Here is a 57,671-nt window from a genome sequence, read left to right as displayed (position 1 = left end):
CTCATAGTTTTTATTATTTTATTTGTTGGTTCTATATTTTTCTAATAATTGATTTAGGAAAACTAATTCTTCAGGTTTTAAATTATTTGCAAACATTTGTTCGTGTTCATCAACTTTCGGATCTAACTCTTTTAAAACATCCAATCCTTTTTGTGTAATCGAAACTTCGATTTTTCTTCGATTATCTGGACAGACATTTCGCGTAACAAAATCCTTCAATAATAATTTATCTACCAAACGTGTTGTGTTGCTCGTTTTAGCAAGCATTCGTTCTTGTATCACGCACATATTAGCAGGTTTCCCTTTTTGTCCTCTTAATATACGTAACACATTGTACTGTTCGCCAGATAAATCATACGGTTTCAGCAACTCGTTGAAATGATCCTGAACCACATTCTGCGTGTACATGATATTCAGAATAACTTTTTTCGCATTATCCATCTTAACCGTACTCTTAATAACCTCTTCAATTGTCATAGTCGTAAGTGTATAATTTGTATATACAAATGTATAACTTTTAATAGTTGTATATACAAATGTTGTGTTAATTTTTTGTTAATACGTTTAAAGCAGGTTTTTCAAGGAACTACAGAGAATGTTTTTTAGATGATAAAATTAAAATAATTTTTGTTGTAAAGGCTTGATATGTTGTGAATTAATGGTTTTTTTAATGTCGAATGAAATTTTGCGTATAAAATATTTCTTAACCGATTTTTGTAAGATGCATTTAAGCTGAAAGATTCTCAGAATCAAAGGGATTTAGTGATTTATTGAAATTCAGACAAAAGAAAACCCTTCGCAATTTGTCTAAAATTGGCAATTTCTGTGTTTATCCAACCTTCATCGTGTCCTAATTCTTTGGCAATCGCTCTTGCGGTTTTTTCCGAAACTTCAATAGCAGCTCTCACATCTAAGAATAATAAACGAACTCTTCTTGCTAAAATATCGTCTACAGTTCTTGCCATTTCGTAACGGATTGCCCAAACAACTTCTGCCATTGTAAATTCATGATTGGGATGCAGTTTTTCTTTTAATTCGGGTTCGCTTTCCTGTAATTCAATTATTTTCGAAATATCAGTACCATATATATAAAGGTGATTTTCTCTGTCTGCAGCATTCGTTGGCTGATTTCCATGAATGGAAAGATGTTCTGTACGGCATTCTTTAGGTTGCAATTTGCCAGTCTTAATGGCTTTATCAATAATATCCTCAGCAATTTTTCTGTAAGTTGTCCATTTTCCTCCCGTAATAGTAATAAGACCCGTTTCAGAAACTATAATTTTATGGCTTCTAGAAACTTCTTTGGTACTTTTGCCTTCTTCTTTCGGTGCAGCCAACGGACGCAATCCAGCAAAAACAGATAATACATCTTTTCTTTCTGGCTTTTTTGCCAAGAATCTTTGTGCGGTTTCCAAAACAAATTGGATTTCGCTTTCTAAAGCAATAGGTTCTAAACTTTGTTTCTTTATTAAAGTATCGGTTGTTCCAACTACAATTCGGTTGTGCCACGGAACAGCGAATAAAACTCTTCCGTCTTTTGTTTTTGGAATCATTAAAGCATTTTCGCCTGGAAGAAAAGATTTATCAAGTACCAAATGAATTCCCTGACTTGGAACAATGTACTTTTTATAAACTGTATCATTTAATTTCATGATGGCGTTTGTAAAAACTCCTGTTGCATTTATTACAGCAGAACCTTTTACATCATAACTGATTCCGCTTTCCTGATCTTGAACCGTAACGCCAATAATTTGGTTTTTGTCGTCTTTCAATAAATTTATAACCTTTATATAATTTAAAAGACAAGCTCCATTTTCTACGGCCGTTTGAGCAAGATTTATAGCCAGACGAGAATCATCAAATTGCCCGTCATGATAAATAACGCCATTGACCAAACCTTTTTCCTCAACGTTTGGAAGCATTTCGATAGTTTTCTTTTTTGAAAGATATTTAGAACTTCCTAAACTTAAAAAACCTGATAAAAGATCATAAATTTTTAATCCGATAGTATAAAAATAACCGCTAAGCAAATGATAATTCGGAATTACAAACGATTGGTTTTTGACTAAATGAGCTGCATTTTGTGCTAATAAACCTCGTTCTTTTAATGCTTCTCGAACTAAATGCACATCTCCTTGCGCTAAATAGCGCACTCCGCCATGAACCAATTTGGTGCTTCGGCTAGAAGTTCCTTTTGCAAAATCTACGGCTTCAAATAAAATAGTTTTGTAACCACGGCTTGCTGCATCAACTGCCGTCCCGAGACCGCTTGCGCCTCCGCCAATTATTATTACGTCCCATTTTTCGGTATTCTGTAGTTTGGTTAATTGCTCGGAGCGGTTCATATATATACGGGACTTTTTGTTTAAAGCAAACTTAACGAAATGAAATTAAAAATTGATGAAGAAATATTCCGTATGAATATCTGATTTCTAGAAATAAATAATATCATTTAGCACTGTGTTCTGTAAGGATGTTTGTTTTTTTATGGAAATTATTTATTCTAAGATGAATCAAACGTTCCTACGGAACGTATCAATGGAATTTAAATTTAAATTCTACCAATGAGACATTCCTATGGAATGAATAGGTCATTAAAATACAAAAAACGATAGATTTTAAAACCTATAGGGTTTAACTAACTTAGAAATATTCCGTAGGAATATCTGGTTGGTAGAAAAAAAATATTGTTCAGAATTGTGTCCTGTAGGGACATCTGTTTTTTTTGTAAATGATATATAGGTCTATTAATAAAACGTTCCTACGGAACGTATAAATGGAATTTGATTTAAATTCTACCGATGAGACATTCCTACGGAATGAATTGCTTCTTAAAAAAGCAAAACCCGACAGATTCATAGAACCAGTCGGGTTAACAATTTTACGGATTGTATATTTATATCAATCGTTTTTCAAATGCTTTTCTTGCAGAGCCTCTAAAATAGACTTCACCGCAATATGTATATTTTAATCTGTCTAAAATTTTCAACATCGGAGTATTATCGAAGTTTGTGTCTACTTTTATGCTGTAAATTTTATTTTCAACTGATAAGCCTTCAATATTCTCAAATAGTTTGGTTGCAATCCCTTTTCCCTTTGCCAATTTTGAAACCGCTACTCGATGCACAACAGTATAGTCGCCATCAGTAAGCCATTTGCCTTCTATATTTTCGTAAGCAGGTTCTTTGTCAAAAATAATAGCAGCATAAGCCAGAATCGATTCGTCTTCTGTAAAAACATATCCGTAATCATTTTCGATATCGCTTTTAATAGAAAGTTCATTCGGATATCCATCCTGCCATTGTGTACTTCCATCTAAACGTCTTTGTTCGATAGCATCTTGCAGGATTTCCCAGATTTGAAGTATTTCTGAAAGATTTGCTTTTCTTAGAGATAGCTTTTCTGTTGTATTCATTTTTTAATGAGGCAATTTATCTTTAATCAAACCATAAACCCAAGTTCCGGCAATGGCGCTAACCAAAGTAACTACAATTACAGTTGCTCCTGTGCCAATTTGTGCAAAAAGCGGACCTGGACAAGCTCCTGTAATGGCCCATCCAAAACCAAATAATAATCCGCCATAGATTTGACCTTTATTAAAAGTCTTTGGCTGAATTTCGATTTTTTCTCCATCAAGAGTTTTGATATTGAATTTTTTAATCAACTGAACTGATATTAGCCCAACTGCAACAGCGCATCCAATTACGCCATACATGTGAAAAGATTCCAAATTGAACATTTCCTGAATACGGAACCAGCTGATGATTTCCGCTTTTACGAATACAATTCCGAAAAAGATTCCAACTATTAAGTATTTAAGGTTCGCTAATGCCGTTTCTTTTTTCTGGCTAGCATTAATTCCTTCGCCGTCTATATTTTTATTTTCTAAACTCATTTTTGAAATTTTAAAGTGAAAGAATATAAGGTAAAATCAAAAGTGCCATTACAAAACCGCCAATCATAAAACAGATTGTCGCTACCAATGATGGCCATTGTAAGTTTGATAATCCCATAATCGCATGTCCGCTTGTGCATCCTCCGGCGTAACGAGTTCCGAAACCAACTAGAAATCCGCCAACGACAATCATAATAAATCCGCGAAGCGTCAATAAACTTTCCCAAGAAAATAATTGTGCAGGAACTAAACCGCTATGATCTGTGATTCCGTAAGTGGCTAATTTCTCTGATAATTCAGGAGCAATTTCCACAGGATTTGGATTCGAAAGAAAATGAGCAGCAATAAAACCTCCGAAAAATATTCCAAGAACGAAGAATAAATTCCAGCTTTCTTTTTTCCAGTCGTATTTAAAAAATGAAATATTTGCAGGAACACAGGCCGCACAAATATGACGCAATGAAGAACTAATTCCGAAAGATTTATTTCCGATAATTAATAAAATTGGAACAGTTAATCCAATCAAAGGGCCTGCGATATACCAAGGCCAAGGTTCTCTTATAATTTCAAGTATACTCATAAATAATTTAAAGATTAAGTATTTTTCTACCATATAAGTTATATAAGAAATTATAAGTTGGAGTTCTTATATAACTTAGAAAAGTTAAGAAAATATAAGTAGTGGACTTAAAAACATTCCAACTAAAATGAACTTATATCACTTATATGGTAAAAATTTATGTTCAATGTTTATGCTTTTAAAACCTTACTTTGACAAACAAAATCTGATTTAGGGACATTGGTTTTCGAAATTGCTCCAAAACCTCCTTCAACTTCAGAGAAATTTCTGAAACCTCTTGCTTGAAGGATAGAGGCAGCAATCATACTTCTGTAACCTCCAGCGCAATGCAAATAAAAATGCTCATTTGGATTAATGTCTTTTACCCAATCATTAATATAAGCCAAAGGTTTGCTGTAAGCGTCATCTATATGTTCTGCGGCGTATTCTGTCTCTTTACGGATATCTACAACTTTATCTTCTCCAAATTTAAATTCATTTGCAAACTGTTCTGCAGAGATTCTATTTACAGTGTCAACTTCAAAACCTGCATTTTGCCAAGCTTCAAAACCACCTTCTAGATGTCCAATAATGGTATCAAAACCAACACGGCTCAAACGCGTTACAGTTTCTTCTTCCATACCAGCTGCGGTAACCAATATAATTGGCTGTTTTACGTCAGCAATTAAAGTTCCAACCCATGGAGCAAAATCACCGTTGATTCCAATATTAATAGATTGCGGAATAAATCCTTTGCTGAAATCAGCCGCACTTCTTGTATCTAGAATTAAAGCGCCAGTTTCTTCCGCTACGGCTTCAAATTCTTTTACGTTTATAGCTCTCATTCCGTTGTTTAGAACCGTTTCAAAGCTTTCGTAACCGCCTTTATTCATAGCCACGTTCATACTGAAATAAGCAGGAGGAGGCAATAAGCCATCGGTAACTTCTTTGATGAACTCTTCTTCAGTCATGTTAGCACGCAAAGCATAATTGGTTGCTTTTTGGTTTCCAATAGTCGAAACGGTTTTTTTGCTCATGTTTTTTCCGCAAGCACTTCCAGCACCATGTGCAGGATAAACAATCACGTCATCAGCTAAAGTCATGATTTTATCTCTTAACGAATGAAATAAAATTCCAGCCAATTGATCTTGTGTCATTCCAGCCGCTTTTTGAGCTAAATCTGGACGTCCGACATCACCAATAAATAAAGTGTCGCCAGAGAAAATCGCATGGTCTTTTCCGTTTTCATCAATTAATAAAAAAGTACTGCTTTCCATTGTATGACCTGGAGTGTGCAAAACTTTAATGGTCACTTTTCCGATTTTGAATTCCTGTCCGTCTTTTGCAGAAATGCAGTCAAATTCACAGGCAGCATTTGGTCCGTAAACAATTGGAGCTCCTGTTTCTTTGCTTAAATCAACGTGGCCAGAAACGAAATCGGCGTGGAAATGCGTTTCAAAAATGTATTTCAGTTTCACTCCGTCGCGCTCTAAACGATCCAGATAAGGCTGAATTTCTCTAAGCGGATCAATAATGGCCGCTTCGCCATTTGAAGTAATATAATATGCCCCTTGAGCAAGGCATCCGGTGTAAATTTGTTCTATTTTCATGATTCAGTAATAAAAATAATGGAAGACAAAGGTAGTCTTGTTTTTTAAAAAAATAGGTGACTAATGTTACAGAAATTAGGTTTTTGTGTAAAAAAATGTGGTGTTTGTCATATTCATTTGAGATAAATTAAATTTAAAGTGGAGCAATTACGCTTTAAGCTTTAATTTTGCATATGACGAATGTCATTTCAAAACAAAAAAGAAAATGAAGACACAAGACTTATTGGATCAGATTGCTTTTATAAAAGAAATTGATAAGGTAAAATACATTCAGCGCAAGACAAAATTATTCAACAGCGACAGATGTGAAAATGATGCAGAACACAGCTGGCATCTCGCTTTGATGGCAATTGTTTTGGCAGAACATTCAAATGAACCGATTGATGTTTTGAAAGTGGTAAAAATGGTTTTGATTCACGATATTGTAGAAATTGATGCGGGAGACGTATTTATTTATGATACAGTGAAAAATCATTCGAATACAGATGAAGAACGTTTGGCCGCAAATAGAATCTTTGGTTTATTGCCTAAAAAACAAGCTGAAGAATTAATTGCCATTTGGGAAGAATTTGAAGCTGGAGAAACCAACGAAGCCAAATTTGCAAAATCTATGGACAGACTTGAACCATTATTGCAAAATACATCAAACAATGGCGGAACTTGGAAAGAGTTTGGAGTGAAGTACGATAAAGTTTACGAAAAGAAAAGCGTCATTAAAGAAGGTTCTAAATCGATCTGGAATTATGCCGAAGGTTTGATTAATGAAAGTGTTGAAAAGGGGATTTTAGAAAAATAACCAATAATAACACGCAATCAAAATCAAACATAGCCTGCGGTTTCAACCGCAGGAACACAATGCATATCAGAATACGTCTCCCGTGGTTGAAACCACGGGTTATGTTTTTGATCATGTAAATCTATACGCAATCTTGTCATTTCGACCGAAGGGAGAAATCACGCTAGAAACTCTACATAGAATGTCGCCAATCTTTGTCGAATCCCGCGTGTGATTTCTCCATTCGGTCGAAATGACAAACTGTATGTAAATCAAAAAAAAAAACAAGTGTCATTTCTACCCTTTAAATTGTTGAAAAGTTTAACAAATATCGAGCGATAAACTTTTTTTAAAGGGCGTTAATTCGGGTTCTAATGGTTAAATTTGTGGAACTTCATAAACAAATTACCATTATGGAAGAAATGCTCTTTTATGATCGAATGCAATTTGCCTTCACGATCACTTTTCATTATCTCTTTCCGCAACTTACAATGGGTCTTTCGCTCATCATTGTGTACTTCAAGTGGAAATATCTAAAAACTCAAGACGAACAATACAATCACGCCACCCATTTTTGGATGAAAATCTTCGCCCTCAATTTTGCAATGGGCGTTGTAACAGGAATCCCAATGGAGTTTCAGTTTGGAACCAACTGGGCTAAATTCTCCGAATTAACCGGGGGAATCATCGGTCAGACCTTGGCAATGGAAGGAATGTTTTCTTTCTTTCTCGAATCTTCTTTTCTAGGTTTATTTTTGTTTGGAGAAAAACTTCTGGGACATAAATGGCATTTTGTAACCGGATTATTAATTATGATTGGTTCTTGGGCCAGCGGTTTTTTAATCATTGCCACACATTCATGGATGCAGAATCCTGTGGGTTACGAAATCTTGGAAAACGGAAAATTTGTGTTGAATAACTTTCAAGCACTATTCTTAAATCCTTGGCTTTGGCCTTCTTTTCTGCACAATCAAGCCGCTTCTCTGGTGACAAGTTCTTTTGTTGTGGCTGGAATTGGAGCTTTCTATATTTTAAGCAATAAAAATGTTTCTTTCGGAAAATTGTTCTTGAAAACAGGAGTAATCTTCGGATTGATTTCGAGTATTATCGTAGCTGTTCCCACAGGCGATTTATTGGCTAAAAATGTGGTGAAATATCAGCCTGTGACTTTTGCCGCAATGGAAGGAATTTTTCATACCGAAAAGAAAGGTTCAGAAATTGTCTTAATCGGTCAGCCAGACGTAAAAGATAAAAAACTCGATAATAAAATTGGCGTTCCGAATATTTTAAGTTTCCTGACTTATGGAAATTGGGATCAGGAAATTCAAGGTTTAGATCAATTTGAAGAAGATCTGCATCCAACTAATATTTCGGGATTGTATTATGCCTATCATATTATGGTTGGTCTTGGTACCGTTTTTATCGGATTAATGGTGCTATCTCTTTTTCAATTAATAAGAGGGAAATTATTTGAAACCAAATGGCTTTTATGGTCTTTGATGTTTATGATGCCATTTCCATATATTGCCAATACCACAGGCTGGTACACGGCAGAATTAGGAAGGCAGCCTTGGCTGGTTTATAATTTAATGCGAACAGCATCTGGAGCTTCACCAACAGTTTCGTCAGGAAATACCTTGTTTACATTGCTTGGGTTTATCGGTTTATACCTTTTACTGGGAATGCTGTTTTTGCTTTTGGTTGGAAAAATTATCAATAAAGGGCCGCGTCATGTGGAACTTTCAACAGAAAAAATATAAGTATGGAATTTTTTTGGTACGTAGTTTTAATGGGAATTCTGGCTGTTTATTTGGTTTTAGACGGCTATGATTTTGGTGCAGGAATTATTCATTTATTTTTTGCCGAAACAGAAAGAGATAAAAAAGTAATTGTCAATTCGATTGGTCCATTTTGGGATGCCAATGAAGTTTGGCTGATTGCAGCTGGAGGCGTTCTGTTTTTTGCTTTTCCAACTTTATATGCTTCATCTTTTAGCGGATTTTATTTGCCTTTAATTATGATTTTATGGCTGTTGATTTTTCGCGCCATCGGATTGGAAATGCGTGGTCAAGTACATAATCATATGTGGGAAAGCATTTGGGATAAAGCTTTCGGAATTGCAAGTTTACTTTTGGCTCTTTTCTTCGGAATTGCTTTAGGAAATATCGTTCGAGGTGTTAATTTGGGAATGGTTCAAAATGGCGTTTCTACGCAAGAAGCACATTATTTCTTTTTGCCTTTATGGAATCCGACTTTTAGTCCGCAAGCGAATGAATTGGGAATTATCGATTGGTTTACGCTTTTCTTAGGAATTGTGAGTGTTGTAGCATTAACGATTCATGGCGCAAACTGGATTATTTATAAAACAAATTCGGCGCTGAATCCGAAATTGAAAAAAGTGGTTTTTGCCCTGAATATTGTGCTATTGGTTTTAGTTTGTATTTCGCTTCAAATTTGGCATTTTATCGAGCCGAAACCATTTCATAATTTTGTTGAAAACCCGATTCTCTGGTTTTTTCCTTTAATGACTTTTGTTGGAATTGCTGGATTATTCAAAGTTCGTTCTTTTAAAAAAGACGGTCACGGATTTTTGTTTTCGACTTTATTTTTATTGGGAGGATTTGCTTCTACAGCGGTTTCGATTTTTCCAAATGTTTTGCCTTCAACCAATAAAGTAAATCCGTCATTAACGATTTATAATACTGCTGCTCACGAATACGGATTAAACGCTGGTTTGAGCTGGTTTTTTATCGCTTTGTTTCTGGTGATTGTTTACTTTGTTATTCAATATCGTGTTTTTAGCGGTAAAATGGATGATGTAGGTTATGGGGAGCATTGATTTTTTTATAGCCACTCCCGATAACTATCGGGATCACGAATTTTTATTTTGATTTGAATGGAATTCTGAATTTTGTAACTATGAAATACACGAATTTTAATTCCTTCAATATCAAATCAATTGCCTCCAGTTTTAACTGGAGGTTTTTTGTTGAATTTGAAATTGGGCTTTAGCCAAACTTTGCGGTTTTTGGCTAAAGCCTTTTTTGTATACATTTGTTTACCTCCAGTTAACACTGGAGGCAATTCAGAAAAATATCTATGAAAAAACAAATACTAACGATACTTATTTTATTATTTCTGTCTGTAAAAGCAATTGCTTGCAGTTGTGATACACCTAAACCAGTTTTAGAATTTTATTCTTCAAAATATGTTTTTAAAGGAGTAATTACGAAGAAAACTTTTAGTAAAGATTCGGCAACTTATACTATTAAATTTAATGTGCTTGAAAGTTATAAGAATGGTAAGATTCCAAAAGAAATATCCTTCACATCTTATTATCAAAAAAAAGGTTCGTGGGATTCTTGCTATAGAGAAGCCTATCTAAATCAAGAATGGTTAGTTTTGGTAAAGGAAAAAGGTGGAAAATTATATTTTAGCCAAATTTGTACTAACTCACGGCTTCTTAATAATAAAGGAATTGATGCAAACATGCAAAAATTATTGAACAACGCGAATAATTTTAAATTACAAGATTACATCTATAATGATTATGATGATGAAAGAACTGAATTTAATTATCCAAAACCAATAACAAATTTGGATTCAATTTTTAAAACAGGAAAGATTAAAGATTATGAAAAGACTTATATGGTATTGGCATTGTATATTGATGAAAAAGGAAAATTAATTTCTAGTTTTTCGGGATTAGATATGCACTATTCAGAACCATATTTTGTTTATCACCCTGTTTTTAAATTATTAAAAAAAATAGATGTAAGAAGTAAACGTCCTTTAAACGATTTTGAGATAGAAGCCATGGATTTGTATTCAAAGGTAGATTGGGAGGTAAAGAGGCATAAAGACACTAAAATTCCTGTAAAATATATTCGTTATGTACGTGCAGAATTTGACAAAGAAACTAAAAAATGGAAACATGATATTTAGTTTGTTTTAAATTGGAATTTAAAATAAAAATTTTTAGATAAATTGATTCTTGAAACAGAAATCAATTGCCTCCAGCTTTAGCTGGAGGTTTTTTGTTTGAATTTGAATTGGGCTTTAGCCAAACTTTGCGGTTTTGGCTAAAGCCTTTTTTGTACACATTTGTTTACCTCCACCTAAAGCTGGAGGCAATTTAATTGTGTAGTGAGAAAAATATGTATTTTTACGAATCAAATAATTTCTCAAGAATTTTAAATATCTTTGAATTATGAGTACAACAGCAAAACCAAAACATATAGGAAGAAACATAAGCCGAATTAGAGAGCTTAAAGGAATGAAGCAGGAAGCTTTGGCAATTGCAATTGGTTTAAGCCAGCAAACTGTTTCAAATATCGAATCGAGCGAAACGATCGATAATGAAAAATTGACAGAAATCGCAAAAGCACTTGGTGTTACAATAGAAGCAATTGAAAATTTTTCAGAAGAATCTGTTTTCAATTTCTTTAATAATTTTTATGATAATAGTTCAAGTCAAGGAAATAGTTTTAATCAAGGAATGTATGCGACTTTTAATCCTTTGGATAAAGTGGTAGAACTCTATGAACGATTGGTTCAGGTTGAAAAAGCTTTAGTTCAAGCAGAAAAAGAAAAGGTAGAGTATCTAGAAAAACTGCTGAAAAAGTAAAATTTTAAAAATAAAAACATAAATCCGTTTGTTCTTTTAGAATAAACGGATTTTTTAATTGAATAATATTTTATTAAAAAAAACGTAAGTAAATTTTTGTAAAAGATTTAATTACAACCAACAGTTATATTCTATAAGCTGTATTGCCAAAAAAAAAAGCAGTTAATGCTTAATATTGCGTATCTAAGAATTTTTTCCCCCTAAAAGAATTTTTGGATACGATTTTTACTAAAACTTAAATCTATTTTACCTACTGAATTTATGCCTTTAACAATTTTTTCCGACGAGGTTAGGTTTTGTTATAAATCTAAAAACTGGCAGTATCAATTTGATGAAATCAAAGAGCTCGGACTGCTCAAAAAAAAGAGAAAATATTTTCTAGAAAACGGCGCTTTTATAGCTGTAACAACTGTTGCATATTATTGCATGCTGTTTTCCAATTTAATGGACTTGTATTACATTATTCCTGCGCTTTTGTGTTATGCATTTATCATAGTCGCCAGGTTTGGCAATAAGGCCGAGTTTGTATATTTTGTTTTTGTTAAAGATATTTACCAAAATGAAATAAGAACTAAAATTGCGCCAGAAGACCGTGTGTTGATCGGCAAGCAGATCGATAATTATTTAGATCTTCAATTTGAACGCAGTATACAAAGAACTGCTTAAGAAAAATCAGAGATGTTTGTATTTACTATTTCCCATTATGATGTTTTTTTCATAATGGCAGCATTGATATATGGTTATTTTATCATCAAAAAAAGAAAATTAACAAAACGCTAAGTCATAGTGTTTTCATTATGAAGTAGCTTTATGAATACCCAAAAATAAGTATAGTTATGCCGTTACAATTTAACGGCTGGCTGTTTTAACTATACATGACCCCAAATCAGAAAAAGAAATATGGCCACAACAATTAAAAGCAAGATTAAAAACATTAGAGAGTTAAAAAATTACACTCAGGAATATATGGCGGAAAGATTAGGTGTAACTCAAGCGGGTTACAGTAAAATTGAGAAGGGAAAAACTTCTTTGAGTTATGAAAAACTGGTTGAAATAGGGAAGATTTTAGATGTCAGCGTAGAAGACATAATTAGTTTTGATTACGATAAATATTTTAATAGTTTCAATAAAATAAATGGAAATAATAATGGCAGTATTTTAATTAATGCCGACAATACTTCGATTATAAAAGAACTTTATGAGGATAAAATTCAATTGTTAGAAAAGTTGCTTTCTAGAACCGAAATAGAATTGGAACGTTATAAAGATAAATTCGGAGAACTATAAAAATTTAGTTTCATCTTTGTCAGAGCTTAATGCTTTGACAAAGATTACTCTACAAGTGAAACTAAATAAATTTTTTGAAATTGCTGTTAGAATAGAACTTCTTTAGCTATGATATAAAATCCCATTGCGAGAACAAACCATCCAAAAAGGGGTTTTAATTTTGCGCCGTCTATTTTTTTAGAAAGCTGGCTCCCAATAAACATGCCGATTAATGCCATTGCTGAAACACTCAATAAAAAAGTATAATCTATTGGTGTTCCGATATATAAATCGCCGGCAAAACCTATTGACGAGTTAATGGTAATGATTAATAGTGAAGTTCCAACGGCTTGTTTCATGGGAAGATTAGCGAAAAAAAGAAGTGCAGGAATAATCAGAAATCCGCCGCCAGCGCCTAGAAAACCAGTTACAATTCCGACCAAGAATCCGATTAAGCTTAGCTGCGAATAATTGGTTTCTGCTGATTTTATTTCGGGCTCATTTTTTTTAATCATTGAAATGGCCGCTGTAATCATTAAAATTGAAAAGATAATCATAATCAGAAAATCTTTTGAAACGGTATAGGAAGCAACAGAAAATAAAGTAGCCGCAATTTGCGGAAAGATTACTTCGCGAATTATTAAAATAGAAACAACTGAAGGAACTGCAAAATATAGAGCCGATTTCAGTTTCAGATTTCCCATTTTATAGTGGCTGTAACTTCCAAACAATGCTGTTAATCCGACAATAAATAAGGAATAAGAGGTGGCCTGATCGGGATTGACTTTAAATAAGTAGACCAAAATTGGAATTGTCAGAATAGAACCTCCGCCGCCAATTAAGCCAAGTGTAATTCCGATTATGATTGAGGCGAAAAATCCTAAGTATTCCATTGCATTTGTTTTGATGCAAAGTTGCTTCGGAAATTAGAAACCTACAGTAACATTTATCACAGAAGATTTTTTTTCGCCACGAATTCACGAATTTTCGCGAATTATTTTGTCACATTGAGCGAAGTCGAAATGCTTTGCGGGGCTTCGACTTCGCTCAGCCTGACAGCAGGAAATTTTTTTGCCACAGATTATAAGGATTAGATGGATTTTTCTATTCTTAATAAAAAGAAATCATAATAATCTTTTTAATCTGTGGCAAACAAAAAAAAATACTTTAATAATTCAATCTGGTTTCGGTTGAGTTTAACCAAACCGCGCTGTTCCATTTTTTTGAGTAACATTTATCACAGAAGATTTTTTTTTCGCCACGAATTCACGAATTTTCGCGAATTATTTTGTCACATTGAGTGAAGTCGAAATGCTTTGCGGGGCTTCGACTTCGCTCAGCCTGACAGCAGGAATTTTTTTTGCCACAGATTATAGGATTAGATGGATTTTTCTATTCTTAATAAAAAGAAATCATAATAATCTTTTTAATCTGTGGCAAACAAAAAAATTACTTTAATAATTCAATTTGGTTTCGGTTGAGTTTGACTAGACCACGCTGTTCCATTTTTTTGAGTAATCTGGAAACCACTTCGCGTGACGTATTCAATTCAGTTGCGATTTCCTGATGTGATAAATTCACTTCAGAACAGCCACAGGCATCAGAATGTCTTTTTAAGTAGAATTCTAACCTTTCGTCCATAGAACGGAAAGCGATATTGTCGACAACTTCCAAGACTTCTTCAAAACGGCTTCGGTAAGTTTCAATAACAAATTCGTACCAAGAACGGTGTTCCATCATCCATTTGTCCATCAATTGCAACGGAATCATCATCACGGTAACATCTTCGACTACTTTTGCCATAATCTGGCTCTTTTCGCTTTTTGCGGTACAGATCATCGAGATCGCGCAGGCTTGTCCCGGCTGTAAATAATACATTAAAAACTCTCCGCCATCTTCACCTTCGCGATAGATTTTGATTTTACCTTTAATGATCAAAACTGTATTTTTAATATATTGTCCGGTACGCATTAAAATGGTTCCCGCTTTAAAATCCTGAAGGCTTCCGTTTTCTTCAATTGTAGCGATAAGTTCGTTAGAGAAATTAGGGAATATGGTTTTTAATGATTGCTGCATGTTGTATAATAATTTTGTCACATCGGGCCAAGTCGAATTTCCCATTTTTTGGATTTAGTTTAAACCAAAAAATGTAAACCATTGTGACTAAGTTTTTATCAAAATCGAATTAAAAAATGTATTTGATTACAAAGATAATGGTTTGAAATGGGAATAATTGTCAGAAAACTAGATTTATGAGTAATTCTGTGTAAATGAAGAAATCCCATTTTCTATCGATTTTGTAGGCTGAATTTTTAAAAATAGTAACTAAATTTGTAATTCACTGATTATAATACTTTCTCTAAAACGTTTTCTGAGAATAATAATCGAAATCGCATTTGGTACGTTTTTTATATATAGAAACGTCGTAATTTTACAAAAACACATTTTACTATGAATTTATCACAAGAAGATTGGGTTGCTCAGTTACAGGCTGACGAAAATGCAGTTATACTTGATGTAAGAACTGAAGACGAATTTAATGACGGATACATTGAGAATGCTCTAAACATTGATATCAATAAAGGGCAGGCATTTATCTATGAAATAGAAGAATTAGACAAAAATAAAAATTATTACGTATACTGTCGTTCTGGGGCGAGAAGTGCAAAAGCATGTCAGATAATGAACGAATTAGGTATCGAAAATGCCTACAATCTGCTTGGAGGAATCCTAGATTGGGAAGGTGAAACAGTACAACCATAAAAGAAGAAGAGGCAATAAAAAAGCCTCTTTTTTCTTTTGAAAATAGAATTACCAGACCATTAAACAAACCAAATTATGAGTTTTATACCAGAAGAATATCAGATTAATGCGCTGATAAATCAAGATACTTATCTTGTAAATGGAGAATTGAAACAATGGACAGGGCAAACCACACCTGTGTTTTCTACTATTTCTTCAACAGAAAAATATACGCCGACTTTATTAGGATCTATTCCTTTTATGGGAGAAAAAGAAGCGGCAGAAGTTGTCGAAGCTGCTACCAATGCATACGATATGGGGCAAGGTTTATGGCCGACTATGAAAGTAGTGGATCGTATTAAATGCATGGAAAAATTTGTGAAGCAAATGAAAGAAACCCGCGAAGAAGTGGTAAAATACTTAATGTGGGAAATCGGAAAATCATTGGGAGATTCGCAAAAAGAATTCGACAGAACAGTAGAGTATATTTACGATACTATTGCAAGCTACAAGGAATTAAACGGACGCAGTTCGCACTTTGAAAAGGTTCAGGGAGTAAACGCTATGATTCGCCGTGGACCTCTTGGGGTTGTATTATGTCTTGGGCCTTATAATTATCCTTTAAACGAAACTTTCTCATTGCTGATTCCAGCTTTGATTATGGGAAATACTGTAATCTTCAAACCTGCTAAGCATGGTGTTTTATGTATTTCGCCATTGTTGGAAGCTTTCAGAAGCAGTTTTCCAAAAGGTGTAATCAATATCGTTTACGGAAGAGGACGTGAAGTAGCTTCTCCGATTATGAAATCTGGAAAAATTGATGTTTTGGCATTAATTGGAAACAGTAAATCGGCGATTGCTTTACAAGATCAGCACCCTAACAAAAATAGATTGCGTTTGATTTTAGGTTTAGAAGCAAAAAATCCAGCAATTATTCTTCCAGATGCCGATTTAGATTTGGCTATTCAAGAATGTATTACAGGAAGTTTGTCTTTTAACGGACAGCGTTGTACAGCGTTGAAAGTTTTATATGTTCACGAATCTATTAGAGAAGAATTCAATAAACGTTTTGCTGAGAGAGTAGACAGTTTGGTTTTTGGAAATCCTTGGGAAAAAGGAGTTTCTTTAACACCGCTTCCAGAAACAGAGAAGCCAAAATATATTCAGGGATTAATTGATGATGCTGTTCATAAAGGAGCTAAAGTGATTAATGAAAAAGGAGGAAAACATACCGATAATTATATTTTCCCTGCAGTTCTTTATCCAGTAAACAAAGAAATGCGTGTGTATCATGAAGAGCAGTTTGGCCCAGTTGTACCTGTGCTTTCTTTCAAAGATATTAAAGAACCATTGAAAGATATGGCAGAATCAAATTACGGTCAGCAAGTAAGTTTGTTTGGTAAAGACATAAAAACATTGGCACCGCTTATTGATGCTTTAGTAAACTTAGTTTGCAGAGTAAACCTCAACAGTTCTTGCCAAAGAGGTCCAGACGCTTTCCCTTTTACAGGAAGAAAAGATTCTGCTGTAGGAACTTTGAGTATTCCAGATGCTTTGCGTTCATTCTCAATCCGTACGTTTGTAGCTTCAAAAGATATCGATTATAATAATGAGATTCTGCAGGAATTGCTTAACAGCAAAGAATCGAATTTTATTAATACCGATTATATTTTGTAGTAATCAAGGTTATATATTAATTGTAGATGCCGTCTGTTGCTTTTGGTGACAGACGGTTTTTTCTTTTAAGATGCTAAGGTTTATTAATTAAAAATTAAAAAGCACCATTTAACCAATAGCCATCAACTACAAACCATCTACCATTAACAATTAATAATTAAATTTGTAACATTATTAAAAAAAGCAGTCTTACTATTATACCAAACAATTTAAAGACCTAAGAATCATTTATGAAAAAGAGATTTTTGCAATTTGCATTAATAGCATTTGTTCTTTTTGCCCAAGATACTATTGCTCAAGAGCTTTACATGCCACGAAATATTAAAAAAGCCTACGATAACGGAACACGTTCTAAAGACGGGAAACCGGGCGTAAATTATTGGCAGAACCGCGGAAAATATAATATGGAAATTTCTATTGATCCTAAAACTAGATTGGTTTCAGGCACAGAAACTATTATTTACGAGAACAATAGCAAGGATACGCTAAGAAATTTAGTTATCCGTTTTGTAAATAATCTTCATAAACCCACTTCTTCTCGTGGGAGCGATGTAAGCAATGATTTTTTAAGCGACGGATTGACGATTACTTCGTTAAAAGTTGAAAATGAAGTGTACAAAGAAGACGCTAGAAATTGGGGAACGGTTGGAAATGTAAAACTGCAGAAACCAATTTTACCTCATTCAAAAACAACTATAAATATTGGGTGGAATTATCCTTTGTCTAAAGAGAGCGGAAGAGAAGGACAGATTGACGAAACAACTTTTTTTGTAGCCTATAGTTATCCAAGAGTTTCTGTCTTTGATGATTATAACGGATGGGATAGATTGCCGCATACAGATCGTCAAGAATTTTATAATGATTTTAATGATTATGTTTTTTCTGTAAAAGCACCTAAAAATTATGTGGTTTATGCAACAGGTGATTTGCTAAATCCAGATGAGGTTTTGCAGCCAGAATTTGCATCACGCTTAAAGAAATCTTACACAACAGATGAAATTCTGCATATCGCTAACGCAGAGGAAATGAAAAGCGGAATCGTGACCAAGCAATACGATTGGAACGTTTGGAAATTTGAAGCCAAAAATATCACAGATGTATGTTTCGGATTAAGCGATCATTATTTATGGGATGCTAGTAGTGTGATTGTCGATAAGAAAACAAATCGCCGTGTAAGCGTTCAGGCGGCTTACAATATTACGGGAACAGATTTTGTAAATTCTGTAAAAAACAATCAGTATGCTTTAGATTGGTTTTCTAACAATTGGCCAGGAGTTCCGTATCCGTTTTCTAAAATGACAGCTTTTCAAGGTTTCGCCGATATGGAATACCCTATGATGTGTAACGATTCGCAAGTGGATGATCCTGTTTTTGCGCAATTAGTCCAAGACCACGAAGTAGCACATACTTATTTCCCTTTTTATATGGGAATTAATGAAACGCGTTATGCTTTTATGGACGAAGGATGGGCAACAACTTTCGAATATTTAATCGGAATTGCTGAGCATGGAAAAGAGGCTGCCGATAATTTTTACAAAGAATTCAGAGTAAAACATTATATAAATGACCGTTCAACAGAAGAAGATCAGCCTATTATCACAATGTCTACACAAGTTTCTGGAGCAGGTTACGGAAATAATTCTTATGGTAAAGCGTCTCTTTCTTATTTGGCTTTGAAAGATTTATTGGGTGACGATGTATTTAAAAAAGCGCTGCACGATTATATGGATATTTGGAATGGCAAACATCCAATTCCGTGGGATTATTTTAATTCATTTAATACCTCAACAGGTAAAAATTTAAATTGGTTTTTTAATAATTGGTTCTTTACCAACAATTATTTAGATATTGCAGTAAAAGGTATTTCTGCAGATAAGAAAATCATAACAGTAGAAAACATTGGAGGTTTTGCAATTCCATTTGATGTTGTAATTACTTACGCTGATAAATCGAAAGTAACGATACATCAAACCCCAGCAGTTTGGGAAAAAAATCAAAAAACGGCTAAAATAACCCTGAAAAGTGTAAAAAAAATAGCCCAAATTCAGCTTGATGGAGGGATTTTTATGGATGCAACACCAGAAAACAATATTTTACTTGTTAAATAGATTAAGATGTTTTAAATAAATTAGTTAATAATGCTGTTTTGTTTTTAATAAAATAACGTTATTTTTTTGGAATAATTAACATTAATCAGAAATACGGAAAACCGTAAAGATATTTCTCAAAAAAAAGAGTAGGTTTGTTAAATAATAAAAAACCTACAAATTTTAATGAAAAATACATTTGTACTGATTGTATTGTTTAGTACATTCAAGTTCTTTGGACAAAATGACCAAAAAAAAGCATTTCAAAAAAGCAAATATGAGTTAGCCGTTTCTTATTATAAAAAAGCCGATTTTGAAAAAGCGGTTGATTTATTTTCTTTAGCAGCTAAAATTAAACCCGACAATGAGATTGGAAAAGATGCCCTAAATAAAGTGGATGCTTTACGTAGCCTTTTGAGAAAAGAAATTTTAAGTCAAGCCATTGGAACTTGGAAGCGGACAGGGAATCAGCCAGTCTGGTCTGCAGCTACGGCGGATAATGCCAATCAATCTAGTTTTGACGAATTAATTGAGATCAAAGAAAATGAAATAGCGTTTTATGAAGTAGACAAAAAAACAAAAGTAAAGAAACTTCTAAAAACAGAAAATTTAGTTTATAATGATGCAAACTGCACTGCATCAGTATTCTCAGAAATCATCCTTTCAGACGGGACAATTTGGAACTGCAGTCTTAATGAAAGATCAAACACGTTGCATGTTGTCAATGTAGCTATTAAAACAGAAGAAGGAATACAAAAAATAAACAGTGATAACGAAGAAAGTTATTATGTTAAGATCTAAATAAATAAAAAGGGAATTAATTGATTCCCTTTTTTTATATTTATAGAAATTTAAATCCAAGAGAAAGGCTGGTTATTCCAGTTTTAATTTCACTACTAGATGCATCTATATCGGTTAATCCTGCTAAATATCTTACATCAAAAGTAAGTCTCCAGACATCAACTCCAACACCTCCAAGTATACTGTGGTTGTTTCTTTCAAATGCTATAGAATTTAGATTATTGCTTGGTTTTATGTCCGAATAATTCTTCCAATTGTATCCTGCAAAAACTCTTACATTACCAATTTTTCCAAGCGGAATAATTTTGAAACCGGCGATTAAAGTCGCATCAGTGCCAGACAATTTAAATTCGGTTTCTCCAACGCCATCTTGGAAAACGCTGAAATTAGTTTGAGCGTAGCCAAATTCACCTTGCGCATAAAAAACGGTAAGGTTTACTCGAGCAAAAGCGGCAAAACCAACTCCTGTATTCGTATGGTCAGAGCTAAAGCTTTTTGCATCAACAGAAGTAATATTGGTCGAAAACTGCGGTCCAACTTGTATTAATTGCGCAAATCCATTTACACAAAAACATAAAAATGCTGCTAAAAAGAATTTTTTCATAAGGATCTTATTTGATTTTGGTAGCATAAAAATAAACATAATAGATTAGAATTGAGCGATTTGTCTGATTTATTTTTTTGTAAAGTTTTGATAGTTAGCTCTGTTCATTTTTTGCTCAGCTTTTCTAATCATATTAAAAAGAATTATTTTTGAAAAGATTTAATACATTGTTAATGGAAATTAAAACAATAAAAGCATCCGATACTTGGCAGATCCGTCATGAAGTAATGTGGCCCGACAAGCCTTTTGAGTTTGTACAGCTAGAAGAAGACGACTTAGGATTTCATTTTGGAGTTTTTGAAGGAAATAAATTAGTTTCTATCGTTTCTTGTTTTATTGAAGGGAAAGAAATGCAGTTTAGAAAATTAGCCACTTTAGAAGAGTATCAGGGAAAAGGAATTGCTTCTTATCTTTTAAAACACATTTTGGAATTTGCCAAAAATGAAAAAATGGAAAAAGTTTGGTGTAATGCCAGAAGCAATAAAAAGTCTTTTTATGAAAAAATAGGACTTATAGATACTCATAAAACATTTGTAAAAGCTGGTCAGGAGTTTACGATAATGGAAATTGAAATTTAAAAATAAGAAATTGTTTTTCTGTATAAATGTTTGTTTTGTAGTTGGTTATATTGTGTTTTTTGAATCGAATGATGCTTTTCTTCATCTAATCTTCATATAAAAAGTTACCGAAAACGTTTTCATTTTATGTAACTGTTAAAGCTTGTTAAAAAATCTTTTTTTGTTTTAATTCTTTTATTACTTTCGCACCGAAATGAGAAAGTTAATAGTATTTTTAGTATTCATGAATATGCTTCTGTTTGGCGGAGGCCAATATTTGAATGCAAATACGTTTGGTCCTCATAATCACCATCATCTACAAAAACACCGAGTTAAATTCACTAATCAAGATCGTGGAACTTCAACAATTGAAGAAGCTACGGATATTGATTTAGAAGAAGATTTAGTTGGTGGCGAAGATGTTGATTTACTTGCGAACAAATATTTTACTGCTTCGTACAGTTTGGTAGACGCTTTGTATCTGGCACTTTCAGATCAGTCTGCAGCGAATGATTCTAGTCGTTTAAAATTTTCTACGCCTATATTCGGGCATTCAAATCCTATCTATATTACTCAACGAGTATTAAGAATTTGATTTTATAGTATACATCGGTTACCTGAGTTTTGATCTCTGCGTATCTTGCTGTTGTATATTTTTCTACTCCTGCTTATATGAAGGTTAAAGGTCTGGACTAAGGCTGACTGATGCATTTTAACATCCAAAAGGAATTTTTTATTCCAAAAGCATTCAATCGCTTAATTTCCAAACTAAATCATGAAAAAAATCATTGTGTTCACAGGCTTAATGGCCTTGGTGTGCTTAACGAGCTGTACATCTAAAAAAGAAGAAAAAGAAGAAGTTGAAAAATTTACGGTTACTAGTCCGGTTAGAATCGATACTTCGTTTACCAAAGAATACGTTTCACAAATTAGATCGGTTCGTAATATCGAGCTTCGCGCCCAAGAAAAAGGTTTTTTACAAAATATATATGTTGACGAAGGACAGTTTGTAAAAAAAGGACAGCTGTTATTTAAAATTATGCCAAACATGTACCAGGCAGAATTATTAAAAGCACAGTCAGAACAAAAATCTGCAGAAATCGAATTGCAGAATTCTAAATTATTAGCAGATAAAAATATCGTTTCTAAAAACGAATTGAGTGTTGCTCAAGCAAAACTACAATCAGCAAAAGCTGAAGTATCATTAGCAAAACTTCATTTATCATTCACAGAAATCAGAGCTCCGTTTGACGGAACAATCGACCGTATTCCTTTAAAACTTGGAAGTTTAATTGACGAGGGAGAATTATTGACAAGTCTTTCAGACAACAGTCAGATGTTTGCTTATTTCAATGTTTCGGAGCCAGAATATATTAGTTATGAGACTAATATTAAAGACCGTGCAGATAACAAAGTAAACTTAGTTTTGGCTAACGGAGATATTTTTAAAGAAAAAGGAAATGTTGAGGTAATTGAAAGTGAATTCAACAACGAAACAGGAAATATCGCTTTCAGAGCAAGATTCCCTAATTCTGGAAAATTACTTAGAAATGGTGAAACAGGACAAGTTCAAATGAATGTTCCTCTTAAAAATGCCATTGTAATTCCGCAAAAAGCAACTTACGAAATTCAAGATAAAAAATATGTTTTTGTAGTTGGCAAAGACAACAAAGTAAGTTCTAGAGAGATTACAATCACAGGTGAAATTCCTGATTTATATGTAATCAAAAGCGGTATTACAGAAAACGATAGAATCCTACTTGAAGGAGTTCAGAAAGTAAAAGAAAACGACAAGATTAAATTCGATTACGAATCTCCTAAAGAAGTAATCAATCATTTACGCTTAAAAGCAGAATAGGTTTACTGGGTTTTAATCATTAAAAAATACAAAAATGTTTAATAAATTTATTCAAAGACCTGTTCTTTCGATAGTAATATCGTTGATTATTGTCTTTTTAGGGGTGTTGTCGGTTTTGAATTTACCAATTACACAATTCCCTACAATTTCGCCTCCAATGGTGAACGTTACCGCAGATTATCCTGGATCTAACGGTGAATTGATGGTTAAAGCAGTTGTTATTCCTTTGGAAAGAGCCTTAAACGGTGTTCCTGGAATGAAATATATGGCTTCAGATGCTGGAAACGACGGTGAAGCTACAATTAAAGTAGTTTTTAACTTAGGTACAGATCCTAACCAAGCTGCAATTAACGTGCAGAACCGTGTGGCTTCTGTTACCAATAAACTTCCTCCTTTGGTAATCCGTGAAGGTATTAAGATTACTCGAGAAGTGCCAAGTATGTTGATGTACGTGAACCTTTACAGTACAGACAAAAATACTGACATGAAGTTCTTATACAACTATGCCGATATCAACGTACTTTCTGAATTGAAAAGGGTAAACGGTATTGGTTCTGGAGATATCTTAGGAACACGTGAATATGCAATGCGTATCTGGTTGAAGCCAGACCGTATGTTAGCTTATAAAATTTCTGCTGATGAAGTAATGGAAGCATTATCAAGTCAGAGTTTGGAGGCCTCTCCAGGAAAAACAGGAGAGAGTTCAGGTAAGCGTTCTCAAGCATTTGAATATGTATTGAAATATTCAGGACGTTTTACGACAAAAGAACAATACGAGAATATTGTGGTAAAAGCAAATCCAAATGGAGAACTTTTACGTCTGAAAGATATTGCCAAAGTTGAATTTGGAAGTTCAATGTATGATATCTATTCTAATTTAAATGGAAGACCATCTGCGGCGATTGTATTGAAACAGTCTTTTGGAAGTAACGCGAATCAAGTTATTGAGGAGGTTAAAGCTAAATTGGAAAAAATCAAACAGAGATTTCCAAAAGGAATGGATTATGAAATTTCGTATGACGTTTCTAAATTCCTTGATGCTTCTATAGAGAAAGTAATCCACACGCTTGTTGAGGCCTTTATTCTGGTTGGTTTGGTAGTATTCCTTTTCTTAGGAGACTGGAGATCTACGGTTATTCCAGCAATTGCGGTTCCAGTATCGTTGGTCGGAACTTTCGTGTTCATGACTTTCTTCGATATTTCATTGAACTTAATTACATTATTTGCTTTAGTATTAGCAATTGGAGTCGTCGTCGATGACGCGATTGTGGTTATTGAGGCCGTTCACGCCAAGATGGAAGAAGAACATCTCTCGCCATTTAAAGCAACTAAACAAGCAATGCATGAAATCGCGGGGGCAATTATCGCTATTACATTCTTAATGGCGGCGGTATTTATTCCGGTTGCCTTTATGTCTGGTCCTGTTGGAGTTTTCTACAGACAGTTTTCTGTAACTATGGCAACGGCGATTATCCTTTCTGGTATTGTGGCTTTGACATTGACACCTGCACTTTGTGCGATGATGCTAAAAAACAATCACGGACAGCCTAAAAAGCCAACACCAGCCAATAGATTTATTGATGCTTTCAACGAAAAATTCAATTTAGCACAAGGGAAATACCAAAATTTATTAGGTAAAATCGTTGACAGAAGAGTGGTTACAATTGTGGCACTTATAGGTTTCTGTATCGGAACATTTTTAATAAGCAGTTCAGTTCCTTCAGGATTTATTCCGAATGAGGATCAGGGAATGTTTTATGCCGTAATTCAGACGCCTCCAGGATCATCTTTAGAAAGAACAAACAATATTGCAGAGAGAGTTCAGAAAATTGCTGAGGAGATTGACGGAGTAAAATCGGTTTCTTCATTGGCAGGTTATGAGATTTTGTCTGAAGGTACAGGAGCTAACTCTGGAACGTGTTTGGTTAACCTGAAAGACTGGAGCGAGAGAAAAGAATCTGTTTTGGAGATTATGCACGAAATGGAGGAAAAATGTAAAGATATTGCAGGAGCAAATATCGAATTTTTCCAACCGCCTGCTGTACCTGGATATGGTGCTGCCGGAGGATTTGAGCTTCGTTTGCTAGATAAAACGGGTTCTGTAGATTATAAGAGAATGGAACAGGTAAACAATGATTTTGTTGCCGAATTGAACAGACAGCCAGAATTATCAAACGTATTTAGTTTTTATAGCTCTAGTTTCCCTCAATACATGATGAAAGTCGACAATGACTTAGCACAGCAAAAAGGTGTTTCTATCGAAAATGCTATGAATACGTTGTCAACTCTTGTGGGAAGTAACTACGAAATCAGTTTTATCAAATTCGGTATCAACTATAAAGTAATTGTTCAAGCTTCGCCAGAATATCGTGCACAGCCAGATGATATCTTGAAATTGTATGTGAAAAACGATCGTGATGAAATGGTTCCTTATTCTGCTTTTATGAAATTAGAAAAAGTGTATGGACTTTCAGAGATTACGCGTCACAATATGTATACCTCAACACAAATCAGTGGTTCGCCAGCTGCGGGTTATAGTTCAGGTACTGCAATTAAAGTAATTCAGAGAGTAGCTGCAGAAAAATTGCCAAGAGGATATGACATTGACTGGGCAGGTATTTCTGCCGATGAGGTGGCTCAAGGTAATCAGGCTATTTGGGTATTCTTAATCTGTTTAGGATTCGTTTACTTGGTCTTAGCAGCACAATATGAAAGTTTCATTCTGCCATTGTCAGTAATTCTTTCCTTGCCAGCGGGTATTTTCGGAGCTTTCCTTTTATTAAAATTAACAGGATTAGAAAACAACATTTACGCTCAAGTTGCAATGGTAATGTTGATTGGTTTGTTAGGTAAAAATGCCGTATTGATCGTGGAGTTTGCGATACAGAGACACGCTGCAGGATTATCGGTTTTACAATCAGCAATGGAAGGAGCAAAAGCAAGGTTCCGTCCAATCTTAATGACATCTTTTGCCTTTATTGCAGGTTTATTGCCACTTGCTTTTGCAACTGGTCCCGGTAAAATTGGTAACAGAACAATTGGTACTGCAGCCGCGGGAGGTATGCTTATTGGAACCATTTGTGGTGTATTTGTAATTCCGGGCTTGTATTTCATTTTTGCCAAAATTGCTGAAAAATACAAATTGGTAAAACATGAATTAGAAAATCCATTAACAGAAGAAATTGATAACAATCATGTATAAAGTTAAATCATATCAATATAGTATTGCATTAGCTGTTTGTCTAGCAGTTGCAGGGTGTAAAACTCCTGCACCTGAGGCAGCAGTTACTACAAGTACTCCAGTTCCTGAATCGTTTGGTGCAACTGCTCAAACGCAAGATGCAAACAATAATACAGCAGCATTAAACTGGAAAGATTATTTTAAAGATCAGAATCTAGTAGATTTAATCGATGCTGCATTAAAAAACAATCAGGAATTAAATATCACTTTGCAGGAAATTGAAATTGCAAAGAATGATATTCGTGTAAAAAAAGGACTTTTATTGCCAACAGCAGGTTTGCGTGCGGGAGCGGGAGTAGAAAAAGTGGGTAGATATACCAGCCAAGGTGCGGGTGATGCTACAACAGAAATTAAACCGGGAGTTGAAACACCAGATCCGTTGGGAGATTTTACCATTGCAGCCTATGCAAACTGGGAAGTAGATATCTGGAAAAAACTGCGAAATTCTAAAAAAGCAGCTTTAAACAGATATTTGGCTACAGTAGAAGGTAAAAACTTTGTGATTACAAACCTCATCGCTGAAGTTGCCGATTCTTATTATGAATTGTTGGCATTAGACAATCAATTGGATATTGTTAAGCAGACCATCAAATTGCAGACTAACGCTTTAGAAATTGTAAAAGTTCAAAAACAAGCGGCAAGAGCAACAGAATTGGGAGTTAAGAAATTTGAAGCAGAGGTTTTAACTTCACAAAGTCTGGAGTTTGATATCTTACAGAAGATAAAAGAAAACGAAAACAAAATCAACTTTTTGCTGGGTAGATATCCTCAGGAAATTAAAAGAACTAGCAGCACTAACTTCTTAAGTCTATTGCCAGCAGTTGTAAGTTCTGGAATTCCATCTCAATTGTTACAGAATCGTCCAGATGTTAAACAGGCAGAATTGGAATTGGTTGCGGCAAAATTAGATGTAAAAGTAGCTCGTGCAGAGTTTTATCCTTCTTTGGATATTACGGCTGCAATTGGAGTAAACGCTTTTAAACCTTCTTATTTGTTCACCATGCCAGAATCGCTTTTATATTCATTGGCAGGAGATCTTGTAGCACCATTGATTAACAGAAATGCAATTAAAGCAGAGTTTGCGAGTGCCAATGCAAGACAGATTCAAGCATTATACAATTATGATCGTACGGTTTTAAACGCTTATTTAGAAGTTTCAAACCAAATGTCTAAGATTGAAAATCTTCAAAAAGGTTACGATCTTAAATCGAAACAAGTTGACGCTTTAAATACTTCTATTGATGTTTCTAATGATTTGTTTAAATCAGCTAGAGTAGATTATTTCGAGGTTTTGATGACGCAGAGAGATGCTTTAGAAGCTAAATTGGAATTAATAGACACTAAAAAAGAACAATTAAATGCTGCAGTTCATGTTTACAGAGACTTGGGCGGCGGATGGAAATAATTTTGCCAATTAATTTGTAGTGGAAAAGCCTTTCGGAAGTAAAATTCTGAAAGGCTTTTTCGGTTTTAAATAAGCATTTTTTATTTTGCTTCGCGATTACTGCTAAAAGAATCTCTAAACATTTTCCAGCCTTTAGGTGTTTTTTTCCAAAGAACAAGAAACTTGCCATCATCCATAAGTTCTCCTTTCGAATTTAAAGACTGCCATAAACCTTCTTCGGTAACATATTCTACGCCATCGCCGTAAACTGCTGTCGTAATAAATTTACCGCCTCTTAAGCCGTATTCATCATAGGCTTTTCTGAAGAATTTGGCAGCACCTTCTTTTCCATAAATTTGAGGCGCATTCGGAAGCAAAATTGAAGCGTCATCCGCATAACGATCTATAAAAATCGAAGGATCGTTGTTTTTAAATGAATCAAAATAAATAGCATTACTTGCCTGAATTGCTTTTTTTGCTTCGTCTAAATTGGCTGTTTCTTTTTTTGATGTCGAATTACAGCTGTTTAATACTATGGCAAATAAAATTAGTTTTAAGATTGTACCAAGAACATAATTTTTCATAACGTTTGTTTTTAATTAAAAGAATAAATTGATATTATTTTAATCAAAGGTATTGCGTCTGAAAATTTTAAAATTGTACAAATCGGAACAGTTTTTTTAAGTTACTGAGATTCTGAGTTGCTCAGATTCTGAGAAGTAGTGTTTGTAAATACTATACATTTCCTTAAATAATCAAATTATTTATTGGAGATAGATTTTCTAGGTAAGAAGTAGGCGTGGTTCCTGTAAAAGCTTTAAAATCTCTTATAAAATGCGATTGGTCAAAGTAGCCAGAATCGTAAGCAATTGAAGTTAAGGGAGAATCATTATTGGCAATCAATTTTAAACTGCGCTGAAAACGTACAATCTTATTAAAGGATTTTGGAGCCAGACCCGTATGCTGAAAAACCAGTTTATGAAGATAGCGAGGCGTCATTCCGTATTTGGCTGCAATAGTATTGATGTCGTTACCTGATGGATTTTGTACTAAACTCGAAAGTATATGAGCCACTTTTTGAATTTTTTGCGACTTATTATCGTTCATTATCAATTTCTTGATTAAGAAAGATTCGATAAGTTCAATTCGCTTTTGAATTTCTGGAGTTTCCAAAAGCTGTAAATGAAGTGTTGTTATAGGTTTGCCAATAACATCTTCTAAATCTAAAATCTGATCGTTAAAGATTCCGACTTCATCATTAAAAAAATAAGCTGCAGAGTGTGTATAAAATCGAATGCCCAACATAGTGTGTCTGCCTTTTGATTTTATAGCAAGCGGTTTTGTTATTTGTCCCCACAATTCAATTTTGGGTGTTTTATGAAATTTTTCATCAATCAATGATTCCCAAATACCTTCGGCGAGGTTAAAAATCATTTCCATTTCGCCACTCGGAAAAACAGTATCTTGAAATTCTATATCAGAATCTGATTCAAAAATATAATAATGTTTTATATAAGGTTTCAGAATTTCTGATGGTAGAAAATATTGGAATTCCATTGCGTCAGATTAATGTTAATTCATTGTCTAGACCAAAGTTATGAAATTAAAGAATAGTTAAACCAGTATTTTTATACGGCTTTAAAATTTCATCTTCGGGAGAAACATTGGTCACCAAAACATCAATGTCTTTTATTGGGCAGACAAAGTAAGATTCGGCAGTTTCAACTTTTTCGATAGAACTTAAAGCAATAACAAAGTTGGAGTTTTTAATCATATTTTTTTTCAGCACAGAATCGTCGTATAAAATTCCCGTAATGCCACGTTCGTGATGAATACTGCAAATTCCTAAAATGAAGACGTCTGCTCTGAAATTTCTAAAGAAATCTATTGTTTCAATACTCGAAGTCGCAAAAGAAGTTTTGCACATTTTTCCGCCAGCAAAAATTAAATCAATATTGGGTAAATCTTCAATCAATGAAGCAACGGGAAAACTATTGGTAATAACCGTTAATTTTAAATCGTAAGGAAAACTGGCAACCAAAGCCAAAGATGTAGTTCCTCCATCAATAAAAACAACTTGTCCGTCTTTTAAAAACGAAATAGCTTTTTGAGCAATAATTTTTTTGTTTTCAATATCGTGTTTTTCTCTTTTTCTATAATGAAGCGGAATTGGAGAAGGAGCAACCGCACCACCGCGAACCGCTTTCAAAAGCCCTTGATCTGAAAGTTCTTTTAAATCGCGTCGGATGGTATCTTCTGAAACGCTCAAATATTCACTTAATTCTACAGATGAAACGCGATGTTCTTTAGATAAATATTCTAAAATTGCTTTTTGACGTTCTTCCTTTTTCATTTTGCCTGCGGTTTTATGTTGCAAAAATAAGTTAAAAATTGCAATATTTTGCAATTTTTGCATAATTTTACCGCAAAATAAAATTATCATGAGAAAGAAAACCATTGCAGTTGATATGGATGGGGTGCTAGCCGATATAGAATCCCAATTGATTGAAGAGTACAATAAAGAATACGGAATGAACCTTACGAAAGAGGGAATTCAAGGATTAAGTGAAGAAGAAGCTTTTAAAGAAAGAGCGCTTTTGCACGGAATTTTAAATAAGGGAAACTTTTTTAGAAACCTGCCAGTAATGCCAGATGCAGTCGAAAGTTTGCAAGAACTCCAAAAGAATTTTGAGATTTTTATTGTTTCGGCAGCAACAGAATTTCCAATTTCACTTGCCGAAAAAGTGGCTTGGCTGGGCGAACATTTTCCCTTTATAAAATGGGAAAATATAGTTTTATGCGGCAGTAAAAGAATCATAAATACCGATTACTTGATAGACGACCACTGTAAAAATTTAGATTATTGCATGGGCAAACCAATTATGTTTACGGCCTTTCACAATATAAACAAAACGCACCATTTGCGAGTAAATAACTGGAAAGAAGCTGTGGCTGTTTTGAACGAAACATTATAAGCTGGAAAAGGTTATAATAGTATTGTTTTTGAAGAGAAAAGCTTTTCAGATTAATTCTGAAAGGTTTTTTATTTAATAAGCGAATTTTTCTTTTACCTTAATCTGAGTTTGTTCTGGCATCGATATTTTTACTTTAAATCCTTTGCCAGGCTCTGTGTCAATATCAAATGTTCCGTTAACCGCTACAATGCGATTTGACATGTTTTGAAGGCCATTTTTCACAAGCATAGTTTTTTCGCAGCCTTTACCATTATCCCTATAATTTATTGAAATTGATTTCTGGTCACTTTCAAATCGTATAACCACAATACTTGCTTCGCTGTGCTTTTTCATGTTTACCATTAGTTCCTGTAAAATTCGGCTGATGGTGATTTTTTTTATATCGTCAATGTCTTCCCAATTTATGTCTTCTAAATTGGTAATCATGATATTTCTTTCTCGCGTATTATAGGCAGAGAGCATTTCTTTTATGCTGTGGGTAAAGTTTACTCCAGTATCGATACTATTGTTTTCTCTTGAAATTCCCCTTACGCGACTATAAATGTCATCCAGTTTTTGCAGCAGATTCTCTTTGGTGTTTTCTACAGATAATGGCTGAGATTCAGCAAAAGCAATAACTTGGAAAACGTCGTTTGCCAATTCATCATGGATTTTTTTAGCAATTCGGGTTTCGGTGTTGTACGAAGTTTTAAATTCGATGGCTTTGTTTTTATTTTTATAATAACGTATCAAAATGAATATTAAAATAACTAAAAAAGTAAAAACAATTGCCGATACGATTTTTAGGTATTTGGCTCTTTGAAGCGATAATTGATTCTCGGCTTTTTCTAAACGGAGTTTTTCATTTTCCTCTTTTTCCTTTTTGGCATCGTACTTAATTTTGGCAGACTTATTTTTAAAATTATTGCGAACTTTAATAATACTGTCGTTCAGAGTAAAGTACTTTTGAGTGTATTTTGCAGTATTAGAACTATTATCATTTGAAATTAATATTTGAAGTGCTTCTAATCTTTCGTCGATGCTATTGAGTTTTGTAGAAATGTTATATGCGGCAAGAGCGTTTTCATCTGATTTTTTTTTGTCTTTTTCAGAATAATAATCTGCTAGATGCAAATAACTTTCAATACTTCCATAAGTATCTGCAGATTTAATTCTTGTCTTTAAACCTTCACTCATTAATAGGATTCCCTTTTCGTCCAATCCTTTTTTAAAGTAAGCATAGCCCAAGTTGTCTAGTAGTAATGACTTGTCATATGGCGTAGCTTTCTCTTTTAAATCTTTACTTGAAAGCGATTGTAAAAGAGAATCTAAGATGGGAATTGCTTTATCATATTTTTTTTGTTGGATATAAACAGCTGCGATGTTGTTTAATGGAGTTTGTTTTTCTACAGGATTTTCAAAAGAATTTAATGCTTCTTTATAATAAAAAATGGCATCATTATAAAGAGAAAGTTCTTTATCGGCAATACCAAGTCTATTATATATACAAGCCGTGTGGTTTCTGTTTTTTTTAGCATATGGTAATGCTTCGGTTACTGTTTCCTTACTACCATAATAGTCTCCATTGATTTGTTGAATGGATGCCATTTGGATAAGTATATAGGAAATATTAGCACTGTCTTTTAAAGTTTCAAAAAGTATTTTTGATTTATTGAACTGATAAAAAGCTGTATTTAAATTTTGTTTCAGAAAATTTTCATCTGCTATATCTCGTAAGCTAAGTGCTTCTTTTTTAATTGATTCAGTTTTAGGAGTAGTAGAACTTTCTTTCTTGCAGGAAAAAAGTGAGAGAAGTAGAATAAAATAAAAAAACGGGGACCGTAACATATAAATTTACTTTCCCCGAAATTAGTAATTAATTAGATACTAAAAATATATTTATTAAAATTATGGTTTGACTGGTAGTCCTCCACCGTCACCAGGACCATCAGGATTTTCACCGCCAGCGTATGAAGGCTGGGTAGTTTTTTCAGTTTTTTTAACTGTTTGTGTCTCGTACTCATCAGGAGTGCAAGAAAATATCGTGAACAATAGCGCAAAAGCGATAAATAGTATTAGTTTTTTCATTTTGTTTATTTTTAAGAAATTAGACATAGGTATTGCTGTCCGGAATGATCCAGAGGCTTTGGGACAATACCAACATTGGTTTTGGGAAGTGAAGTGTGTAGAACAGTAAGACGTTATTTATACTTCCCGAATAAACTCGGTCTTACAGTTTTTTTACACTCTTAATTAGAACTGGTTTTCATTATTGTTTTAGTCTGCAGACAAAACCTGAACTAATTTCTTGATGCAAAGTAAAGGAGCTTCCAGGCCTTAACTGGCAAGGGATTCCCGGAATTCCCGCGTTTTCCTGAGATTCCCAGAAATTCCCAGAGAAAGCTTAAAAGTCTAGTTTGAATTATTTAATTTTAGACAAATCTCTTATTATAATAGATGCAATAAGTCTGTCAAAAGTTGGGTGCGAACTATTAAAAAAAATATAGAAATAGTATAGATATGGAACAGAAATTGAATTGTTTGTAATGATTAAACTTAGAGGTTGAAAATAAAGGCATATAAAAAAGTTTTAGTTAAAAATGGAAATAAAAGGAGTCAAAAGAATTTTCTAAAAAAGTAAGATGAACAATACATTAGAAGAATATAAAAAGGCGATTAAAATTAAATACGAGATCGAAAAAGACGGGGAGTACTTTGATTTTTTGTACCATCCTTCACGCGGAAAGCTTCGCGATTTGTGCTGGATTATTTTTGAGGATAATCCGACTCAAGACGATTTAAAAGTTTTTAGGAATTTACTGTGCGTAGATTTTGATTATACTCAAAAGAATAAGTTTAAAAATCAAAAAGATAAGTTTAGGCCTATTGAAACTTTCTTTAAAGGCGAAACACATCCATCAAATATTGATGCCATAAATCTTGCAGCAGTAATAGTCGATTTTCAGCCGCGCCCTTTTAAAAAATTCAATGAAAAATGTAGAATTGAAGAAGCAAAACAAGTTAAGAATGTAACCGCTGAAATTGATAGTAATGGCATAGAAAAGAATGTTTTGGTAAAAAATGAAAATGAAGAGTCTAGAGAAGTTTCCCAAAAGAGAAATTCTGTACTGAATTTTAAAGATCTATTTTCTAAAACAATGGTTCAGAAAATATATCCTCGCAAAATAATTACGGTTGCTGTTGGAGCAGTTGCTCTAGTTTCTTCTGCATGTTTATATTTGGTGCAGAAAAAAAGTTAAAAGGGATAATTTCGAAATGAAAATCCGATGCATTTTTAAAAATAAAATGCTTGAAGAGAGAAAAAGAATGTTTTTTTGTAGGGTGATTGTGGCGTTTAAAAAGTTTGTTTTTCGGCATATATTTACTGTTATTTACACAATAAAGATAAGAAAAAAATCTCGATAAACCTAATGAAATTCAGTGAAATAACAGGTTTTTTTGCTTTTTTTTTCTCTTTTTTTGAAGAAATTTTTTTGAGTTTTTTTGCTTAATTATTTATTCTATAAAAATGTAAAAATTGTTTTTTCGGCTGGATTGAAATAAAATTATTTATATTTATCAAACACTAAAAATGGTTTTGATTTTTAATAACGATCAGTTTAAAATACCCCTTATGAAAAAGCTCCTAATACTATTAATTGTTTTATGCACTGTCAGCTGTAAAAAATACGTTGTCTCGTTTGAACAGCCAACCAATATGAAATTGGACAACTTAAAACTAGAAGTATTTCTGGATAAAGAAAAACTAAAAGAAATTAACTTAAAAGCAACAGAAGCGCTCCCGACTTACGAAACGATAAGCTTGTCAACATCTGGCGAAGGAAAACATTTGCTTCAGGTTAAAGCAAAAGATACAACCTTTAGTTTTGAAGTAAAATATCCCGAAGAGAAATATATCAGGATTATAACTAATTTAAAAGCTAATGGAAAGATTCATGTTGGGATCTTAAAACAGAATTATAAATACAAGTCTTAATGCTATTTGAGGCTAATTTTTAACCGCAAAGGCACAAAGATAAACGCAAAGTTCGCAAAGCAATTTATACATAGCTTTGCGAACTTTGTTTTTAACTGAAAGTTATTTTAAAATACTTAGCGTACTTAGCGGTAAAATCAGGATAAGAAATCCTTAAACCATAATCCAGAGTTTTTTATAGTTCGTTTTTGGGTTTCAAAATCCACATGGATTAGTCCGAATCGGGCGTTATAACCTTCGGCCCATTCAAAATTATCAGTCAGACTCCATACGAAATAGCCTTCTACATTTAAGCCTTCTTCTTTGGCACGTAATATCTGTTCTAAATTATCTTGAATAAAATGGGTTCGTTTTATATCATGAACTTTTCCGTTTTGAACGGTGTCTGGAAAAGCGGCTCCGTTTTCGGTGATGATTATTTTTTTGATTCCGTCATATTCATTAAACTTCTTAAGAATATGATACATTGCCGGCGGATAAACTTCCCAACCCATATCAGTCGAAATCACATTTCTTTTTTCGGCACTTATCAGTTCAGCGCCAATGTAGGGAGTTAAAATAGATGATTTTACCACCTCACGAGTATAGCATTGTAATCCGATGAAATCAAAATCGAAAGTGAGATTGTTTAAATCGTCTTCAAGGATATAATTATTCAATTTTTTTAGAACCGGAAGCTCTTTCTGCGGATAACCTAATCCTAAAATGGGTTCTATAAAAGTTCTGTTCAATAAAGTATCAACACGTTTTGCAGCTTCAATATCTTTTGCGTTTTCTGTTGCAGGTTCAATGTGCGTACATGAAAACGTGGTTCCGATGTTGGCATCTGGAATTCGTTCGCGAATTATTTTGGCTCCAGCTGAAGTTGCCAGAGTAACGTGGTGCATCGCTTTAAGATAATTGGTGATTCCTTTTTTTCCAGGTGCATGAATGCCTAAAAAATAACCTGCTCCAGTAAAGACGGAAGGTTCGTTTATCACCATCCAGTTTTTAACGCGATCGCCAAAATATTGTACGCAGACTTCGACATATTCTTTAAACCAAGAAACCGATTCGCGGTTTGTCCAGCCTCCTTTTACTTCAAGTTCGTGAGGTAAGTCCCAATGATAGAGTGTTATCCAAGGTTCTATTCCAGAGGCCAGAAGTGAATCTATAATTTTGTTGTAATAATCGATGCCTGCTTGATTGATAGGATGAACGCCAGTCGGCATAATTCTAGGCCAGCTGATAGAAAATCTAAAATTCGGAATATTTAATTCCTTGATTAAATTAATATCGTCCTGATAGCAGTTGTAAAAATCACAAGCAGTTATGGCATGATGTCCGTTTTTGATTTTTCCTTTTTGAGAAGTAAAAACATCCCAAATAGAAGAACCTTTTCCATCAGAATCATGCGCTCCTTCAATTTGGAAAGCGGCGGTTGAGACACCCCACAAGAAATCTTTACCAAATTGGTTTCTATTCAAAAATGAGCTTTCAATTTTATTCATTCAATACTGCTTTCCTTTATTTATAATGGTTTATTAATGTAGGAAAGAAGATTGCATTGCTCTTAAAAAAAGCCATTCTTTGAATGATATTAGGAATTTTAGATTAAAGAATTTCATAACTATTAGTTTTATATCAAATTAAGAAAACTAATGTGAAATTATTGTAAAGTGATTATTATCAAATGATTAAATTGTTTTGTAAGAAGTGAGGAAAAAGGAAAATAATAATTAAAAAGAATAAAAGGGAGCAATCTTTGGATGTTCCCTTTTTTAGCTGATTAAAGTTAATTATCCTCTGGAGGAGGGGGAGGAGGCACTTTGTCATCTGGGCCGTCTGCGCTTGCACCCGTTAGAGGTGTTTCTTTTGCAACTTTTGTTTTCGCTCCAGTAGTTTCCGAATCATCGGCCGTACAAGAATAAGTGGCAAAACTCAATAAGATAAGCATGCCAAATAGTAGTTGTTTTTTCATTTTTTATAAAATTAAATGGTTATGAATATTTTTTTTAAAGCAGTAATAATTATTTAAGATGCAATACTATACTCCAATTTTACAATTCAATTTATCTAAAATCTTTGTACAATCACCAATTTTTGGTAGGACATGCTTTAAATGGAAATACTTAAAAGGGGACTCTCATTTAAATCCAATTACTTTTTAGGAGATGATGGCACAATTATGGGATCATCATCTGGATCAGTTGCTATTAGAATAAGTCGTAAAACTTAAATGCTGAATAAAAGTAATTTTTTAATGTTAAAGTAATTTAGATTAAGCAATTGTTGCTTGAATTATTTTTTTGGTGGCGGAAGATTGATTGGGTCATCACCAGGGCCATCTGGTTCACTTGCTTGTCCTTCAGAGAGTACTCTCTCTTTTTTGGTTTCAGTTTTTAATCCGTTTGTTTCTGTTTCGTCGGAAGTGCAAGAAAAAGCTGTAAAGCTAAACAATGCAAACAGACCGAAGACGATTAGTTTTTTCATTTTCTTATAAAATTAAATAGGTTATTAATATATCTAAAATACACTTAATTTGTTATTTGTGTAAAAAAAAAATGATTTTTAATGGTAAAATGAGATTTATGTAAAATATTCGTAAAATCATGAAATTTCTTATAATTATTTACTTTTAATTTAGCATTATTGAATTAAATTAATAAAAAACAAAGAAATCATGAAAAGTAGAAAAATATTATTCGTATTAGCCTTAAGCGCGGGAATGTTCGTAACCTCTTGTAGTAACGACGATAATGAAGGAGAAACAATAGTTCCAATTCAGGGGAAATATAATCTAAGCAAAACGGGAACAATTGTTAATGGTCAAGAAGTTTTAGTTGATGCTCCACAAAACCAAAGTGGATGTCCTGGAGATTATTTAGACTTAAGATTAAGTAATGCAGCAGTTATTGGTGATTATAATGGCTCTGATTGTGCTTTAACAGAAACTACTGGTACTTATGTAAGATCGCATAATGATTTGACTATTACTGTTGGTAACGTAAGTTCAACTAGTGATATCATGAACCTTACCAACAAAGAACTAAAAATTAAAGACAAAACAACAGGTATAATTACGGTTTATACTAGATAAAATTTGTTTTGAGATAATTTCAATTTCGTTTGAAATGAAAAACGGAAACCGCTTATTTGCAGTTTCCGTTTTTTTATGAATTTGGAGTTTGAAATTTAGAAATTGGAATTTAAAATTCTTATTCTACCGGAATATAAATATCAAAAGAAGCTCCTTTATTCTGAATGCCAGAAGCTGTAATGATTCCGTTATGGTTTTCTACAATTTTTTTCACAATTGCCAATCCAATTCCGGTTCCATTGTAACGGTCTCTCCCGTGAAGACGCTGAAAAACTTCAAATATTTTTTTGTTGTACTGAGCTTCAAAACCGATTCCGTTATCAGAAACTTCTATATGGCAATATTTCTTGGCAGGAATAAGTTTTTCATTTTCTAAATCTTTTCCTAAAGCACATTTACTTTTAATTTTTATTACAATTGGAATGTCAGGATTTGAAAATTTTAAAGAATTACTGATGAGGTTGTATAGCAATTGCTTGAATTGAAACGGAATAATTTCAACTTCACAGGTTTGCTCAATTTCGATTACAGCACTTTTTTGTTCTAATTCTTCGGTTAAATCTTCTTTTACTTCATGTACAATTTGTGCAAGATCTGTTTTAATAAAAATACGTTCTTGGGCATTTGTTCTTGAATAAGCCAATAAATCATTAATTAAAGTTTGCATTCGCTGTGCGGCGTTCTGCATTCTTTTAAATTTATCTTTTCCGTTTTCGGATAAACGTTCAGCTTCTTTCTCAATAATCTGAGAAGCAAAAGTCTGTATTTTTCTAAGTGGTTCCTGCAAATCATGACTCGAAATATAAGCAAATGACTGGAGCTCTTTGTTCATTTCTTCCAACTCATTGTTTTTCTGCTCGAGCTCGAGTGCATTCATTTTTAATTTATCATCAGCCTTTTTTCTTTCGGTTAAGTCATGGGTAACTTTTGAAAAACCAATGACATCGCCTTTTTTATTATGTACAGCCGTAATAACCACACTTGCCCAGAATAAACTTCCGTCTTTACGTGCACGCCAACCTTCATGAATCACTTTTCCTTTTTCTCTTGCTAGCGTTAAAAGTTTCTCTGGCAGTTTGTTTTTCTGATCTTCTTTGGTATAGAAAATAGCAAAATATTTTCCGATAATTTCGTCTGATTTGTAGCCTTTAATCTTTTCAGCTCCTACATTCCAGTTTTCTACAATACCATTAGAATTCAAGTAGAGAATTGAATATTCTTGAACTTCTTCGACCATTAAATGATAACGTTCTTCACTTTTACGAAGTGATTCATTAATCTGAATTAATTCTCTAGTTCTCGCTGTAACCTGTTGTTCAAGTTCGTGCGTAAAAGCTTTTTCGGTATGAATATCGGTAAAGGCACCTACCCATTTTACAATTTTATTATCGAGTCCTAAAACGGGTTCGCCAATAACGGTATGCCATCTGTACGAACCGTCTTTTCTGCGCATTCTTACATCGCAGCGGTACATTTCTCCTGTCGCAAGCGCATGCTGCCAGATTTTGACATTTTCATCAAAATCATCTGGGTGAATCATTTTCTGCCATGATCCTTCAACTCCTGGTTCGATGCCAGTATATTCTAGCCATCTTCCCGAAGTGAAAAGAGCATTTCCATCGGCATCAGTTTCCCAGATTAATTGCGGAATACTCTCGGTAAGAGAACGGAATCTTTTCTCGCTTTCTTCGATTTTTTTTCTAGCTTCGACTTTTTCTGTAACATCAATAAGTGTCATTCTAATTCCAGAAATCGAATTATCGCTTTCGCGAAGCGGTGCAAATTCAAAATCTACATAAAACTGATTGCCGGTTTTTTCATTGTCAATAAAAAGTAAAGATTCAGATTCTGAATAGACATTTCCAGATTCGTAAACTTTTTTGAGTAAATCAGCATATTTCTGTTTTTTGAGCTCCGGAAATATTTCTAATATTTTTTTTCCTTGAACTTGGCTTTCTTCTTTTTTCCAGATATTCTTCAAAAGCACAAAATTGGCCATTTCAATAACAAAATCATTTCCTCGCAAAATAGCTTTTGGAACAGGCGATTGCATAATAAGATTGCGAAGTTTCTTTTCGCTCTCTTCAATTTTCTGATTGTATTTTTTTTCTTCAGTAATATCTCGAATGGTACCGATTAGTTTTTCAGGTTCATGATTTTCATCATAAAAAACTTTTCCTTTTCCTTCAATCCAGTGTATTGATTGGTCTTTCCAAATTACACGGACTTCATAATTTAAGAAACCTGTACTTAAAGCTTCCTTAAAACCTTTATTTCTAATATGTAAATCATCAGGATGAAGATGAGCCAATAATTCTTCGTGGGTTAATGTCACTTCTTCCTTATAACCGCCAAGAATTTCAAGATATCTCTGAGAATAAGTTGGGATTCTAGTTTTAACATTCAATTCCCATGTACCCAATTCGCTGGCTTCAACTACAATTTTGAGGCGTTCCTCATTTAATTCAATTTTTTTTCTAGCTTCTACTTTTTCAGTGACTTCAGTAGCTGTTACTAAAATTCCAGAAATGTTTCCGTTTTCTTCTTTTAATGGGTGGTAAAGAAAATCAAAATAAGAAGTTTCTATTTTTCCATATCGGTTTAAAGGAACAGGAACTTCAATTCCATGAAAAGGAATTCCGGTATTTAAAACATTGTCCAATAAAGCGCTTACGGTTTCTTTAACTTCTGGAAGAGAATCGTACAATGGTCTGCCAACAAAAGTTTGCTCTTCTTTGTCTACCAATTTTAGATAAGCCTCGTTGGCCATTTCTACAATATATTCTGATCCTCGAAGAATCGTAATTCCAACAGGAGCTTGTCTTACAGTGTCGCGGAAACGCTTGTCGCTTTCCTCGATTTTTTGTTTGGTTAAATATAAATCAGTTATTTCAACCCCAGTATTCATTACGCCATATACATTCCCGTAGTTATCATAAAGTGGCGTAAAGCTGTAGTCAAAATAAGAGGTTTTTAGAACGTTGTCTACAATAAGATTAATTTTTGAATTTTTTGAATGAAAGGGTATTCCTGTTTTGTATACCATTTCTACTTGTTCAAAAATCGGTTCATCCTTTAATTCTGGTAGAATTTCGGTGTATGTTTTTCCAATCACATCGGGACCTTTTCCCCAAATTTTAATTATGGAATCGTTTGCCAATTCAATGCGCATTTCTTTTCCGACATAAACCGCAATCGGAAAAGGGGCATTTTCAACCAGCTGTCTTATCTTTTGTTCGCTTTCTTCTACTTTTGAACGCGCCAAAACCTGAGCCGTAACTTCTGTAGCAATTGCTGCAACGCCCGAAATAGTCCCGTCAGGTTCACGCAAAGCTTCGTAAACAAAATTGATATACGTATTTTCAGTTTGTCCATTTCGATTTAATTGGACAAATAATTCGTCTGTGGTAATTTTTTTTCCGTCTGTAAAAACGTTGTGAAGAATTTCATCAAAGCCTTGTTTTTTTAATCCTGGCAGAACTTCAAAAATAGGTTTATTTATAACATTTTCTTCTTTTGCTTCCCAAAGCTGCAGCATTTGTTCGTTGACAATTTCAACAACATGATTTTTGCCTCTAAAAATGCACATTGCCACCGGAGCTTGCATAATATTATTGACAAATCGTGCATTGCTTTCCTGTAAAGCATCTGCGACAATTTTCTTTTCGGTAGTTTCGATAACGGTAACCAAAATTCCGCCAATAGAACCGTCTTCTATTTTTATCGGACTATACGAAAAATCAAAAAAGCAATCTTCGGTATAGCCATTTCGGTGAAGAGGCACTTTAAAATCAGGAAAACTTACGGCATGTCCTTTCATAACATCGGCAAACATTGGACCTATAGTATCCCATATTTCGCTAAATGTTTCTCGGGAACTTCTGCCTAATGCTTCAGGATGCTTAGAAACGCCAAGAATTGGACGAAAAGCATCATTATACAATTGCGTATAATTTTCTCCCCAAGCAATGTACATTCCAAACGGATTGCCAAGTATCATTGCCGTCATGGTTTTTAAACTTTGCGGCCAATTTTCTGGATTGCCCAAAGAGGTTTTGCTCCAATCTGCAGAACGAATTAAATCTCCCATTTCACCTTCTTGGGAAATAAAATAATGTTCCTTTTTTTTGCGGTTCATTTCCAAAGAAGATTAAGGTTGCAATATGAAATTGGCTCTTTCGGGCTGTTTGAAATTATTTTCCGGTGCAATGGTCAATGCTTTTGCTATTACACTTTTGAGTTTGGTAAAGTCACCAGGTTTTCGAATATAATAAGAAGCACCTTTTTGATATAGTTTGTTTACGATTTCATTATCCAGTGAAGTTGAGAAAATGACAATGGGCAGATTTTCTAACCTTTCGTCATTCTTTATTTCATCCAAACATTCCAAACCATTTTTTAAAGGCATATTCAGATCTAAAAAAAGAACATCAGGTAGATTTAAAACATTATTTTTTAAATAATTCATTACTTGCACTCCATCATTTACAGTTAAAAGATCAGTGCATACAGCTATTTCATCGAGAGCTTCTTTAAAGAAAAGGCAGTCGTCTTCGTCATCGTCAGCCAGTAAAAGATGGTAATGCTCTTTACTCATTTGTAGTCTCCTATATTTTACGGTTTAGTTTATCTGGATAAATTTAACTTTTTTCGCTAAGATTTTCTGTTTTTTTGTGAAGAATGTTTTTTAAAAGTCGAAAAAAAGGTCTTTTTGAATCTGTTTTTTGTTTCTAAGACAATTTTATTTTAATAATAGCGTTCTAGTATTTTCTAACGGTTTTTTCGTCAGAAAATTATTTTTGAGATTTCGCTTTTTTTCCAAAAAAGGAAAAGCAAAACACTCTGAATCCTTTTGAAATCTCACTTTTTCAATTCCAAATTCTCTATTTTTATTGTTTACCGTATCCAAAAAGTGTAAAATAATTACACACTCTTTTTTGTGCCTATTTTTCTAAACGGCTCTATACCAGTTTAGAACTGTATTGGCATGCCGCTTGTAAATTGTGTTTATGTCAAAATCTTTGATGTGTCCGTTTTTTGAAAGGAAAAGATTTTACTAAAAGCCAATTTAAGGAAATTAAAAAAGGAGTATAAGCATGAAAAGCGAAACAATTATCTCAGAACAATTTTATGCGAACAGCAGTTCAGCAATCAGCGAAAAAACAATAAACGGTTCCTTTTTCGGAACAAAACAAAAATCACAAAAAGTATTTGTAGAAAGACCAACAAGTCCGTTCGGGTTGGCAGTTCTTATCGGAACTTTTTTATTACTGCTAGCAGGCGTTGGTGCAGTATATCTATTGCAAGATGATTTTGAACAATTTCATTTTGAAAGAATTGCTTCGACTTGGGGATTACCATTTTTAATCCTTACAACAATTTTATTCTTCTATCAGGCAGGAGTTTTCTTGTATAGCTCTTTCTTGTATTTAAGATACAAAGCAATTCCATCAGTATCAGACGATTTGTTGCCAACTTGTACGATTATCGTTCCGGCTTATAATGAAGGAAAATTAGTTTGGGACACCTTATTGAGTCTTGCAGACAGCGATTATCCAGCAGAAAAATTACAGCTACTTGCAATTGATGATGGAAGTAAAGACGATACTTGGTACTGGATGCAGGAAGCAAAAGCAAAACTGGGAGATCGTGTTACGATTTTTCAGCAGTCAAAAAATCAAGGAAAACGTCAGGCATTATACAGAGGATTTAAATTAGGAACTGGAGAAATCTTTGTAACAGTAGACAGTGATTCTATTGTGAAAAAAGATACTTTAAGAAACTTGGTTAGTCCGTTTGTGGTAAACAAAAAATGTGGTGCAGTTGCAGGAAACGTTCAAGTTTTGAACAACAAAAAAGCAATTTTGCCAAAAATGCTGAATGTAAGTTTTGTAATGAGTTTCGAATTCCAACGTTCTGCAGAAAGCGAGTTAGGTTCTGTATTATGTACGCCAGGCGCTTTGGCAGCGTACAAAAGAGATGCTGTATTTAATTGTCTTCCAGAGTGGATCAACCAGACTTTTATGGGAGAGCCATCAGATATTGGAGAAGATCGCGCTTTGACTAATATGATTTTGAAACAAGGTTTTGAAGTTAAATTTCAAAGAAACGCAGTGGTATTGACAAATGTTCCTGAAGAATACAAAGGTCTTTACAAAATGTTCATCAGATGGGCGAGAAGTAACGTTCGTGAGAACCTTATGATGGCGAAATATGTTTTTACAGATTTCAGAAAAGAATCAAAATTTGGACCTAGAATGCTGTTTTTAAATCAGTTTTTCAAAATTGCAATGACGTATCCATTTATTTTGTTCATGTTTTATTTTATTGCGGTTCACCCAGTATTATTTTTGAGTTCAACATTAATGGCAATTTTAATCTTTTCAAGTTTTTCAATGCTATTTTACGCAAAAAGATATACACTTTCAGAATCATTCTGGGCTTATTCATACAGTGTTTTTTACACTTTCAGTTTATTCTGGATTGCGCCTTATGCTATTGCAACTGCCAACAAAAAAGGTTGGTTGACAAGAGGCTTATAAACAAGTACACTATTCATTCTATATATAAAACTCCACCCAAGAGAATTACCCGTTGCGAACATTTGCAACGGGTTTTTTGATTTAAAGAAAGATAACCAGTACAACCAACGTTCCATAGGAACGTCTCATCGGTAGAAAACAAATGGTGATCATCCAATTACGTTCCGTAGGAACGTTTCGTCGGTAGAATTAAAATGTGGATTGTGGTTACACGTTCCATAGGAACGTTTGATCGGTAAAAAATTCATGACAATCAAACGTTCCTACAGAACGTAAAACAATGATGTCAATCTAAATTTCTACCGATGAAATGTTCCTACGGAACATATAAAATTGCAACGTGAAATTGCTTCTAATTTTATGTGTTTTTATTTTGAATCCAAAGCAGCAATAATCTGTCTTTTCATTGTTGTATTAATATAGTCTAAAGCCTCAGCATAAGAAATTGAATATTTTCTTTCTATATTTTGAAAATGCTCTGGAAAACTGCTTAAAATTTTATCATAGTAAATATTCAGCTGTATTTCTGAAGGCATTTCATATTTCAGACGAAGCTGAAATCTTCTCAATAAAGCACTGTCAATTATTTCGTAATGATTGGTAGCACAAACCAATAAACTATCAGAAGGAAAATAATCAAAAAGTTGGATTATTGTGTTTACCAAACGTCTCATTTCGCCGACATCTTTATCATCGCTGTCTCGGCTTTTTCCGATCTGGTCAAATTCGTCTAAAAATAAAACCGCTCTTTCTCTAATGGCTTTATCAAAAATGGTTTTCAGATTTTTAGAAGTTTCACCAATTCTCGAATCAACAACAGTGCTGAGGTTTACAATAATAATTTTTTTGTCTAATGCATTGGCAATCGCTTTTGCCGTTGTTGTTTTACCGCAGCCAGAACTTCCGTGCAGTAAAATCTTATTGTCAACTTTAAGATTGTATTTTTCTAATTCTTCGATATATTGATGCTCTTTGATAATCTGAAGCAAAGCCGCTTTATTTTCATCGCTAAAAAACAAATCGTCTAAAGCAATTTTTTCAGTATCAATTACAGTAAGATCATTCAGGTTCATCTGCTCATTATTTGCTGCAAAATTAAGTTTTATTCTGCAATGTTTTCGTTCCAGATTTCTTTTCCTAAAAAGCGGTTTCCGAATATCGAAGTGCCAATTCGAACCATATTCGAACCTTCCGCGATAGCAAGTTCCAAATCCTGAGACATTCCCATAGAAAGTTTCAGATCTTGTAAACCTTCAATTCCTTCCGAATAAATTTCATCGCGAATAGTTCTTAAAAGCCGCAGTGACGGAATCATTTTTTCTTTTTCAACATCTAAAAGTCCAATGGTCATTAAACCTTTAATATTCAAGGTCTCGTAAGTTTTTATTTTTTTAATGAAAGATAAAACGTCTTCTGGAGCTAGACCAAATTTGCTTTCTTCATAAGACGTATTGACTTGCACAAAAACATCTAATTTTCGGTTTTGATTTTGAAGTTGTTTCTGCAGTTCATCAGCCAGATTTATTCGATCTAGAGATTGAATGCAAGTAGCATATTTCAAAACATCTTTTACTTTGTTGGTTTGAAGATGTCCAATAAAATGGCGTTCGATTGGAAGATTTTTCAAAATATCATTTTTATCCCGCAATTCCTGCATTTTGTTTTCGCCCATTAAAGTTTCGCCAGCCTCAATTGCGATTCGAATTTTTTCTGCAGGAACCGTTTTAGTTGCCAATAAAAGCTGAACATCAGAAGAATTTCTTCCAGCCATTTTACAGGCATTTTCGATACGCTGATGCACTTTAATTAAATTAAAAATAATTTCGTTTTTCATACTGCAAAACTATACCTAAACGGCAAAATTCTGCTGGACCAGTATATTTCAAAAAATGAAAAAACTGGATGATTTGACACTACGAAAACCAATATAAATTTGCATAGAAAAAAACTCAGAACCTTAGTAACTTAGAACCTTAGCATCTTAAAAAGAAATGAAAATAGCAGTTTGGGATACCTACGTAACCCGCAAAGACGGAAAAATTATGCACTTTGATATTTTGGTAGATGAAAATGTTAACGATGCAGAGCAGGTATATGAATACGGTAAAAAATATCTAAAAAGTGTAGCGCAAGAAGGACAGACTTTATCTTCTAAAGAATGCCGTTTCTGTCACATTGATAAAGCGCCGATTGAAGTTGAAAATCAGATTCGGGCAAATGGGTTTTCTATTATTGAAATGGAGAATTGCAATTAAATTAATTTGCAAGACTGATAACTAGAAAGGCTTCGACTCCGCTCAGCCAGACAATCTTCATGTCACCCTGAGCGAAGTCGAAGGGCTTTTTATAGCAATTTTGAAAGTACGCTTATTCCTTCCTCCATTTGTTTTTCTGAGAGTGAAGCATATCCTAGACGAAAACCTTTGATAGTCTCATCAAAACTAAATCGGTTTGGGCTCATAATCTGAATGCCTTGCGATTTTAGCTTTTCAAAAACTTCAAGAACATTAATTTCTTCTTTTGGAACAATCCAAAATGCAAGTCCGCCTTCAGGTTTTGTAAAGGTGATTTTATCTTTCAGATATTGATTTAGCAGACTTTCAAAATAATCTCTTTTGTTTTTGTAAACCAAATTGGCTTTTTTGAGATGACGCTTTATTTTCCCTTCATTGATGAGGTTCAAAATCGCTTCTTCCATAATATTATCGCCTTGTACATCTATTATTTTTCTATGGTTTCCGATTTTCTGAATGTTTTCATGAGAACTCGCCAGATATCCAATACGAAGCGCAGGAGCAACAATTTTGCTGAAAGTGCCAATATAAATATAGTTTTTCAAAACCGAATAACTGCAAATCGGAAGTATTGGGCGCTGTCCAAAATGAAATTCATTATCGTAATCGTCTTCAATAATTGTAAAATTATATTGATTAGAAAGTTCAATCAGTTTTAATCTCTTTTTTAAAGAAAGCGTTACCGTGGTCGGAAATTGATGATGAGGTGTAACGTAAATTGCTTTTATGCCTGAATGTTTTTCAAGATATTTTTCTAATTGATCGATATCCAATCCGTCCCAGTTTACATTTACAGGAAGTAATGTTGCGCCTGCATTTTCAAAAGCTTCCCAAGCAGGTTTGTAACCCGGATTTTCGACCAAAACAAAATCGCCAGATTTTAAAATGCAATGTGAAGCCAAATACATCGCCATCTGGCTTCCGCGCGTAATACAGATTTGATCTTTAGAAATACTCATGCCACGTTTAAAATTCAACATTTGAGCAATCGATTTTCTAAACTCCAAATTTCCCAATTCGGTGCTATAACCCATAATCTGCCAGCGCGATTTTCGGCTGAACAATTCTCGATACGCTCTTGCCAGATCATTCATAGGTGCAAGACGGCTATCGGGAAGTCCGTCATCAAAAACTAAAAAACTTTTAGGTTCTTCTATTTTAATTTTTTGGTCTTTTTTGTTTTCTGCAGCATGATTGATTTGCGGAAGTGACTGTGTTACAAAAGTTCCTTTTCGATCAATTGTTATGAGCCAGCCTTCGGCAATTAAAACATCCAAAGCTTCCACAACCGTATTTCGGTTTACTTTCAATAATTCGGCGAGTTGTCTGCTTCCTGGTAATGCATTGCCACTTACCAATTTTCCAGTTTTTATGGCATCTATTACAGCATCGGCAATTTGCAGGTAAATGGCTTTATCTGATTTTTTATCAAGCTGAATTTCTAATGGCCACGGTCTAAGCATCTGGACTGTTTTTGTTGGGTAAATGAATGTATTTTGCTAGTCCAAAAATACAATAATTATCATTAGAGTATTTTTAATAGTATAGTGGCGAAAAAAATAAGCCTCAAATTCAGTACTTTAAATAGCTTTTGTTATTTTTAAAAATGAAAATTTAAAATCATAACAATGAATGATCTGCTTCGGAAATTTTTAGAACAATTCAATAGATTTAAGCCTTCAGATATTGATCTAATTATTGAAAACACAACAATCGAATTTTTTAAAAAAGGCGATTTTGTAGTTACAGAAGGACAGATTAGCGATAAATGTTATTTGGTTTTAAAAGGCTGTTTAAGAAAATTCAAAATGATTGATGGAGTCGAAAAAACCTCGGGCTTTTTTATAGAAGAAATGCCTTTAGTGATCTATTCGAGCTATCTAGACGGAAAACCTTCTGAATTTAACATCCAATGTCTTGAAGATACTATTTTAGTGAGTGGCACTCGAGAAAAAGAATTAGAAATGCAGTTAAAAAGCTCAATATTGGAGCATATAACTTCGTTGATCATGGTTTCAGATTATCGAAAAGCAGAACGTTATATTGCTTTGCTAAACAATTACAATCCAGAAGAACGTTATCTGAAATTCATGAAATCGAATCCTAATTTTTTAAATCGAATACCGCTCGTTCATATTGCCAGTTACTTAAGTATTACGCCCGAATCATTGAGCAGAATTAGAAAAAGGATAGTTCAGAAATGAGTTTGTTTTTACAGCTAAAACGTAATTATCGCGAATCTGTTTTATCCGCGTTCGCTTTTATATTTAAAATAAAATCCAGTGCAAATAATTCCGATTACAATTTCGGATATTGCCGCATTTAGAATTGTTGGACTTGGAATTCCATCGACAATTATGGCATATAAGCGAGAAAATCCGTAAGCAAAATACAGTAAAATCGCCGTTTGCAGAGAAATTTTTGTAAATGAAGATTTGAATGCTCCCGTAACAATTACAATTCCAAATACAATCAGCGTTCCTCCCGAAGAACGGATTTCGCTCAACAGACTAAAATTATTTTCGTTAAGATAAATACCTGCCGAAGCTTCAAAAGTAATCGGAAAAAATAAAAGCGCGATACCAATCGAAAAACCAATAAGTCCGACAATAAAAAGTAAAATTTTAAGATAGATTGATGATTTCATAAAAATGTATTTTGAGTTTTAGGTTAATAATTCTCAAATGTAATGGCTATTAAAAAGTTAAGACCTTGACTTAAGATAAGAAAAGAAGAAGCGCATTTTTTTTATTTAAGAAATTTTGAGTTAAAAAAAGAAAGTCTGAAAAACTCAATTTTAGATTTAAAGAAATTGGCTACGTCATTTTTTTGAAATTTAATAAAAATACAATTTTAACGTAACAAGAAGTTGTTTTGGAGATTTTAGAAAATTCATTTTATTTTAATTGTGAATTTTATTTATGTTTAAAAAACAAGCTGATTTTATTGGTGAAATTAGAATTTCTTTAAACTAAATCTGCTGTTAAAATTAAGTTTTATCAGAAATGCAAGTCTCTGAGACTAAGAACAAATTAGGATTATTAACGGAATTTATTAAGTTTGTTGCGAATTATTCAATCTCCATAAACTGCCATCATTGCCAAATTCCATCTTAAATCAGGATCAGATTTTAATCGATCGTCTTCGCGGCGGCGATGAATTGGCATTGACAGAATTGTATAATACATTTTGGCAGGCACTTTTTATGTCAGCGTATAATGTCATTAAAGACAAAGAATTGTGTGAAGATATTATTCAGGATATTTTCATGAATATCTGGCACAATCGCGAAAAAATCAAAATCCATATTTCGCTAAAAGGGTATATGTATGCCTGTGCGCGATATCAGGTTTTTAATCACCTGAGAAAAAATAAAGACAAAGTTCATGTCGAACTTTTTGATGATTTAGAAAAACGTTTCTTATCTACAACTCCAGAAACACAGTTAATGCACGACGAATTGGTGCAACAGCTGAATTTAATAATCGAATCGCTTCCAGAAAAATGCCAGGCAGTTTATAAACTAAGCCGTGAAGAACAGCTGAGTCATAAAGAAATTGCCGAACGGCTTAATATTTCTACAAAAACAGTCGAAAACCACATTACCAAAGCATTGCACACCATTCGTTCTTCGATGGGCGAAAGCATGAGTATGGCAATGATTTTGTGGCTCTCAAAAAATATCTTTTAGCGGAATTAAAAATGCAGTGATTTGGGTTGATGGTGTGTGGTTTTTCTTCTTTTTTAATTCTTTTTCAAAAAAAAATCAAAAAAAATGCAATTTGGACTAGGGGGTATATTCCTTTTTGGTTACTTATCTCATATACTCCCGAAATAATAAAATAAAAAATGAAAAAAGAGGATTTCTTACTGTTATTAAATAGATATCTTTCCGGTGATACCAATCTCGAGGAGAATAATAAATTATTGAATTATTATGAAAGTTTCCAAACCGATAAGGATTGGGACGAAACTTTAGGATCTAAAGATGAACTCGAATTTAAGATGAGAACGCGTCTTCAAAATGCCATTCAATCTGAAGAATCTAAAATAATATCAATTCAGCCATTTTATACCAAAACATCTTTCAAATTGATTGCCATGGCGGCATCATTATTATTGCTGATTTCAATTTCATTAATAATAAATAAAACAAATCCCCTTAAGATTGAAACTCCGCAAGTAGCGCACAAAGAAATTTTGATCGGAAGTGATAAAGCAACTCTGACTCTTGAAGACGGTTCTGTTATCGAATTAGAAAAAGGAAAATCATATACAAAAGGAAATGCTTCTAGTAACGGAGAAAAATTAATTTACAATTCAAACGGAAAATCTGCAGCAATTGCCAACAACCTTTTGACGATTCCGAGAGGCGGACAGTTTTTTGTACAGTTAGCCGATAGCACCAAAGTCTGGCTGAATTCTGAATCGCAATTAAAATATCCAGTTGCTTTTGTTGACGGCCAGACCAGACAAGTAGAATTGGTTTATGGAGAAGCTTATTTTGAAGTTTCGCCAAGCACCAAACATAAAGGTTCAAGATTTAAAGTGAAAACTCAAGAACAGAATGTCGAGGTTATTGGTACCGAATTTAATATTAAGGCCTACAGAGATGAACCTGCCATTTATACGACTTTGGTACAAGGAGTTGTTGCTGTTAGCAATGCTGCTAAAAAGCAAATTCTGACTCCAAGCCAGCAATCTAAAATTACAGAGTACAACGGAAATATTAGTGTTTCTGAAGTAGATGTCTACAATGAGATTTCTTGGAGAAAAGGATTGTTTGTATTCAAAGGAATGCCTTTAAAAGATATTGCGAGAGTACTGTCAAGATGGTACGATGTTGATATTGTATTTGCAGATCCAGCGCTTGGCAATGTCAAGTTTAATGGGGTTTTAAATAAGAATCAGAAATTAGAAGACATATTAACCACGATCAAGAATATCAATTTTATTAATGCCTATGAAAAGAAAGACAATAAAATTATAATCAAATAAAAAAGAAAAGGGATTAAAGTTTAGACCTCTCACCGTACTGCGCTTTATCCCTTTCTGTGTATCAACCAGTAAGTCAGTTTTATTAACCAACCACCAATTAACATGTAAATTTATGAAATTTAAATTAACCAGTGCCTATTTCTATTTTAGAAAGCGGCTAATTATTAACATTATGAGAACTTTTATCTTCTTGTTTTGTACTACAATTTTTGGTTTTTCTCCCGTAAATCTATTTTCACAAAACACGAAAGTTGTAATTACAGCTGATAAAACAGTATCTGTTGACGAAGTTTTTGACATCATTACAAAACAAACCAACTATACTTTTATTTATCAGGAAGATTTATTTAAAAAATTACCTAAAGTACATTTAAAAAAGGGAAAAATTAAAGTGAATGATTTATTGGAAGCCAGTTTTTCCAATAAGGATTTTGATTTTAGTTTTTCTGCTGGAAATACGATTATTGTAAAAGAGAAAAAAGCAGCCGAAAAAGTTGTAGCGCCAGAATCCAAATTTATTGAAATTAAAGGAACGGTTACCAATGATAAAGGAGAGCCTATTCCAGGTGTAAACATCAAAGTAAAAGGCACGGGCGTTGCTACCCAAACCGATTTTGATGGTAAATATACCATTATAGCTCCAGATGATGGACAAATTCTCTTTACCTATATCGGGCATCGTGCGCAAATTATTGAGGTTAATAACAGAAAAATAATCAATATAAAACTTCAAGAAGAACGAAAAGAGCTTGAAGGAGTTGTTGTAAATACAGGGGTTACGGTTCGTAAAAAAGAATTGATAACTGGTGCTGTAACTATTTTTAAAGGTGAGGAATTAAGACAGGTGTCTACGCAAAATGCGGTTCAGGCTTTAAAATCATTAGATCCGTCTTTTATTGTTGTTAATAATAATATTGCAGGTTCAAACCCAAATATTCTGCCAACTATAGAGGTGAGAGGTCAGACAAGTTTAACAGCCAATCAGGTTGATAGTCAGTTTAGAGATGATCCGAATCAGCCTTTGTTTATTTTGGACGGATTTCCAACCACTTTACAGCAAGTTGTCGATTTAGATATTAATAGAATTGCCAGCATCACTTTATTAAAAGATGCGGCTTCGACAGCATTGTACGGTTCTCGTTCTGCAAATGGTGTTGTGGTTATTGAAACAAACAAACCAATACCTGGAAAATTGCAATTTAATTACGTTTATAATTCATCTTACGAATTGGCTGATTTAAGTGTTTATCATTTAATGAATGCAGAGCAAAAACTGGAGTTTGAAAGGCTTTCTGGAGTATATACCACTTCTAATAATGCTTCTGAATTTGACTTTAAAGTACAAAAAGAATATCAAAGACGTTTGGCAGGTGTGCGAAGCGGAATCAATACGTATTGGTTAAATGAGCCAATCCAAATGGGAATTACCTCAGGGCATAGTTTGAATTTCGGAGGTGGAAGTGACGAGTTCCGATTCAATATCGCAGGAAATTATAAAAAGGTTACAGGAACTATGAAAGGAACCGAGCATAATACCTGGGGATACAATGCTACTTTAACTTACCGAAAGAATAAATTGAGCATTAACAATCAGTTTTTTGTTTCTGGAGGAGATAACCAAGAATCACCGTATGGCTCTTTTGAAACTTGGGCAAAAACAAGTCCGTATTATCCAAAATATAATGAAGATGGAATTATAACACGTTATTTAGATGGTTCGTCATTACCTTTAGAAGCAAAAGATATTGTGGTAAATCAGGCTCCTAATCCGCTTTACAATGTTTTCTTAGGTAGCTACGATAAATCAAATTCTTTCAATTTTACGAATAACTTTGCTGTTAATTACGATATAAATCCACATATAAAAGCAACTGGAGCATTATCGGTAACAAGAAACAGCACGCTTTCAACTGTTTTTGTATCGCCAGATGATACGAGATATATTAAGGATATTGCGACAGAAAAAGGATCGTACTTTAAAAATGAGGCAATTACTGATAAATGGAACGCCAATCTTGGTGCCACTTATTCTAATGTTTTTAAAAATGTACATTCTTTCAATTATACCATTAGAGCTTCCGCTTTAGAAACTAGAAACAATGCTTTTGGAACTACGTTGAGAGGGTTTCCATTAGGTGTTGAAGGAAATCCAGCATTTGCTTTTGGATACCAGCCAAACGGAAAACCTAAAGTGTTCACCGAGTTAATTCGAAGTGTTGATTTAACCAATCAAATCAACTATGCTTATGATAGAAAATATTTGTTTGATTTTACACAAACAATGTCAGGAGCAACCAACTTCGGAACCAATAAAAAATATTCTCCATATTGGGGTGTTGGTGTGGGATGGAATATCAATAATGAGTTCAAAATGAACGAAAGCATTGTTAATATTTTAAAACTTCGCGGAAATATTGGACAGACAGGAAATCAAAATTTAGTAGGTTTTGCTTCTTATGATGTTTATTCATATAGTATTAACACTAACGTTTTTGGTCCTGGACTATCGGTTTCTCAATTGGCAAATCCTGATCTAGAAGCGCAAAGAACCAAAGATTTATCAGTTGGATTAGATTTGGCTATGTTCAGAAACAGATTGACTGCAACATTAGGAGCTTACAAACGTAAAACTTCTCCTCAAATTGTAGGTATTGACATGGCTGCTTCAACAGGGGTAAATTCGTATCCACTAAATATAGGCTATCTAGCTACACAAGGAATAGAATGGAAAGTGAACTACAACTTTATTTATGATCTTCAAAAGAACTTTATTTGGGGAATTGGTATTATGGGCGCTTCTGGGAATAATAAATTAGGAGGTTTTAATAATGCTCTTTCTTCTCTAAATGAGGCTGCTCAAAAAACAACAAGTCTTACGCGTTATTACGATGGAGCGAGCAGCAACGATCTTTGGGCTGTTCCTTCTTTAGGAATTGATCCTGCAACAGGAAGAGAAATCTTCTTGAAGAAAAATGGTCAATCGACTTTTACATTAGATAAAAAAGATGAGGTGGTAATGGGGAATTCTAGAGAAACGGCTACAGGAGTTGTTTCTACAAACTTAACCTATAAAGGCTTCAGTTTCGGACTATTAGTGCGATACAGTTTTGGAGCGGAAAGATTTAATACTGCCTTGTACAACAAAGTAGAAAATATCTCGAAGGATAATATTTTTGATAATCAAGATGCGAGAGCTTTTACAGATCGTTGGACAACACCAGGACAGGTAGCGCAATTTAAAGCTATTGGTTTGACGAATGCTACTCCAATATCTTCTCGCTTTATTCAAAAAGACGATTATATAGCAGGAGAATCTATGCGTCTAGGATATCGAGTAACTGATAGAGCTTGGCTAAAAAGAGCAGGATTAACTGGATTAGCATTTAATGCTATTGCAAACGAATTTTTCCTAGTGTCTTCTATCAAAGCCGAGCGAGGTATCGATTACCCTTTTTCAAGAATCTATTCACTTAATTTAAACGTATCATTTTAATTAGTATGAAAAAGTATTTACATAAAATTTCATTCCTTTTTCTAGTATCTCTTACAGTTGTTGGCTGTAGTGATTTTCTAGATGTGGTACCTCAGGATAAAATCTTAGAATCACAGCTATACAATTCAGAAACAGGAGTTCAGAATGTGCACAATGGACTTTATTTGCAATTGGCCTCCAATAATCTTTATGGCAAACAGCTGACTATGGATGCCGTTGAGATTTTGGCACAGCAGTATAATATACAGTCAAATCATGAAAAATATACTATGGCGAGTTATAACTATGCTGAAAAAACACCTAAGGCAACTTTCACGAGTATTTGGGAAACAGCATTTACAACCATTTTATCAGCCAATAAATTTCTGGAAAGCATAGAAGAACATGCTGGTGTAATTTCTGCAGAAAAAGCTAATATGTTAAAAGGCGAAGCGATTGCGATTCGCGCTATGCTTCATTTTGATATGCTTCGTCTTTATGGGCCTATTTACAAAGTAGCTCCTGCTGATCCCGGAATTCCTTATTATGATAAATATGTAACAACAATTAACCCGATTCTTCCAGCAAATGATGTAATTGCAAAGGTGCTTGCAGATCTTGATCAGGCTTTAACTCTTTTAGCAAATGACCCTGTTTTGACCACTGGAAAGTATACAGGATCGGGCGCTTTTGGGGGCAATCCGTATTATTCTGTAAACAGAGGAAATAGAATGAATTATTTGGCAGTAAAATGCTTAAAGGCACGTGTCCTATTATATTCTGGAGATAAAACAGGTGCTTCAACTATAGCAAATGAAGTAATCAATTTTACAAAATCAAATACACTTTTTCCTTGGACAGCCTTTTTAGATGCAACTAATGCAGCAGATCCTGATCGTATTTTTTCTTCAGAAAATTTCTTTGCTCTAAGCGATTATACCTTATATACCAAACAAAAAGATTTGTTTGATTCTAGTCTGGAAGATCGTAAAATATATTCTCCGTTATTGTCTAGAATCAATGCAGTTTTCGAGTCGAATGATAACGATTATAGAAGTCTTCCAAGCTGGAAAATTCCAATTGTTGGAGGAAAAACTCAGAAAACATTCTTTAAATATGAAGATGTTAGTGATAAGACTAAAGTGTTTCGTTTGCAAATTCCAATGTTCAAACTTTCAGAAATGTATTTAATTGCAGCCGAAACTTCAACAGTTCCTGCGACTGGAATTTCTTACTTGAACACGCTTCGCTTTAACAGAGGACTTGGAAATTTAGCAGCAACAGCAGTTTTAGCAACCGAAGTCACAAAAGAATATCGAAAAGAATTTATTGGAGAAGGACAGTTGTTTTTCTATTACAAAAGAATCAATTCGGCAAATATTCCAAACGGTGCTGCTGCATCAGGAAATTTGACTATGAATGCCACTCAATATGTAGTACCGTTACCAGATTCTGAAATTAACTTTCAATAATTTAAAAGATTAAATATGAATAAGATATTGATTTTAAGTATAATCTTGGTTTCTTTTTTAGGATTTACATCTTGCGAGAAAGAAGAAATTGAAACATACCAAGACACCGATAATATTTATTTTTCTAATGCCTTATATGCGCCTAACGGAATTACTGAACCTGTTCGTGATAGTACGGGTTTTAGTTTCAGTTTAGACAGACCGGCTATTGTAGGAAGAATTTTTAAAATTCCAATTAGAGTTCAAGGAAACCTAAGTGATGTTGACAGAAAAGTAAAACTTACTGTAGATCCATCGAGCACAGCGATTGAAGGAACTCATTTCTCTCTTCCTAAAGAAATTTACCTTCATGCAGGAAAACATGTCGATACAGTAGATGTTGCTTTTTTTAGAACTCCAGATATGAAAACCAATCAATATACATTGGTTTTAAATCTTGAAGAAAATGAATGGTTTACCACAAAAATGAAGACAAAAGTAGTGAATTCTATTACTGGGAAAACCATGAGTTTTATTCGATGTAAAATAACTTTCGATGACAAGTTAACACAACCTCCAGGATGGTTTGCCGCTTATTTGGGTGTTTTTACTGCTAAGAAATTCTTTTTAATGTGTGAACTAATGAGTCTAAATCCAGAAATGTTTGCACAGAAACTTGGCTCTCCAGGACTAACGGTGCCTGATGTAACGTATTATCAAAATTTTATGAAACGTTACTTAGCCGATCAGAAGAAATCTGGAAATACTATTTATGAAGAAGACGGCACAGAAATGTTCCTTCCATAATTATCAAATTCATTTCATATAAAACGTATAAAAATGATAAAAAAGATACAAATTAAAATAGCTGTGATGCTCCTATTGATCTTAGCGAGCAGCTGCGTAAGTGATGAAGGTAATTACAATTATACTGATATTAATACCTTAAATGTAACAGGTATCGAAAATGAGTATACTGTTTATACTGGAGAAAATTTTAAAATATCTCCAAATTTAAATCCTACCAAAGATGATGGGACTGATCCTAATCGCTATACATTTGAATGGATTGCGTTAAAGGGAACTAGAACCGTTATAGGCACAACAAAAGATTTTGATGCCGCAATAAAATTGTCTCCTGGTCAGTACAAGATTTATTACCTCATTACAGATAAAGTTACTGGAGTTACTTGGCAAACGG

General features: G+C 33.7%; 53 protein-coding genes (2 of these 53 cut by a window edge). 29 read left to right on the top strand and 24 right to left on the bottom strand.

The window, feature by feature from the left end; all coding sequences use genetic code 11:
* The 7 genes from ACNRYB_RS22235 to ACNRYB_RS22205 form a co-directional block, all read right to left on the bottom strand.
* Positions 1-5 carry the 5' portion of an NAD(P)H-dependent oxidoreductase gene (locus tag ACNRYB_RS22235; protein WP_129745285.1) on the bottom strand. It extends 628 nt beyond the left edge of the window, so the window shows 5 of its 633 coding nt (coding positions 1-5); the start codon lies at positions 3-5; its stop codon lies beyond the left edge, outside the window.
* 13 nt (positions 6-18) lie between these two features.
* Entirely contained in the window at positions 19-477 is a 459-nt protein-coding gene (locus tag ACNRYB_RS22230; protein WP_091133484.1) for a MarR family winged helix-turn-helix transcriptional regulator, read from the bottom strand.
* Between the two features lie 290 nt (positions 478-767).
* Complete coding sequence (locus ACNRYB_RS22225) at positions 768-2,345, bottom strand: glycerol-3-phosphate dehydrogenase/oxidase (RefSeq protein WP_473728787.1); 1,578 nt, start codon at positions 2,343-2,345, stop codon at positions 768-770.
* A 551-nt stretch (positions 2,346-2,896) separates the two neighbouring features.
* Complete coding sequence (locus ACNRYB_RS22220) at positions 2,897-3,415, bottom strand: GNAT family N-acetyltransferase (protein WP_473728786.1); 519 nt, start codon at positions 3,413-3,415, stop codon at positions 2,897-2,899.
* A 3-nt stretch (positions 3,416-3,418) separates the two neighbouring features.
* A complete protein-coding gene (locus ACNRYB_RS22215) occupies positions 3,419-3,895 on the bottom strand; it encodes a DUF6691 family protein (RefSeq protein ID WP_111363391.1) in 477 nt (158 codons plus the stop codon).
* A gap of 10 nt (positions 3,896-3,905) precedes the next feature.
* Positions 3,906-4,475, bottom strand: a complete 570-nt coding sequence (locus ACNRYB_RS22210) for a YeeE/YedE family protein (RefSeq protein ID WP_473728785.1) — start codon at positions 4,473-4,475, stop codon at positions 3,906-3,908.
* Between the two features lie 170 nt (positions 4,476-4,645).
* The gene (locus tag ACNRYB_RS22205; RefSeq protein WP_473728784.1) at positions 4,646-6,064 is read right to left on the bottom strand and encodes an MBL fold metallo-hydrolase; all 1,419 of its coding nucleotides are present in this window, start codon (positions 6,062-6,064) and stop codon (positions 4,646-4,648) included.
* Between the two features lie 205 nt (positions 6,065-6,269).
* Here ACNRYB_RS22205 and ACNRYB_RS22200 point away from each other — a divergent pair, with 205 nt between their 5' ends.
* The 7 genes from ACNRYB_RS22200 to ACNRYB_RS22170 all read left to right on the top strand — a co-directional run bounded on the left by ACNRYB_RS22200 (position 6,270) and on the right by ACNRYB_RS22170 (position 12,753).
* Positions 6,270-6,860: an HD domain-containing protein gene (locus tag ACNRYB_RS22200; protein WP_473728783.1), complete on the top strand. Its 591-nt coding sequence runs from the start codon at positions 6,270-6,272 to the stop codon at positions 6,858-6,860.
* Between the two features lie 392 nt (positions 6,861-7,252).
* Positions 7,253-8,599, top strand: a complete 1,347-nt coding sequence (locus ACNRYB_RS22195) for a cytochrome ubiquinol oxidase subunit I (RefSeq protein ID WP_473730262.1) — start codon at positions 7,253-7,255, stop codon at positions 8,597-8,599.
* Positions 8,600-8,601: 2 nt separating this feature from the next.
* Positions 8,602-9,678 (top strand): cytochrome d ubiquinol oxidase subunit II, encoded by a 1,077-nt coding sequence (gene cydB / locus ACNRYB_RS22190; protein ID WP_129745295.1) that lies wholly within the window; start codon positions 8,602-8,604, stop codon positions 9,676-9,678.
* Positions 9,679-9,938: 260 nt separating this feature from the next.
* Positions 9,939-10,784, top strand: a complete 846-nt coding sequence (locus ACNRYB_RS22185; RefSeq protein WP_473728782.1) for a hypothetical protein — start codon at positions 9,939-9,941, stop codon at positions 10,782-10,784.
* Positions 10,785-11,049: 265 nt separating this feature from the next.
* Positions 11,050-11,466: a helix-turn-helix domain-containing protein gene (locus ACNRYB_RS22180; protein ID WP_473728781.1), complete on the top strand. Its 417-nt coding sequence runs from the start codon at positions 11,050-11,052 to the stop codon at positions 11,464-11,466.
* Between the two features lie 261 nt (positions 11,467-11,727).
* A complete protein-coding gene (locus tag ACNRYB_RS22175; protein WP_473728780.1) occupies positions 11,728-12,132 on the top strand; it encodes a hypothetical protein in 405 nt (134 codons plus the stop codon).
* Positions 12,133-12,366: 234 nt separating this feature from the next.
* Positions 12,367-12,753 (top strand): helix-turn-helix transcriptional regulator, encoded by a 387-nt coding sequence (locus tag ACNRYB_RS22170; protein ID WP_008468283.1) that lies wholly within the window; start codon positions 12,367-12,369, stop codon positions 12,751-12,753.
* 86 nt (positions 12,754-12,839) lie between these two features.
* Here the strand turns inward: ACNRYB_RS22170 and ACNRYB_RS22165 are convergent, their stop codons facing one another.
* Positions 12,840-13,625, bottom strand: coding sequence for a sulfite exporter TauE/SafE family protein (locus ACNRYB_RS22165; protein WP_473728779.1), 786 nt, complete (start codon positions 13,623-13,625; stop codon positions 12,840-12,842).
* 556 nt (positions 13,626-14,181) lie between these two features.
* Positions 14,182-14,808: a Crp/Fnr family transcriptional regulator gene (locus ACNRYB_RS22160; protein ID WP_008468285.1), complete on the bottom strand. Its 627-nt coding sequence runs from the start codon at positions 14,806-14,808 to the stop codon at positions 14,182-14,184.
* A gap of 375 nt (positions 14,809-15,183) precedes the next feature.
* On the opposite strand from ACNRYB_RS22160, the gene ACNRYB_RS22155 reads away from it, so the two are divergent.
* From ACNRYB_RS22155 to ACNRYB_RS22140, 4 genes are all read left to right on the top strand, one after another.
* The gene (locus tag ACNRYB_RS22155) at positions 15,184-15,495 is read left to right on the top strand and encodes a rhodanese-like domain-containing protein (protein WP_129745301.1); all 312 of its coding nucleotides are present in this window, start codon (positions 15,184-15,186) and stop codon (positions 15,493-15,495) included.
* 75 nt (positions 15,496-15,570) lie between these two features.
* Positions 15,571-17,151 carry an NADP-dependent glyceraldehyde-3-phosphate dehydrogenase gene (locus ACNRYB_RS22150; protein ID WP_473728778.1) on the top strand — a complete coding sequence of 527 codons (1,581 nt, stop codon included), beginning with the start codon at positions 15,571-15,573 and terminating at the stop codon, positions 17,149-17,151.
* A gap of 230 nt (positions 17,152-17,381) precedes the next feature.
* The gene (locus ACNRYB_RS22145) at positions 17,382-19,259 is read left to right on the top strand and encodes a M1 family metallopeptidase (RefSeq protein WP_473728777.1); all 1,878 of its coding nucleotides are present in this window, start codon (positions 17,382-17,384) and stop codon (positions 19,257-19,259) included.
* Between the two features lie 165 nt (positions 19,260-19,424).
* A complete protein-coding gene (locus ACNRYB_RS22140) occupies positions 19,425-20,039 on the top strand; it encodes a tetratricopeptide repeat protein (RefSeq protein WP_129745307.1) in 615 nt (204 codons plus the stop codon).
* A gap of 40 nt (positions 20,040-20,079) precedes the next feature.
* On the opposite strand, the gene ACNRYB_RS22135 is transcribed toward ACNRYB_RS22140, so the two are convergent.
* The gene (locus ACNRYB_RS22135; RefSeq protein ID WP_129745309.1) at positions 20,080-20,643 is read right to left on the bottom strand and encodes an outer membrane beta-barrel protein; all 564 of its coding nucleotides are present in this window, start codon (positions 20,641-20,643) and stop codon (positions 20,080-20,082) included.
* A 173-nt stretch (positions 20,644-20,816) separates the two neighbouring features.
* Here ACNRYB_RS22135 and ACNRYB_RS22130 point away from each other — a divergent pair, with 173 nt between their 5' ends.
* The 5 genes from ACNRYB_RS22130 (at position 20,817) to ACNRYB_RS22110 (ending at position 27,704) form a co-directional block, all read left to right on the top strand.
* A complete protein-coding gene (locus ACNRYB_RS22130) occupies positions 20,817-21,221 on the top strand; it encodes a GNAT family N-acetyltransferase (protein WP_473728776.1) in 405 nt (134 codons plus the stop codon).
* Between the two features lie 229 nt (positions 21,222-21,450).
* Positions 21,451-21,795: a hypothetical protein gene (locus ACNRYB_RS22125; protein ID WP_242502468.1), complete on the top strand. Its 345-nt coding sequence runs from the start codon at positions 21,451-21,453 to the stop codon at positions 21,793-21,795.
* 180 nt (positions 21,796-21,975) lie between these two features.
* Positions 21,976-23,058, top strand: a complete 1,083-nt coding sequence (locus ACNRYB_RS22120; RefSeq protein ID WP_473728775.1) for an efflux RND transporter periplasmic adaptor subunit — start codon at positions 21,976-21,978, stop codon at positions 23,056-23,058.
* Between the two features lie 34 nt (positions 23,059-23,092).
* The gene (locus ACNRYB_RS22115) at positions 23,093-26,260 is read left to right on the top strand and encodes an efflux RND transporter permease subunit (protein WP_473728774.1); all 3,168 of its coding nucleotides are present in this window, start codon (positions 23,093-23,095) and stop codon (positions 26,258-26,260) included.
* Entirely contained in the window at positions 26,253-27,704 is a 1,452-nt protein-coding gene (locus ACNRYB_RS22110; RefSeq protein ID WP_129745319.1) for a TolC family protein, read from the top strand. The genes ACNRYB_RS22115 and ACNRYB_RS22110 overlap by 8 nt, the downstream gene beginning before the upstream one ends.
* An 80-nt stretch (positions 27,705-27,784) precedes the next feature.
* Here ACNRYB_RS22110 and ACNRYB_RS22105 read toward each other — a convergent pair whose 3' ends face one another.
* From ACNRYB_RS22105 to ACNRYB_RS22095, 3 genes are all read right to left on the bottom strand, one after another.
* Entirely contained in the window at positions 27,785-28,267 is a 483-nt protein-coding gene (locus ACNRYB_RS22105; RefSeq protein WP_473728773.1) for a YybH family protein, read from the bottom strand.
* A gap of 163 nt (positions 28,268-28,430) precedes the next feature.
* Entirely contained in the window at positions 28,431-29,240 is an 810-nt protein-coding gene (locus tag ACNRYB_RS22100) for a helix-turn-helix domain-containing protein (RefSeq protein ID WP_473728772.1), read from the bottom strand.
* Positions 29,241-29,286: 46 nt separating this feature from the next.
* The gene (locus ACNRYB_RS22095) at positions 29,287-30,036 is read right to left on the bottom strand and encodes a DeoR/GlpR family DNA-binding transcription regulator (RefSeq protein WP_165352384.1); all 750 of its coding nucleotides are present in this window, start codon (positions 30,034-30,036) and stop codon (positions 29,287-29,289) included.
* A gap of 88 nt (positions 30,037-30,124) precedes the next feature.
* On the opposite strand from ACNRYB_RS22095, the gene ACNRYB_RS22090 reads away from it, so the two are divergent.
* Positions 30,125-30,658, top strand: a complete 534-nt coding sequence (locus ACNRYB_RS22090; RefSeq protein WP_473728771.1) for a 5' nucleotidase, NT5C type — start codon at positions 30,125-30,127, stop codon at positions 30,656-30,658.
* Between the two features lie 72 nt (positions 30,659-30,730).
* Here the strand turns inward: ACNRYB_RS22090 and ACNRYB_RS22085 are convergent, their stop codons facing one another.
* Both ACNRYB_RS22085 and ACNRYB_RS22080 read right to left on the bottom strand, forming a co-directional pair.
* Positions 30,731-32,485, bottom strand: a complete 1,755-nt coding sequence (locus tag ACNRYB_RS22085; protein ID WP_473728770.1) for a tetratricopeptide repeat-containing sensor histidine kinase — start codon at positions 32,483-32,485, stop codon at positions 30,731-30,733.
* Between the two features lie 60 nt (positions 32,486-32,545).
* Positions 32,546-32,725, bottom strand: a complete 180-nt coding sequence (locus ACNRYB_RS22080) for a hypothetical protein (RefSeq protein WP_473728769.1) — start codon at positions 32,723-32,725, stop codon at positions 32,546-32,548.
* 554 nt (positions 32,726-33,279) lie between these two features.
* On the opposite strand from ACNRYB_RS22080, the gene ACNRYB_RS22075 reads away from it, so the two are divergent.
* Positions 33,280-33,897 (top strand): hypothetical protein, encoded by a 618-nt coding sequence (locus ACNRYB_RS22075; RefSeq protein WP_473728768.1) that lies wholly within the window; start codon positions 33,280-33,282, stop codon positions 33,895-33,897.
* A 374-nt stretch (positions 33,898-34,271) separates the two neighbouring features.
* A complete protein-coding gene (locus ACNRYB_RS22070; RefSeq protein ID WP_473728767.1) occupies positions 34,272-34,634 on the top strand; it encodes a hypothetical protein in 363 nt (120 codons plus the stop codon).
* 137 nt (positions 34,635-34,771) lie between these two features.
* On the opposite strand, the gene ACNRYB_RS22065 is transcribed toward ACNRYB_RS22070, so the two are convergent.
* The 3 genes from ACNRYB_RS22065 to ACNRYB_RS22055 form a co-directional block, all read right to left on the bottom strand.
* Positions 34,772-36,124, bottom strand: coding sequence for a GH1 family beta-glucosidase (locus ACNRYB_RS22065; RefSeq protein WP_129745347.1), 1,353 nt, complete (start codon positions 36,122-36,124; stop codon positions 34,772-34,774).
* 284 nt (positions 36,125-36,408) lie between these two features.
* Complete coding sequence (locus tag ACNRYB_RS22060; RefSeq protein WP_129745348.1) at positions 36,409-36,594, bottom strand: hypothetical protein; 186 nt, start codon at positions 36,592-36,594, stop codon at positions 36,409-36,411.
* A 320-nt stretch (positions 36,595-36,914) separates the two neighbouring features.
* On the bottom strand, positions 36,915-37,106 hold the full coding sequence (locus ACNRYB_RS22055; protein WP_129745350.1) for a hypothetical protein: 192 nt from the start codon (positions 37,104-37,106) through the stop codon (positions 36,915-36,917).
* A gap of 190 nt (positions 37,107-37,296) precedes the next feature.
* On the opposite strand from ACNRYB_RS22055, the gene ACNRYB_RS22050 reads away from it, so the two are divergent.
* Positions 37,297-37,713, top strand: a complete 417-nt coding sequence (locus tag ACNRYB_RS22050) for a lipocalin family protein (RefSeq protein WP_129745352.1) — start codon at positions 37,297-37,299, stop codon at positions 37,711-37,713.
* Between the two features lie 118 nt (positions 37,714-37,831).
* Here the strand turns inward: ACNRYB_RS22050 and ACNRYB_RS22045 are convergent, their stop codons facing one another.
* Both ACNRYB_RS22045 and ACNRYB_RS22040 read right to left on the bottom strand, forming a co-directional pair.
* Positions 37,832-41,851: a PAS domain S-box protein gene (locus ACNRYB_RS22045; protein WP_473728766.1), complete on the bottom strand. Its 4,020-nt coding sequence runs from the start codon at positions 41,849-41,851 to the stop codon at positions 37,832-37,834.
* A gap of 12 nt (positions 41,852-41,863) precedes the next feature.
* Complete coding sequence (locus ACNRYB_RS22040; RefSeq protein WP_473728765.1) at positions 41,864-42,310, bottom strand: response regulator; 447 nt, start codon at positions 42,308-42,310, stop codon at positions 41,864-41,866.
* Positions 42,311-42,809: 499 nt separating this feature from the next.
* Here ACNRYB_RS22040 and ACNRYB_RS22035 point away from each other — a divergent pair, with 499 nt between their 5' ends.
* Entirely contained in the window at positions 42,810-44,255 is a 1,446-nt protein-coding gene (locus tag ACNRYB_RS22035) for a glycosyltransferase family 2 protein (protein ID WP_473728764.1), read from the top strand.
* 368 nt (positions 44,256-44,623) lie between these two features.
* Here ACNRYB_RS22035 and ACNRYB_RS22030 read toward each other — a convergent pair whose 3' ends face one another.
* Together ACNRYB_RS22030 and ACNRYB_RS22025 are read right to left on the bottom strand one after the other, a co-directional pair.
* Positions 44,624-45,328, bottom strand: coding sequence for an AAA family ATPase (locus tag ACNRYB_RS22030; RefSeq protein ID WP_473728763.1), 705 nt, complete (start codon positions 45,326-45,328; stop codon positions 44,624-44,626).
* A gap of 29 nt (positions 45,329-45,357) precedes the next feature.
* Entirely contained in the window at positions 45,358-46,089 is a 732-nt protein-coding gene (locus tag ACNRYB_RS22025; RefSeq protein ID WP_129745362.1) for a YggS family pyridoxal phosphate-dependent enzyme, read from the bottom strand.
* Positions 46,090-46,246: 157 nt separating this feature from the next.
* Here ACNRYB_RS22025 and ACNRYB_RS22020 point away from each other — a divergent pair, with 157 nt between their 5' ends.
* Entirely contained in the window at positions 46,247-46,510 is a 264-nt protein-coding gene (locus ACNRYB_RS22020) for a DUF2024 family protein (RefSeq protein WP_008468331.1), read from the top strand.
* A gap of 89 nt (positions 46,511-46,599) precedes the next feature.
* Here the strand turns inward: ACNRYB_RS22020 and pdxR are convergent, their stop codons facing one another.
* Positions 46,600-48,012 carry a MocR-like pyridoxine biosynthesis transcription factor PdxR gene (gene pdxR, locus ACNRYB_RS22015; protein ID WP_473728762.1) on the bottom strand — a complete coding sequence of 471 codons (1,413 nt, stop codon included), beginning with the start codon at positions 48,010-48,012 and terminating at the stop codon, positions 46,600-46,602.
* A 165-nt stretch (positions 48,013-48,177) separates the two neighbouring features.
* Between pdxR and ACNRYB_RS22010 the strand changes: the two genes are divergently transcribed.
* Positions 48,178-48,753: a Crp/Fnr family transcriptional regulator gene (locus ACNRYB_RS22010; RefSeq protein WP_129745366.1), complete on the top strand. Its 576-nt coding sequence runs from the start codon at positions 48,178-48,180 to the stop codon at positions 48,751-48,753.
* 41 nt (positions 48,754-48,794) lie between these two features.
* Here ACNRYB_RS22010 and ACNRYB_RS22005 read toward each other — a convergent pair whose 3' ends face one another.
* On the bottom strand, positions 48,795-49,196 hold the full coding sequence (locus ACNRYB_RS22005) for a DUF4345 domain-containing protein (protein WP_473728761.1): 402 nt from the start codon (positions 49,194-49,196) through the stop codon (positions 48,795-48,797).
* Positions 49,197-49,646: 450 nt separating this feature from the next.
* Here ACNRYB_RS22005 and ACNRYB_RS22000 point away from each other — a divergent pair, with 450 nt between their 5' ends.
* From ACNRYB_RS22000 to ACNRYB_RS21975, 6 genes are all read left to right on the top strand, one after another.
* Complete coding sequence (locus tag ACNRYB_RS22000; RefSeq protein ID WP_473728760.1) at positions 49,647-50,240, top strand: RNA polymerase sigma factor; 594 nt, start codon at positions 49,647-49,649, stop codon at positions 50,238-50,240.
* 158 nt (positions 50,241-50,398) lie between these two features.
* A complete protein-coding gene (locus ACNRYB_RS21995; RefSeq protein ID WP_343707373.1) occupies positions 50,399-51,547 on the top strand; it encodes a FecR family protein in 1,149 nt (382 codons plus the stop codon).
* Positions 51,548-51,719: 172 nt separating this feature from the next.
* On the top strand, positions 51,720-55,040 hold the full coding sequence (locus tag ACNRYB_RS21990) for a SusC/RagA family TonB-linked outer membrane protein (RefSeq protein WP_473728759.1): 3,321 nt from the start codon (positions 51,720-51,722) through the stop codon (positions 55,038-55,040).
* A gap of 5 nt (positions 55,041-55,045) precedes the next feature.
* Complete coding sequence (locus ACNRYB_RS21985) at positions 55,046-56,491, top strand: RagB/SusD family nutrient uptake outer membrane protein (RefSeq protein WP_473728758.1); 1,446 nt, start codon at positions 55,046-55,048, stop codon at positions 56,489-56,491.
* 15 nt (positions 56,492-56,506) lie between these two features.
* Entirely contained in the window at positions 56,507-57,277 is a 771-nt protein-coding gene (locus ACNRYB_RS21980) for a DUF4843 domain-containing protein (RefSeq protein WP_473728757.1), read from the top strand.
* Between the two features lie 33 nt (positions 57,278-57,310).
* Positions 57,311-57,671, top strand: the 5' portion of a protein-coding gene (locus ACNRYB_RS21975; RefSeq protein WP_473728756.1) for a PKD-like family lipoprotein. The gene runs 1,160 nt beyond the window's last position; the window shows 361 of its 1,521 coding nt (coding positions 1-361); the start codon lies at positions 57,311-57,313; the stop codon falls past the right edge of the window.

It is taken from the genome of Flavobacterium sp. CR10, assembly GCF_055814415.1.
Note: the sequence above shows the minus strand (reverse complement) of the source record. Positions and strands in the feature narration are given on the sequence as shown.

What these genes read in the sequence shown, in the direction of transcription:
- ACNRYB_RS22230 (WP_091133484.1), bottom strand. Translation starts at nt 477, where the DNA reads ATGACAATTGAAGAGGTTATTAAGAGTACGGTTAAGATGGATAATGCG.
- ACNRYB_RS22225 (WP_473728787.1), bottom strand. Translation starts at nt 2,345, where the DNA reads ATGAACCGCTCCGAGCAATTAACCAAACTACAGAATACCGAAAAATGG.
- ACNRYB_RS22220 (WP_473728786.1), bottom strand. Translation starts at nt 3,415, where the DNA reads ATGAATACAACAGAAAAGCTATCTCTAAGAAAAGCAAATCTTTCAGAA.
- ACNRYB_RS22215 (WP_111363391.1), bottom strand. Translation starts at nt 3,895, where the DNA reads ATGAGTTTAGAAAATAAAAATATAGACGGCGAAGGAATTAATGCTAGC.
- ACNRYB_RS22210 (WP_473728785.1), bottom strand. Translation starts at nt 4,475, where the DNA reads ATGAGTATACTTGAAATTATAAGAGAACCTTGGCCTTGGTATATCGCA.
- ACNRYB_RS22205 (WP_473728784.1), bottom strand. Translation starts at nt 6,064, where the DNA reads ATGAAAATAGAACAAATTTACACCGGATGCCTTGCTCAAGGGGCATAT.
- ACNRYB_RS22200 (WP_473728783.1), top strand. Translation starts at nt 6,270, where the DNA reads ATGAAGACACAAGACTTATTGGATCAGATTGCTTTTATAAAAGAAATT.
- ACNRYB_RS22195 (WP_473730262.1), top strand. Translation starts at nt 7,253, where the DNA reads ATGGAAGAAATGCTCTTTTATGATCGAATGCAATTTGCCTTCACGATC.
- cydB (WP_129745295.1), top strand. Translation starts at nt 8,602, where the DNA reads ATGGAATTTTTTTGGTACGTAGTTTTAATGGGAATTCTGGCTGTTTAT.
- ACNRYB_RS22185 (WP_473728782.1), top strand. Translation starts at nt 9,939, where the DNA reads ATGAAAAAACAAATACTAACGATACTTATTTTATTATTTCTGTCTGTA.
- ACNRYB_RS22180 (WP_473728781.1), top strand. Translation starts at nt 11,050, where the DNA reads ATGAGTACAACAGCAAAACCAAAACATATAGGAAGAAACATAAGCCGA.
- ACNRYB_RS22175 (WP_473728780.1), top strand. Translation starts at nt 11,728, where the DNA reads ATGCCTTTAACAATTTTTTCCGACGAGGTTAGGTTTTGTTATAAATCT.
- ACNRYB_RS22170 (WP_008468283.1), top strand. Translation starts at nt 12,367, where the DNA reads ATGGCCACAACAATTAAAAGCAAGATTAAAAACATTAGAGAGTTAAAA.
- ACNRYB_RS22165 (WP_473728779.1), bottom strand. Translation starts at nt 13,625, where the DNA reads ATGGAATACTTAGGATTTTTCGCCTCAATCATAATCGGAATTACACTT.
- ACNRYB_RS22160 (WP_008468285.1), bottom strand. Translation starts at nt 14,808, where the DNA reads ATGCAGCAATCATTAAAAACCATATTCCCTAATTTCTCTAACGAACTT.
- ACNRYB_RS22155 (WP_129745301.1), top strand. Translation starts at nt 15,184, where the DNA reads ATGAATTTATCACAAGAAGATTGGGTTGCTCAGTTACAGGCTGACGAA.
- ACNRYB_RS22150 (WP_473728778.1), top strand. Translation starts at nt 15,571, where the DNA reads ATGAGTTTTATACCAGAAGAATATCAGATTAATGCGCTGATAAATCAA.
- ACNRYB_RS22145 (WP_473728777.1), top strand. Translation starts at nt 17,382, where the DNA reads ATGAAAAAGAGATTTTTGCAATTTGCATTAATAGCATTTGTTCTTTTT.
- ACNRYB_RS22140 (WP_129745307.1), top strand. Translation starts at nt 19,425, where the DNA reads ATGAAAAATACATTTGTACTGATTGTATTGTTTAGTACATTCAAGTTC.
- ACNRYB_RS22135 (WP_129745309.1), bottom strand. Translation starts at nt 20,643, where the DNA reads ATGAAAAAATTCTTTTTAGCAGCATTTTTATGTTTTTGTGTAAATGGA.
- ACNRYB_RS22130 (WP_473728776.1), top strand. Translation starts at nt 20,817, where the DNA reads ATGGAAATTAAAACAATAAAAGCATCCGATACTTGGCAGATCCGTCAT.
- ACNRYB_RS22125 (WP_242502468.1), top strand. Translation starts at nt 21,451, where the DNA reads ATGCTTCTGTTTGGCGGAGGCCAATATTTGAATGCAAATACGTTTGGT.
- ACNRYB_RS22120 (WP_473728775.1), top strand. Translation starts at nt 21,976, where the DNA reads ATGAAAAAAATCATTGTGTTCACAGGCTTAATGGCCTTGGTGTGCTTA.
- ACNRYB_RS22115 (WP_473728774.1), top strand. Translation starts at nt 23,093, where the DNA reads ATGTTTAATAAATTTATTCAAAGACCTGTTCTTTCGATAGTAATATCG.
- ACNRYB_RS22110 (WP_129745319.1), top strand. Translation starts at nt 26,253, where the DNA reads ATGTATAAAGTTAAATCATATCAATATAGTATTGCATTAGCTGTTTGT.
- ACNRYB_RS22105 (WP_473728773.1), bottom strand. Translation starts at nt 28,267, where the DNA reads ATGAAAAATTATGTTCTTGGTACAATCTTAAAACTAATTTTATTTGCC.
- ACNRYB_RS22100 (WP_473728772.1), bottom strand. Translation starts at nt 29,240, where the DNA reads ATGGAATTCCAATATTTTCTACCATCAGAAATTCTGAAACCTTATATA.
- ACNRYB_RS22095 (WP_165352384.1), bottom strand. Translation starts at nt 30,036, where the DNA reads ATGAAAAAGGAAGAACGTCAAAAAGCAATTTTAGAATATTTATCTAAA.
- ACNRYB_RS22090 (WP_473728771.1), top strand. Translation starts at nt 30,125, where the DNA reads ATGAGAAAGAAAACCATTGCAGTTGATATGGATGGGGTGCTAGCCGAT.
- ACNRYB_RS22085 (WP_473728770.1), bottom strand. Translation starts at nt 32,485, where the DNA reads ATGTTACGGTCCCCGTTTTTTTATTTTATTCTACTTCTCTCACTTTTT.
- ACNRYB_RS22080 (WP_473728769.1), bottom strand. Translation starts at nt 32,725, where the DNA reads ATGAAAAAACTAATACTATTTATCGCTTTTGCGCTATTGTTCACGATA.
- ACNRYB_RS22075 (WP_473728768.1), top strand. Translation starts at nt 33,280, where the DNA reads ATGAACAATACATTAGAAGAATATAAAAAGGCGATTAAAATTAAATAC.
- ACNRYB_RS22070 (WP_473728767.1), top strand. Translation starts at nt 34,272, where the DNA reads ATGAAAAAGCTCCTAATACTATTAATTGTTTTATGCACTGTCAGCTGT.
- ACNRYB_RS22065 (WP_129745347.1), bottom strand. Translation starts at nt 36,124, where the DNA reads ATGAATAAAATTGAAAGCTCATTTTTGAATAGAAACCAATTTGGTAAA.
- ACNRYB_RS22060 (WP_129745348.1), bottom strand. Translation starts at nt 36,594, where the DNA reads ATGAAAAAACAACTACTATTTGGCATGCTTATCTTATTGAGTTTTGCC.
- ACNRYB_RS22055 (WP_129745350.1), bottom strand. Translation starts at nt 37,106, where the DNA reads ATGAAAAAACTAATCGTCTTCGGTCTGTTTGCATTGTTTAGCTTTACA.
- ACNRYB_RS22050 (WP_129745352.1), top strand. Translation starts at nt 37,297, where the DNA reads ATGAAAAGTAGAAAAATATTATTCGTATTAGCCTTAAGCGCGGGAATG.
- ACNRYB_RS22045 (WP_473728766.1), bottom strand. Translation starts at nt 41,851, where the DNA reads ATGAACCGCAAAAAAAAGGAACATTATTTTATTTCCCAAGAAGGTGAA.
- ACNRYB_RS22040 (WP_473728765.1), bottom strand. Translation starts at nt 42,310, where the DNA reads ATGAGTAAAGAGCATTACCATCTTTTACTGGCTGACGATGACGAAGAC.
- ACNRYB_RS22035 (WP_473728764.1), top strand. Translation starts at nt 42,810, where the DNA reads ATGAAAAGCGAAACAATTATCTCAGAACAATTTTATGCGAACAGCAGT.
- ACNRYB_RS22030 (WP_473728763.1), bottom strand. Translation starts at nt 45,328, where the DNA reads ATGAACCTGAATGATCTTACTGTAATTGATACTGAAAAAATTGCTTTA.
- ACNRYB_RS22025 (WP_129745362.1), bottom strand. Translation starts at nt 46,089, where the DNA reads ATGAAAAACGAAATTATTTTTAATTTAATTAAAGTGCATCAGCGTATC.
- ACNRYB_RS22020 (WP_008468331.1), top strand. Translation starts at nt 46,247, where the DNA reads ATGAAAATAGCAGTTTGGGATACCTACGTAACCCGCAAAGACGGAAAA.
- pdxR (WP_473728762.1), bottom strand. Translation starts at nt 48,012, where the DNA reads ATGCTTAGACCGTGGCCATTAGAAATTCAGCTTGATAAAAAATCAGAT.
- ACNRYB_RS22010 (WP_129745366.1), top strand. Translation starts at nt 48,178, where the DNA reads ATGAATGATCTGCTTCGGAAATTTTTAGAACAATTCAATAGATTTAAG.
- ACNRYB_RS22005 (WP_473728761.1), bottom strand. Translation starts at nt 49,196, where the DNA reads ATGAAATCATCAATCTATCTTAAAATTTTACTTTTTATTGTCGGACTT.
- ACNRYB_RS21995 (WP_343707373.1), top strand. Translation starts at nt 50,399, where the DNA reads ATGAAAAAAGAGGATTTCTTACTGTTATTAAATAGATATCTTTCCGGT.
- ACNRYB_RS21990 (WP_473728759.1), top strand. Translation starts at nt 51,720, where the DNA reads ATGAGAACTTTTATCTTCTTGTTTTGTACTACAATTTTTGGTTTTTCT.
- ACNRYB_RS21985 (WP_473728758.1), top strand. Translation starts at nt 55,046, where the DNA reads ATGAAAAAGTATTTACATAAAATTTCATTCCTTTTTCTAGTATCTCTT.
- ACNRYB_RS21980 (WP_473728757.1), top strand. Translation starts at nt 56,507, where the DNA reads ATGAATAAGATATTGATTTTAAGTATAATCTTGGTTTCTTTTTTAGGA.